59 protein-coding genes, 1 tRNA gene and 1 pseudogene (1 of these 61 only partly in view) are annotated in these 56,481 nt (G+C 64.6%); 31 read left to right on the top strand and 30 right to left on the bottom strand.

What is annotated here, in order from left to right:
* Positions 1-466: the 3' portion of a transglutaminase family protein gene (locus QU44_RS05815; protein ID WP_033920839.1), read on the top strand. It extends 338 nt beyond the left edge of the window; 466 of the gene's 804 nt are visible here — the last part of the coding sequence; its start codon lies off the left edge, out of view; the stop codon is at positions 464-466.
* A 191-nt stretch (positions 467-657) separates the two neighbouring features.
* Here QU44_RS05815 and QU44_RS05810 read toward each other — a convergent pair whose 3' ends face one another.
* The gene (locus QU44_RS05810) at positions 658-1,437 is read right to left on the bottom strand and encodes an arginyltransferase (protein WP_033920964.1); all 780 of its coding nucleotides are present in this window, start codon (positions 1,435-1,437) and stop codon (positions 658-660) included.
* 143 nt (positions 1,438-1,580) lie between these two features.
* On the bottom strand, positions 1,581-2,825 hold the full coding sequence (locus tag QU44_RS05805) for a threonine ammonia-lyase (protein WP_033920837.1): 1,245 nt from the start codon (positions 2,823-2,825) through the stop codon (positions 1,581-1,583).
* Positions 2,826-2,919: 94 nt separating this feature from the next.
* Here QU44_RS05805 and QU44_RS05800 point away from each other — a divergent pair, with 94 nt between their 5' ends.
* The 11 genes from QU44_RS05800 (at position 2,920) to tatC (ending at position 13,140) form a co-directional block, all read left to right on the top strand.
* Positions 2,920-3,774: an NAD(P)-dependent oxidoreductase gene (locus QU44_RS05800; protein ID WP_033920835.1), complete on the top strand. Its 855-nt coding sequence runs from the start codon at positions 2,920-2,922 to the stop codon at positions 3,772-3,774.
* Positions 3,774-5,504, top strand: coding sequence for an amidohydrolase (locus tag QU44_RS05795; protein ID WP_052134372.1), 1,731 nt, complete (start codon positions 3,774-3,776; stop codon positions 5,502-5,504). Before QU44_RS05800 ends, QU44_RS05795 begins: the two co-directional genes overlap by 1 nt.
* Positions 5,505-5,586: 82 nt before the next feature.
* Positions 5,587-6,510, top strand: a complete 924-nt coding sequence (gene rarD / locus QU44_RS05790; RefSeq protein ID WP_052134371.1) for an EamA family transporter RarD — start codon at positions 5,587-5,589, stop codon at positions 6,508-6,510.
* Positions 6,511-6,519: 9 nt separating this feature from the next.
* A complete protein-coding gene (argS, locus tag QU44_RS05785) occupies positions 6,520-8,247 on the top strand; it encodes an arginine--tRNA ligase (protein WP_033920834.1) in 1,728 nt (575 codons plus the stop codon).
* A 1-nt stretch (position 8,248) separates the two neighbouring features.
* Entirely contained in the window at positions 8,249-8,989 is a 741-nt protein-coding gene (locus QU44_RS05780; RefSeq protein ID WP_231621635.1) for an SPOR domain-containing protein, read from the top strand.
* A gap of 92 nt (positions 8,990-9,081) precedes the next feature.
* On the top strand, positions 9,082-10,086 hold the full coding sequence (locus QU44_RS05775) for a glycoside hydrolase family 3 N-terminal domain-containing protein (RefSeq protein WP_033920832.1): 1,005 nt from the start codon (positions 9,082-9,084) through the stop codon (positions 10,084-10,086).
* Positions 10,087-10,335: 249 nt separating this feature from the next.
* A complete protein-coding gene (locus QU44_RS05770; protein WP_033920830.1) occupies positions 10,336-11,067 on the top strand; it encodes a segregation and condensation protein A in 732 nt (243 codons plus the stop codon).
* Positions 11,064-11,633, top strand: a complete 570-nt coding sequence (gene scpB / locus QU44_RS05765; RefSeq protein WP_033920828.1) for an SMC-Scp complex subunit ScpB — start codon at positions 11,064-11,066, stop codon at positions 11,631-11,633. Before QU44_RS05770 ends, scpB begins: the two co-directional genes overlap by 4 nt.
* A gap of 27 nt (positions 11,634-11,660) precedes the next feature.
* The gene (locus QU44_RS05760) at positions 11,661-11,894 is read left to right on the top strand and encodes a twin-arginine translocase TatA/TatE family subunit (protein WP_033920827.1); all 234 of its coding nucleotides are present in this window, start codon (positions 11,661-11,663) and stop codon (positions 11,892-11,894) included.
* 59 nt (positions 11,895-11,953) lie between these two features.
* On the top strand, positions 11,954-12,361 hold the full coding sequence (gene tatB / locus QU44_RS17705; RefSeq protein WP_081987878.1) for a Sec-independent protein translocase protein TatB: 408 nt from the start codon (positions 11,954-11,956) through the stop codon (positions 12,359-12,361).
* Entirely contained in the window at positions 12,358-13,140 is a 783-nt protein-coding gene (tatC, locus tag QU44_RS05750; protein ID WP_033920825.1) for a twin-arginine translocase subunit TatC, read from the top strand. Before tatB ends, tatC begins: the two co-directional genes overlap by 4 nt.
* Positions 13,141-13,204: 64 nt before the next feature.
* Here tatC and QU44_RS05745 read toward each other — a convergent pair whose 3' ends face one another.
* From QU44_RS05745 to QU44_RS18465, 3 genes are all read right to left on the bottom strand, one after another.
* Positions 13,205-13,330, bottom strand: a complete 126-nt coding sequence (locus tag QU44_RS05745) for an entericidin A/B family lipoprotein (protein ID WP_033920824.1) — start codon at positions 13,328-13,330, stop codon at positions 13,205-13,207.
* A gap of 256 nt (positions 13,331-13,586) precedes the next feature.
* Entirely contained in the window at positions 13,587-15,161 is a 1,575-nt protein-coding gene (locus QU44_RS05740) for a sensor histidine kinase (RefSeq protein WP_033920822.1), read from the bottom strand.
* A gap of 10 nt (positions 15,162-15,171) precedes the next feature.
* Entirely contained in the window at positions 15,172-15,339 is a 168-nt protein-coding gene (locus QU44_RS18465) for a NepR family anti-sigma factor (RefSeq protein WP_197054257.1), read from the bottom strand.
* A 295-nt stretch (positions 15,340-15,634) separates the two neighbouring features.
* Between QU44_RS18465 and QU44_RS05735 the strand changes: the two genes are divergently transcribed.
* The 3 genes from QU44_RS05735 (at position 15,635) to QU44_RS05725 (ending at position 17,365) form a co-directional block, all read left to right on the top strand.
* Positions 15,635-16,435 (top strand): response regulator, encoded by an 801-nt coding sequence (locus QU44_RS05735; RefSeq protein ID WP_033920956.1) that lies wholly within the window; start codon positions 15,635-15,637, stop codon positions 16,433-16,435.
* Between the two features lie 50 nt (positions 16,436-16,485).
* On the top strand, positions 16,486-16,620 hold the full coding sequence (locus QU44_RS18860) for a hypothetical protein (protein ID WP_033920821.1): 135 nt from the start codon (positions 16,486-16,488) through the stop codon (positions 16,618-16,620).
* A 106-nt stretch (positions 16,621-16,726) separates the two neighbouring features.
* Positions 16,727-17,365, top strand: coding sequence for a sigma-70 family RNA polymerase sigma factor (locus QU44_RS05725; protein ID WP_033920820.1), 639 nt, complete (start codon positions 16,727-16,729; stop codon positions 17,363-17,365).
* A 7-nt stretch (positions 17,366-17,372) separates the two neighbouring features.
* Here QU44_RS05725 and QU44_RS18855 read toward each other — a convergent pair whose 3' ends face one another.
* Entirely contained in the window at positions 17,373-17,498 is a 126-nt protein-coding gene (locus QU44_RS18855) for a hypothetical protein (protein WP_269429161.1), read from the bottom strand.
* A gap of 137 nt (positions 17,499-17,635) precedes the next feature.
* On the opposite strand from QU44_RS18855, the gene QU44_RS05720 reads away from it, so the two are divergent.
* The 6 genes from QU44_RS05720 to QU44_RS05695 all read left to right on the top strand — a co-directional run bounded on the left by QU44_RS05720 (position 17,636) and on the right by QU44_RS05695 (position 23,801).
* Positions 17,636-20,326, top strand: coding sequence for a bifunctional [glutamine synthetase] adenylyltransferase/[glutamine synthetase]-adenylyl-L-tyrosine phosphorylase (locus tag QU44_RS05720; protein WP_033920819.1), 2,691 nt, complete (start codon positions 17,636-17,638; stop codon positions 20,324-20,326).
* On the top strand, positions 20,323-20,787 hold the full coding sequence (locus tag QU44_RS05715; protein WP_443018075.1) for a peroxiredoxin: 465 nt from the start codon (positions 20,323-20,325) through the stop codon (positions 20,785-20,787). Before QU44_RS05720 ends, QU44_RS05715 begins: the two co-directional genes overlap by 4 nt.
* A 261-nt stretch (positions 20,788-21,048) precedes the next feature.
* Positions 21,049-22,221 carry a M23 family metallopeptidase gene (locus QU44_RS05710; RefSeq protein WP_033920817.1) on the top strand — a complete coding sequence of 391 codons (1,173 nt, stop codon included), beginning with the start codon at positions 21,049-21,051 and terminating at the stop codon, positions 22,219-22,221.
* A 65-nt stretch (positions 22,222-22,286) separates the two neighbouring features.
* Entirely contained in the window at positions 22,287-22,628 is a 342-nt protein-coding gene (gene erpA, locus QU44_RS05705) for an iron-sulfur cluster insertion protein ErpA (protein WP_033920816.1), read from the top strand.
* 5 nt (positions 22,629-22,633) lie between these two features.
* Positions 22,634-23,404, top strand: coding sequence for an exodeoxyribonuclease III (xth, locus tag QU44_RS05700; protein WP_033920953.1), 771 nt, complete (start codon positions 22,634-22,636; stop codon positions 23,402-23,404).
* 160 nt (positions 23,405-23,564) lie between these two features.
* Positions 23,565-23,801 carry a hypothetical protein gene (locus tag QU44_RS05695; protein ID WP_156140966.1) on the top strand — a complete coding sequence of 79 codons (237 nt, stop codon included), beginning with the start codon at positions 23,565-23,567 and terminating at the stop codon, positions 23,799-23,801.
* Positions 23,802-23,868: 67 nt separating this feature from the next.
* Here QU44_RS05695 and QU44_RS05690 read toward each other — a convergent pair whose 3' ends face one another.
* Positions 23,869-25,014 carry a hypothetical protein gene (locus QU44_RS05690; RefSeq protein ID WP_033920812.1) on the bottom strand — a complete coding sequence of 382 codons (1,146 nt, stop codon included), beginning with the start codon at positions 25,012-25,014 and terminating at the stop codon, positions 23,869-23,871.
* A gap of 85 nt (positions 25,015-25,099) precedes the next feature.
* Between QU44_RS05690 and QU44_RS05685 the strand changes: the two genes are divergently transcribed.
* Positions 25,100-26,197 (top strand): fatty acid desaturase family protein, encoded by a 1,098-nt coding sequence (locus QU44_RS05685; protein WP_033920951.1) that lies wholly within the window; start codon positions 25,100-25,102, stop codon positions 26,195-26,197.
* 16 nt (positions 26,198-26,213) lie between these two features.
* Here the strand turns inward: QU44_RS05685 and lptG are convergent, their stop codons facing one another.
* From lptG to QU44_RS05645, 8 genes are all read right to left on the bottom strand, one after another.
* Entirely contained in the window at positions 26,214-27,308 is a 1,095-nt protein-coding gene (gene lptG, locus QU44_RS05680) for an LPS export ABC transporter permease LptG (protein WP_033920810.1), read from the bottom strand.
* Positions 27,309-27,324: 16 nt separating this feature from the next.
* Positions 27,325-28,515: an LPS export ABC transporter permease LptF gene (gene lptF, locus QU44_RS05675; protein WP_197054256.1), complete on the bottom strand. Its 1,191-nt coding sequence runs from the start codon at positions 28,513-28,515 to the stop codon at positions 27,325-27,327.
* Between the two features lie 108 nt (positions 28,516-28,623).
* Positions 28,624-29,892 carry a serine palmitoyltransferase gene (spt, locus tag QU44_RS05670; RefSeq protein ID WP_033920809.1) on the bottom strand — a complete coding sequence of 423 codons (1,269 nt, stop codon included), beginning with the start codon at positions 29,890-29,892 and terminating at the stop codon, positions 28,624-28,626.
* Positions 29,893-30,032: 140 nt separating this feature from the next.
* Positions 30,033-30,275: an acyl carrier protein gene (locus tag QU44_RS05665; protein ID WP_033920807.1), complete on the bottom strand. Its 243-nt coding sequence runs from the start codon at positions 30,273-30,275 to the stop codon at positions 30,033-30,035.
* A 65-nt stretch (positions 30,276-30,340) separates the two neighbouring features.
* Positions 30,341-31,237: an NAD-dependent epimerase/dehydratase family protein gene (locus QU44_RS05660; RefSeq protein ID WP_033920806.1), complete on the bottom strand. Its 897-nt coding sequence runs from the start codon at positions 31,235-31,237 to the stop codon at positions 30,341-30,343.
* Positions 31,238-31,247: 10 nt separating this feature from the next.
* Entirely contained in the window at positions 31,248-32,360 is a 1,113-nt protein-coding gene (gene proB / locus QU44_RS05655) for a glutamate 5-kinase (protein ID WP_033920804.1), read from the bottom strand.
* 22 nt (positions 32,361-32,382) lie between these two features.
* Complete coding sequence (gene obgE / locus QU44_RS05650; protein ID WP_052134370.1) at positions 32,383-33,465, bottom strand: GTPase ObgE; 1,083 nt, start codon at positions 33,463-33,465, stop codon at positions 32,383-32,385.
* Positions 33,466-33,531: 66 nt separating this feature from the next.
* Positions 33,532-34,110, bottom strand: a complete 579-nt coding sequence (locus tag QU44_RS05645) for a TetR/AcrR family transcriptional regulator (RefSeq protein ID WP_033920802.1) — start codon at positions 34,108-34,110, stop codon at positions 33,532-33,534.
* Positions 34,111-34,164: 54 nt separating this feature from the next.
* On the opposite strand from QU44_RS05645, the gene QU44_RS05640 reads away from it, so the two are divergent.
* Positions 34,165-35,019 carry a metal-dependent hydrolase gene (locus tag QU44_RS05640; RefSeq protein WP_033920801.1) on the top strand — a complete coding sequence of 285 codons (855 nt, stop codon included), beginning with the start codon at positions 34,165-34,167 and terminating at the stop codon, positions 35,017-35,019.
* A 45-nt stretch (positions 35,020-35,064) separates the two neighbouring features.
* On the opposite strand, the gene QU44_RS05635 is transcribed toward QU44_RS05640, so the two are convergent.
* The 4 genes from QU44_RS05635 to hspQ form a co-directional block, all read right to left on the bottom strand.
* Entirely contained in the window at positions 35,065-35,634 is a 570-nt protein-coding gene (locus tag QU44_RS05635; RefSeq protein WP_033920799.1) for a GNAT family N-acetyltransferase, read from the bottom strand.
* Positions 35,635-35,786: 152 nt separating this feature from the next.
* The gene (gene rpmA, locus QU44_RS05630) at positions 35,787-36,056 is read right to left on the bottom strand and encodes a 50S ribosomal protein L27 (RefSeq protein WP_033920798.1); all 270 of its coding nucleotides are present in this window, start codon (positions 36,054-36,056) and stop codon (positions 35,787-35,789) included.
* Positions 36,057-36,079: 23 nt separating this feature from the next.
* On the bottom strand, positions 36,080-36,418 hold the full coding sequence (gene rplU / locus QU44_RS05625; RefSeq protein WP_033920796.1) for a 50S ribosomal protein L21: 339 nt from the start codon (positions 36,416-36,418) through the stop codon (positions 36,080-36,082).
* 115 nt (positions 36,419-36,533) lie between these two features.
* Positions 36,534-36,917 carry a heat shock protein HspQ gene (gene hspQ / locus QU44_RS05620; RefSeq protein WP_052134369.1) on the bottom strand — a complete coding sequence of 128 codons (384 nt, stop codon included), beginning with the start codon at positions 36,915-36,917 and terminating at the stop codon, positions 36,534-36,536.
* Between the two features lie 133 nt (positions 36,918-37,050).
* On the opposite strand from hspQ, the gene QU44_RS05615 reads away from it, so the two are divergent.
* Positions 37,051-37,140, top strand: a tRNA-Ser gene (locus QU44_RS05615).
* A 141-nt stretch (positions 37,141-37,281) separates the two neighbouring features.
* A complete protein-coding gene (locus QU44_RS18155) occupies positions 37,282-37,494 on the top strand; it encodes a hypothetical protein (protein ID WP_156140964.1) in 213 nt (70 codons plus the stop codon).
* A 174-nt stretch (positions 37,495-37,668) separates the two neighbouring features.
* Here QU44_RS18155 and QU44_RS18945 read toward each other — a convergent pair.
* Positions 37,669-38,739: pseudogene (locus QU44_RS18945) on the bottom strand (recombinase family protein); the annotation flags it as partial.
* A gap of 10 nt (positions 38,740-38,749) precedes the next feature.
* Entirely contained in the window at positions 38,750-38,959 is a 210-nt protein-coding gene (locus QU44_RS05600; protein WP_052134368.1) for an HVO_A0114 family putative DNA-binding protein, read from the bottom strand.
* On the opposite strand from QU44_RS05600, the gene QU44_RS17390 reads away from it, so the two are divergent.
* Together QU44_RS17390 and QU44_RS05595 are read left to right on the top strand one after the other, a co-directional pair.
* The gene (locus QU44_RS17390; RefSeq protein ID WP_052134367.1) at positions 38,958-39,191 is read left to right on the top strand and encodes a hypothetical protein; all 234 of its coding nucleotides are present in this window, start codon (positions 38,958-38,960) and stop codon (positions 39,189-39,191) included. The genes QU44_RS05600 and QU44_RS17390 overlap by 2 nt on opposite strands.
* A 54-nt stretch (positions 39,192-39,245) precedes the next feature.
* Complete coding sequence (locus QU44_RS05595; protein WP_033920790.1) at positions 39,246-39,683, top strand: hypothetical protein; 438 nt, start codon at positions 39,246-39,248, stop codon at positions 39,681-39,683.
* Positions 39,684-39,777: 94 nt separating this feature from the next.
* On the opposite strand, the gene QU44_RS05590 is transcribed toward QU44_RS05595, so the two are convergent.
* From QU44_RS05590 to QU44_RS05580, 3 genes are all read right to left on the bottom strand, one after another.
* A complete protein-coding gene (locus QU44_RS05590; RefSeq protein WP_033920788.1) occupies positions 39,778-40,065 on the bottom strand; it encodes a hypothetical protein in 288 nt (95 codons plus the stop codon).
* A 66-nt stretch (positions 40,066-40,131) separates the two neighbouring features.
* Positions 40,132-42,177 (bottom strand): NAD(+) synthase, encoded by a 2,046-nt coding sequence (locus QU44_RS05585; protein WP_033920787.1) that lies wholly within the window; start codon positions 42,175-42,177, stop codon positions 40,132-40,134.
* Positions 42,178-42,258: 81 nt separating this feature from the next.
* Positions 42,259-42,927, bottom strand: a complete 669-nt coding sequence (locus QU44_RS05580) for a murein L,D-transpeptidase catalytic domain family protein (RefSeq protein ID WP_231621633.1) — start codon at positions 42,925-42,927, stop codon at positions 42,259-42,261.
* Positions 42,928-43,015: 88 nt separating this feature from the next.
* Between QU44_RS05580 and QU44_RS05575 the strand changes: the two genes are divergently transcribed.
* The gene (locus QU44_RS05575; protein WP_231621632.1) at positions 43,016-43,810 is read left to right on the top strand and encodes a L,D-transpeptidase family protein; all 795 of its coding nucleotides are present in this window, start codon (positions 43,016-43,018) and stop codon (positions 43,808-43,810) included.
* A gap of 25 nt (positions 43,811-43,835) precedes the next feature.
* Here QU44_RS05575 and QU44_RS05570 read toward each other — a convergent pair whose 3' ends face one another.
* The 5 genes from QU44_RS05570 to QU44_RS05550 all read right to left on the bottom strand — a co-directional run bounded on the left by QU44_RS05570 (position 43,836) and on the right by QU44_RS05550 (position 49,386).
* Entirely contained in the window at positions 43,836-44,219 is a 384-nt protein-coding gene (locus QU44_RS05570; RefSeq protein ID WP_033920785.1) for a Rieske (2Fe-2S) protein, read from the bottom strand.
* Complete coding sequence (gene hmgA / locus QU44_RS05565; RefSeq protein ID WP_033920940.1) at positions 44,216-45,502, bottom strand: homogentisate 1,2-dioxygenase; 1,287 nt, start codon at positions 45,500-45,502, stop codon at positions 44,216-44,218. Before hmgA ends, QU44_RS05570 begins: the two co-directional genes overlap by 4 nt.
* Before the next feature lie 134 nt (positions 45,503-45,636).
* Complete coding sequence (hppD, locus tag QU44_RS05560; protein WP_197054254.1) at positions 45,637-46,704, bottom strand: 4-hydroxyphenylpyruvate dioxygenase; 1,068 nt, start codon at positions 46,702-46,704, stop codon at positions 45,637-45,639.
* Positions 46,705-46,793: 89 nt separating this feature from the next.
* Positions 46,794-47,306, bottom strand: coding sequence for a thioredoxin-like domain-containing protein (locus QU44_RS17385; protein WP_197054253.1), 513 nt, complete (start codon positions 47,304-47,306; stop codon positions 46,794-46,796).
* Complete coding sequence (locus tag QU44_RS05550; RefSeq protein ID WP_197054252.1) at positions 47,293-49,386, bottom strand: TonB-dependent receptor plug domain-containing protein; 2,094 nt, start codon at positions 49,384-49,386, stop codon at positions 47,293-47,295. The genes QU44_RS17385 and QU44_RS05550 overlap by 14 nt, the downstream gene beginning before the upstream one ends.
* Positions 49,387-49,517: 131 nt before the next feature.
* Between QU44_RS05550 and QU44_RS05545 the strand changes: the two genes are divergently transcribed.
* The 3 genes from QU44_RS05545 to QU44_RS05535 are packed head-to-tail and all read left to right on the top strand — an operon-like array spanning position 49,518 to position 55,156.
* Positions 49,518-50,294 (top strand): ImuA family protein, encoded by a 777-nt coding sequence (locus QU44_RS05545; protein WP_033920780.1) that lies wholly within the window; start codon positions 49,518-49,520, stop codon positions 50,292-50,294.
* A complete protein-coding gene (locus tag QU44_RS05540) occupies positions 50,188-51,741 on the top strand; it encodes a Y-family DNA polymerase (RefSeq protein WP_081987875.1) in 1,554 nt (517 codons plus the stop codon). The genes QU44_RS05545 and QU44_RS05540 overlap by 107 nt, the downstream gene beginning before the upstream one ends.
* A gap of 28 nt (positions 51,742-51,769) precedes the next feature.
* A complete protein-coding gene (locus tag QU44_RS05535) occupies positions 51,770-55,156 on the top strand; it encodes an error-prone DNA polymerase (protein WP_033920778.1) in 3,387 nt (1,128 codons plus the stop codon).
* Between the two features lie 60 nt (positions 55,157-55,216).
* Here the strand turns inward: QU44_RS05535 and QU44_RS18140 are convergent.
* The coding region (locus QU44_RS18140; protein ID WP_231621631.1) for a MarR family transcriptional regulator at positions 55,217-56,481 on the bottom strand (1,265 nt) is incomplete at its 5' end.

Raw genomic sequence — 56,481 nt, 5'->3', positions numbered from 1 at the left:
GCTGGCGGCGTTTGTCGCAGCGGCGGTCGGGCAGGGTGGCGTTGCCGGGATCGATTCGGCGGTGCGCGCGATGGCCGATCGCTTCGCGCTGGCCGAGGACAGCCACGAACCGCTGCGCGATGCAGCGGCAGCGTTTGACGGTGACAGCGCCACCGGGCGCGAGTTGGCGCAGATGCTGGTGGCGGGATTGCGCCGCGCCCAGGTGCCCGCGCGTTACATCAGCGGCTATCGCCAGGCGCAGAGCGAGCGCTGCTCGCCGCATGGCTGGGTCGAGGCGCATCTGGCCGATCGGGGATGGATCGGGGTCGATCCATCGGCGGGGACGCGGATCGACGATCGTTATGTCCGCGTGGCGGTCGGGCTCGATGCCGGGGAAGCGACGCCGGTCGCGGGATCACGGTTGGGATCGGGTGAGGAAGAACTCGACGTTGCGCTTCGGGTGGCGGTAATTGGCGGGAATGCGTGAAGCCATCCCCCCCCGTTCGTCCTGAGTAGGGACTGAGCGAAGGCGAAGGCCCGTATCGAAGGGCAGCCGTCACGCGGGCGGATGCTTCGATACGCTGCCCTTCGACTGCCTGCTAAGGCAGGCGCTCAGGACAGGCTTCGACAAGCTCAGCAGCTACTCAGCACGAACGGTTTGGAGCGAGGCGTTATGCCTCAAACCATCTCCGTCAGGCGCGCGCATGACGGCGCTGCCACCGAATCGATCTTCAGCGGCCCCCAGCCGTTGCGATCGAGCACCTCCATCGGCTGGTAGCGCGTCTTATACTCCATCCGCGCCGACCCCTTCACCCAATAGCCGAGATAGACATACGGCAGCTTGGTCGCGCGGGCGCGCAGGATGTGGTCGAGGATGATATAGGTGCCCAGCCCCTGCCGCGCGTCGGGTGAGGCGTCGAAAAAGCTGTAGATCATCGACAGGCCATCGGCCTGCTGGTCGCTGATGCACGCGCCCACCAATTTCCCCGGACGACCGCCGACCGACGGTTCGCGATATTCGACGACATAGCTTCGCACCGGGCTATGCTCGACCATGTCGGCATAGTCATTCTCGTCCATCGCCGCCATGCCGCCGCCGGGATGGCGATTCGCCAGATATTGCGTCAGCAGATCAAACTGTTCCTGCGTCGCCATTGGGCGGCAGGCGCTCACCTCCAGATCGGCGTGGCGGCGAAGCAGCTTGCGCTGGGTGGCGCTGGTTTCGAAGTGATCGGCGACGACTCGCACCGATTGGCAGGCGTTGCAGCTTGGGCAGCTTGGGCGATAGGCGACGCTCTGGCTGCGCCGAAAGCCGATCCGGCTGAGCGCATCATTCAGTTCGCCGGCGTGCTGGCCGGACAATTCGGTAAACACCTTCCGCTCTTGCTGCCCCGGCAAATAGGGGCAGGGCGACGGCGTCGTCACGAAGAAGCGGGGAAAACGAAACGGCGCGGTCACGCTGCACATATCCTTAGCACCAGACCGCGAGCTGCGACCCTGGCTACACTATGTGAGCGACCGGCAATGATGAAAAGCCGGTTAACCAAGGAAAGAGGGTTAACCCCCGAAAGAAGTTCGAAGAACCTGCCGCCAAGCTGCCGTTAAGCAAGTTCGACCGGGCTGACCTCGTAATGCGCCGCGGTCAGCGCCGCCATCAGCCGGTCGAGATGCGCCTTGTCGCGGGTTTCGCATTCGATGTCGGTGATCAGCCCCTTGGCGGGCAGCGTGGTGAACACCCGCTGGTGATACACTTCGATGATGTTGACGCCCTGTTCGTGGAAAATCTTTGCGACGTTGAACAGCGCACCCGGCCGATCCTGCAACCGCACGCGAAGCCGCGCCAGCCGCCCCGAGCGCGCAAGGTCGCGCAGCAGCACATTGGCCAGCAGCCGGGTGTCGATATTGCCGCCGCACAGGATGGTGCCGACGGTCTTGCCGCGAAACTTTTCGGGGTGCGCGAGCAATGCCGCCAGCCCTGCGGCGCCCGCACCCTCGACCACCGTCTTTTCGATTTGCAGCAACAGGCTGACGGCCTTTTCCAGGCTGCGTTCGTTCACCAGCACGATGTCGTTGACTAGTTCGCGAACGATCTGCGCGGTGATGCCACCCGGCTCCTTCACCGCGATGCCTTCGGCCAGCGTATCGCCGCCGCAGGGCAAGTCGGTGCCGTTCATCCGGTTGTACATCGACGGGAACAGCTCGGCCTCGACCCCGATCACTTCGATCGGCCGCGCGCTTGCCTTGGCGACCGTGGCGACGCCCGAAATCAGCCCGCCGCCGCCGATCGGCACCAGGAAGGTATCGATCGCCGGCACATCCTCGAGCATTTCGATCGCGATCGTGCCCTGGCCGGCGATGATCCGCGCATCGTCGAACGGATGGACGAAGGTATAGCCGTTCGATGCTTCGAGCTTGCGCGCATGGGCGTGCGCCGCGTCGAAGGTTTCGCCCTCGAGGATCACCGTCGCGCCATGACCTTCGGTTTGCGTGATCTTCACCGTCGGGGTGTTCTGCGGCATCACGATCGTCACCGGGATGCCCAGGCGATTGCCGTGATAGGCCAGGCCCTGGGCATGATTGCCCGCCGACGCCGCGATCACGCCCTTGGCACGAGCCGCCGCATCGAGCTGCAACAGCGTGTTGAGCGCGCCGCGCTCCTTATAGGCGGCGGTGAATTGCAGGTTTTCGAACTTGAGATACACCGTCGCGCCGGTGAACTCCGACAGCGTCTTGCTGATCAGCGTCGGCGTCCGCACGACTGAATCGGCGATCCGGATATGCGCGGCGCGCACATCGTCCAGGGTTACGAGCGAAGAGGCGGGCGATGCGACGGATTGGGTAGCCATGGGCGCAGCGCCTAGCCGATCATGCCCGTAATGAAAACCGGCTTGCCCCTTTGTCGGCGTTGCGAGCAGCGCCGTGCCCGCCTAAGGCTAGGAAATGGCAGCAATCGCTTTTATCGGAACCGGCGTGATGGGCGCGCCGATGGCCGGACATCTGGTCAAGGCCGGGCACCAGGTCACCGTCTTCAACCGCACCCGCGCCAAGGCAGAGGCCTGGGCCGCGACCTATGGCGGGCAGGTCGCCGCTACGCCCGCCGAAGCCGCCGCCGACAAGGACGCGGTGATCGCCTGTGTTGGCAATGACGATGATCTGGCGGGCGTCACGCTTGGCGAGGGTGGTGCATTCGCCGCGATGCGCCCCGATGCGGTATTCATCGATCACACCACGGTGTCGGCGTCGATCGCTCGGCGGCTGGCGGGTGCGCGCGCGCTGGTGGTCGATGCACCGGTATCGGGTGGCCAGGCGGGGGCCGAGAATGGCAAGCTGTCGATCATGTGCGGCGGCACGCCCGAGGCGCTGGCAGCCGCCGAGCCGCTGATGCAGGCCTATGCCGCGCGGATCGTGCATGTCGGCGATGCCGGGGCCGGCCAGACGACCAAGATGGTCAACCAGATCGCGATCGCCGGGGTGTTGCAGGGATTGAGCGAGGCGCTTCGCTTCGCCCAGGCCGCCGATCTCGATCTCGAAAAGGTGTTCGAAGCGATTTCGGGCGGTGCGGCGCAAAGCTGGCAGATGGTCAATCGCTGGCAGTCGATGGGCGAGGACCGGTTCGATTTCGGCTTTGCGGTCGATTGGATGCGAAAGGATCTGGGGCTGGCGCTCGACGAGGCGAAACACAACGGCGCATCGCTGCCGGTCGCGGCGCTGGTCGATCAATTTTACGCCGAAGTGCAGAAAATGGGCGGCGCTCGGCAGGACACCAGCGCGCTGGTGCGGAGAATGCCGAAGTGATGAAGAGCATCCTACCGTCGCTTTCGGCGAAAGGCGTCCTGGCGGCGTTGTTGCTGCTGTCGTCCGCGCCTGCCTTTGCCGACGCGCTTGTCGAGAATGTCGATGGCATGACGCTCGACGAAAATGGCAAGGTCATCCGCTTTACCGGCGTGCTGGTCGATCGCGAGGGCAAGGTTTCCAAGCTGCTCCAGCAGGGCGACAAGCGGCCCGAAAAGCTCGATTGGCGGATCGACATGAAGGGGCGAATCCTGATCCCCGGCATGATCGACGCGCATGGCCATGTCATGGGGCTGGGCTTTCAGGCGCTGGCGCTCGACCTGTCCGAAACGCAGAGCTTCGATGAGGCCAAGGCCAAGATCGTCGCTTATGCCGCCGCCAATCCCGATCGCCCGTGGATCACCGGCGGCGGCTGGAACCAGGAACGCTGGGGGCTGGGGCGCTTCCCCACCGCTGCTGAACTCGATGCGCTGGTGCCGGGGCGGCCGGTCTGGCTGGAACGAGTCGATGGCCATGCCGCATGGGCGAACAGCGCGGCGATGAAGGCGGCGGGCATCACCGCCAAGAGCGTGTCGCCAAGCGGCGGGCGGATCGAAAAGGGCGCGAACGGCCAGCCGAGCGGCGTGTTCGTCGATGCAGCGATGGCGCTGGTGGCAAAGGCGGTGCCCACACCGTCGCCGCGCGACCGCAACGCCGCGTTCCTCGAAGCGCAACGGATACTGCTGCGCAACGGCATCACCGCGACTGCCGACATGGGGGCGAGCCTCGACGACTGGCTGACCTATCGCCGGATGGCCGATCGTAACTTCCTGCGCGTCCGCCTGATGATCTATGCCGATTCGGTCGATACGGCGGTGCGCGTCGGCGGCAGCGGGCCGACGCCGTGGCTGTATGACGATAAATTGCGGCTGGGCGGGATCAAGCTGTATCTCGACGGGGCGCTTGGGTCGCGCGGTGCTTGGCTCAAGGCTCCCTATGCCGATGCCGCGGGCCAGACCGGGCTGGCGTTCCAGAGCGATACTCAGTTGCTCAATCAGATGAGCCGGGGCGCGATGGACGGTTTCCAACTGGCGATCCACGCGATCGGCGACCGCGCCAACGCGCAGGTGCTCGACGCGATCGATGAGATGCAGACCAGTTATAAGGGCGACCGGCGCTGGCGGATCGAGCATTCGCAGATCGTCGACCCCGCCGATCTGCCGCGCTTCGGGCGCAACGGCATCATCGCCTCGATGCAGCCGGTGCACCAGACCAGCGACCGGGCGATGGCCGAAACCCGGCTGGGAGCCGAGCGGCTGGGCGGTGCCTATGCCTGGCGTTCGATGCTGACCAACAATGCGCGGATTGCGTTCGGGTCGGACTATCCGGTCGAAAACCCCAATCCCTTTGTCGGCTGGGCGGCTGGCTTCACCCGGCAAGGCCCCGACGGTCAGCCGCTGGGCGGCTGGCGCGCCGAAGAGGCGCTGACCCGCGAGGAAACGTGGAAAGCGTTCACGATCGACGCTGCCTATGCGGGCTTTGCCGAACAGAAATTCGGACGGCTGGCACCGGGGCTGCGCGCCGATTTCATCATCGTCGATCGTGACCCCAGCACGGTATCACCGGCTGACCTGCGCCAGACGGTGGTGCTCGAAACCTGGGTCGGCGGGCAAAAGATGTACGAGCGCGGCGGCCGCGAGGATCCGGTGCCCGAGGCGCTGACCCGCGATCCGGCGGCGGCTGCGGGGCGCTGAGCTGAGCGCGGCCAAGCATTTATTTGCCGTGCGATCGGTGGGTTGCTTTGCGCGGTGCAGCATCGGCGGCTAGGGCCGGATCATGTCTGCACCCAAACCCGCCCCCGCGCTCGATCGTACCGGATTGATCCAGGGGGTCACCGCCTATGTGATATGGGGGGTGTTGCCGCTCTATTTCCTGCTGCTCAAGGGCGTGGGATCGAGCGAGGTGGTCGCCAGCCGGGTCATCTGGTCGCTGGTGCTGCTGACCGGCATCGTCCTGGTGATGCGCCGCCGTGACAAGCTGCTCACCGCGCTGCGCGACCGCCGCGTGATGCTTGCGCTCACTGCCAGCGCGGCGCTGATTTCGGTCAACTGGCTGGTCTATATCTGGGCGGTCCAGCATCAGCAGGTGCTGGCGGGCAGCCTTGGCTACTTCCTCAATCCACTGATCAACGTGCTGCTCGGCGTCGTCGTGCTGCGCGAGCGGCTGACCCGGTTGCAGGGGCTGGCGGTGGGCATCGCCGGAGTCGGCGTCGCGGTGCTGGCGGCGGGGGCGGGCGAGGGGCTGTGGATCAGCCTGACGCTCGCCGTATCGTTCGCGCTGTACGGGCTGGTTCGCAAGATGGTGCGGGTAGAGGCGATCGAGGGGCTGGCGCTGGAAACCGCGATCCTCACGCCCTTCGCGCTGGCCTATCTCGGCTGGCTGGCGAGCACCGGCGCGCTGGCGTTCGGCGATCGCAGCGATGTGACCATCCTGCTGGTGCTGACCGGCATTGTCACCGCTGTTCCGCTGCTGCTGTTCTCGGCCTCGGCGCGGCGGTTGCCCTATGCCACCGTCGGGCTGCTGCAATATATCGCGCCATCGCTGCAATTCGCGCTGGCGGTGCTATGGCTGGGCGAGCGGCTGACCACTGCGCATATCATCTGCTTCGTGTGCATCTGGACGGGGCTTGTGCTCTATGTCGGCAGCAGTGTGTGGCCGCGCCGTCGCCCGATTGTTGCCGATCGGGGCATTGCCGCCTAGAGCGCGGGCATGACGCTTTACACTCGCTTCGCCGCCCATCTCAACGCAGCGCTTGATGCCCTGGTCGCCAAGGGTGACTTGCCAGGCGGCCTCGAACGCCGCGCGGTCACCGTTGAGCCGCCGCGCGACGCCACGCATGGCGACCTTGCGACCAACGCCGCGATGGTGCTCGCCAAGCCCGCAGGCACCAATCCGCGCGCGCTGGCCGAAAAGATCGCCGCCGAGTTGCAGAAGATCGACGAGGTCTCGGCGGTGTCGGTCGCCGGGCCGGGCTTCATCAATATGACGCTGACCGACGCGACGTGGCGCGATGAGCTGGCGACGATCCATGCCGAGGGGGATCTTTATGGTCGCTCCGCGCTTGGCAAGGGCACCATCGTCAACATCGAATATGTCTCGGCCAACCCGACCGGCCCGATGCATATGGGGCATTGCCGCGGCGCGGTGGTGGGCGATGCGCTTGCCAGCCTGCTGGAGTTCGTCGGCCATGACGTGATCCGCGAATATTATGTCAACGACGCCGGCGGCCAGGTCGATACGCTCGCGCGTTCGGCGCATCTTCGCTATCGCGAGGCGCTGGGCGAGACGATCGCGATTCCTGAGGGGCTGTACCCCGGCGAGTATCTCAAGCCGATCGGCGAAAAGTTGGCCGCCGAACATGGCGCGGCGTTCGTCGGCGCGCCCGAGGGTGACTGGCTGGCGCTGTTCCGGCGCGAAGCGGTGGCGGCGATGCTGGTGATGATCCGCGCCGATCTCGTCCTGCTGGGCATCCACCACGACAAATTCGCATCCGAGGCCGAATTGCAGGCGGCGGGCAAGCCCGAGGCGGCCGAAGCCTGGCTGCGCGCGCGCGACCTGGTGTATGACGGCGTGCTCGAAGCCCCCAAGGGCGAAGTCGCCGATGATTGGGAGCCGGTCGAGCTGCCGCTGTTCCGCTCGACCAAATTCGGCGACGATCAGGATCGCCCGATCAAGAAGTCGAACGGCGCCTGGACCTATTTCGGGGCCGACCTCGCTTATCATTTCCAGAAGGCCGAGAGCGCCGATCAGTTGATCGACATCTGGGGTGCCGATCATGCCGGCACCGTCAAGCGCATCGTCGCGGCGGTCAACGCGCTGACCGAGGGCAAGACGCGGTTCGACGTCAAGCTGGTGCAGATGGTGCGGCTGCTGCGCGCGGGCGAGCCGGTGAAGATGTCGAAGCGTTCGGGCAATTTCGTGACGCTGGCCGATGTGGTCGAGGAAGTCGGCAAGGACGTTGTCCGCTTCACGATGCTGACTCGCAAGGCCGACGCGCAGATGGATTTCGACTTCGCCAAGGTGGTCGAGGCATCGAAGGACAATCCGGTCTTCTATGTTCAATATGCCCATGCGCGGATTGCTTCGCTGCATCGCCGCGCGCGCGAGGCGGGAATCGAAGCGACCACCAGCCCCGATCTGTCCCGGCTTGATACGGAGGAGCTGGTGCTGGTGAAGCTGGCGGCGCAGTTCCCACGAATCGCCGAAAGCGCCGCGCTGGCGCGCGAGCCGCACAGAATCGCGTTTTATCTCTATGACTTGGCCGCAGAGTTTCACGCCGCGTGGAATGTCGGCAATGAGCGCGCCGATCGCCGCTACCTGATCGCCGACGATGCCGGGCTTACGCAGGCACGGCTTTATCTGGCGGGCGCGATAGGGCAGATTATCCGTACCGGCCTTGGCATCATGGGTGTCGAGGCGGTCGAGGAGATGCATTGAGATGAATACGCGCGAGATGACCGGCGGCGACGCGATCGAGCGCGATGAGGATCGGCTGCCCTGGCTGGAGACGGTCGATGACGGCTATGACGACAGCCCGTCACTGTATCGGCTGTTTCTGCTGATCGGCGTCAGCCTGGCGGTGATCGCGGCGGCGGTGGCGGCAATTTATTGGTATCAGGATCGCCGGGTCGTCGGCGGGTCGGGCGAACTGATCGCCGCGCCCGAAGGCGATTTCAAGATCAAGCCCGAAGAGCCCGGCGGCATGCGCGTGGCGGGCGAAGGCGACGCCGTGTTCAAGACCAGCGAAGGCAGCGCGACCAAGGCGCGAGTCGATTTGTCGGCAGTGCCCGAAGTGCCGGTCGCCGGCATCGCGCAGCCAAAGGCCGCGCCCGCCGCTACGCCGAGCGCACGCCGCGTCGCGGCGGATGTGCCGCCCCCCTCGGGCCGGTTGAGCGCGGCCGCTCCCGCCACGGCGACGCCGCCACCGGCGGCGACCGGCGGCGGCGGTGCCGTCGTCCAGCTTGGTTCGTTCCCGAGCGACGCGGTGGCGCAATCGGCATGGAAGCAGCTTTCGGGGCGCTTCGGCTATCTCGCGGGCCTTGGCCAGTCGGTTCAGGCAGCCGAGGTGAATGGCCGCACCGTCCACCGCTTGCGGGTGAATGCCGGCAGCAACGCACAGGCGCGCGAAATCTGCGGCAAGCTGAAGGTCGCGGGCGAAGCGTGTTTCGTGGTTTCATAAGGCATAGTCGGCGAAATCGGTTTTGCGCCTGCGACCAGTGCGGCGCGAACGGGGGTTCATAAAAGCGACGGGGTTCGCTACCCCCCCCGGCCATGCAACCCGTAATCTATGGCCTTTCCGGCCTGACGCTGACCGCCGATGAGCGCGCCTTTTTCACCGATGCCGATCCACTGGGGTATATCCTGTTCGGTCGCAATGTGCAGGATCGCGTGCAGTTGCGCGCGCTGACCGACGAGCTTCGCGCGCTGTCGGGCCGCGACGAACTGCCGATCCTGATCGATCAGGAGGGCGGGCCGGTCGCCCGGATGCGGCCCCCCGAATGGCCTGGCTTTCCCGCCGGTCCCGCTTTTGCCGCCTTGTGGCAGATCGCGCCGATCTCGGCGATCGAGGCGGCGCGCTGCAACGCGCATGCGATCGCGCTGACGCTGGCCGAAGTCGGTATCACTGTCGACTGCATGCCCTTGCTCGACGTGCCCGTCCCCGGCGCGACCGCGGCGATCACCAGCCGCACCTATGGCGAGGAACCGATGCAGGTCGCCGCGATCGGCCGCGCGGTGCTCGACGGGCTGGCGCGGGGCGGGGTGGTGGGGGTGGTCAAGCACATGCCCGGCCACGGCCGCGCCAGCGTCGACAGCCATTATGAATTGCCGCGAGTCACCGCATCGGATGCCGAATTGCAGATCGACCTCGAACCCTTTCGCTCGCTGGCCGATGCGCCGATGGCGATGACCTGCCACTGCGTGTTCGACGCCTGGGATTCGGCGCGGCCCGCCACCTTGTCGCCGATCGTAATCGAAGACGTGATTCGCCGCCGCATCGGTTTCGACGGGCTGTTGATGACCGACGACATCGACATGAAGGCGCTGACCGGCAGCGCCGGCGACAAGGCGGCGGGGGCGTTGGCCGCCGGATGCGATGTGGTGCTCGATTGCTGGGGCCGGATGGACGAGATGATCGACATTGCCGGCCAGGCGGGGACGATTTCGGCGGCGGCAAGCGATCGGCTCGACCGGGCAATGGCCTTGCGCAAGGCGGCGATGATCGAGGGCGATCTGGCCGAACTGATCGCCAAGCGTGATGCGCTGCTAGTGGATTGATTTTGACATTCGCATCCCGCCTGCGGCACGCTCTCGCTGCGAATGTCAAAATCATAAAATCCACTAGAATCACATAATTGCTAGTGGTCCTGGAGATTCTGACATTTGCTCCTGACTGAGCCGAAGGGGGTAGCAAATGTCAGAATCGGACCACTAGCGCTGGCGTGATGGCGAAAGCCGTGGTGCGCGGGGGCGCTGTGGCATATCGTGCGGGCATGGATAGGGCATCCTCTTGCGCGATGTACCGCGATGGCTGACGTCGAACCGACGCTGACCGTCGCGCTTGAGGGATGGGAGGGGCCGCTCGACCTGTTGCTCGGGCTGGCGCGCGCACAGAAGGTCGATCTGAAGGCGATTTCGATCCTCGATCTGGTCGAACAATATCTGGCCTTTATCGAAGGCGCGCGGGCGCTTCAGCTCGAGGTGGCCGCCGATTATCTGGTGATGGCCGCCTGGCTCGCCTATCTCAAATCGGCGCTGCTGCTGCCGCGTGACCCACAGGAAACGCCAAGCCCCGAGGAACTGGCACTGCGGCTGACGCTTCGGCTCGAACGGCTGAATGCGATGCGCGAGGCGGGCGCGCGGCTGATGGCGCGTGACCGGATGGGGCGCGATGTGTTCGCGCGCGGCTGCCCCGAAGGCCTTCGGACCGATCGGCAGACTCGCTGGGAGGCCGAGATTTACGACCTGATCGCAGCCTATGGCCAAATCAGCGCGCGATCGCGCCCGGTGATGCACGTCGTCGCCAGACGCACGGTGATGACGCTGGAGGAAGCGATTGCGCGCGTCTCGCAGATGGTGGGCGAAGCGATCGACTGGGCGACACTGGCCAGCTTCCTGCCGCCGAGTCGCGACGAGGCGTATCGTCGCTCGGCGCTTGCCTCCAGCTTCGTCGCCGCGCTTGAACTGGCGCGGCAGGGCAGGCTCGAACTGCGGCAGGCGGCGCCGTTTGCGCCGCTATATCTGCGCGAACTGGCATGATGCCGCCCGATGATCTGGTCCGCGCGGTCGAGGCGGTGCTGTTCGCCTCGCCGACCCCGCTCACGGCGACTCAGATTGCCGAGCATGTCGGCGAGGGTGCCGATGTCCGCCGTGCGCTCAGTACGCTCGCGGACGATTATGCCGGGCGCGGGATCGCGCTGGTGCGGCGCGGCGACCATTGGCATTTCGAGACTGCGGGCGATCTGGCGCACCTGTTGCGGCGCGACCGCGAGGATAGCCGCAAACTCAGCCGCGCCGGGATCGAGACGCTGGCGATCATCGCCTATCACGAGCCGGTCACCCGCGCCGAAATCGAGGCGATCCGCGGGGTACAGGTGGCCAAGGGAACGATCGACGTGTTGATGGCGGCGGGCTGGGTTCGCCCCGCCGGGCGCCGCGAAGTGCCCGGCCGGCCGCTGACTTATGCCACCACGGCGGGGTTCCTCGATCATTTCGGCCTGGCCAGCCGCCGCGATTTGCCGGGGATCGAGGATTTGCGGGCCGCCGGGCTGCTTGATCCGGTTGATCTGTCGATCGAGGTGGTAACTGCCGACGACTGCGACTAGATAGGGCGCGACACGAGGAGAATTGTCATGGGTGGTTTCAGCCTGATGCATTGGCTGGTGTTCGGCGTGATCGCGATCCTGTTGCTGGGTGGCGGTCGCTTTTCGAACCTGATGGGTGACGTTGCCAAGGGCATCAAGAACTTCAAGAAGGGCATGATCGAGGACGATGAGGTAAAGTCGGAGCCGAGCCGGATCGAAGGCCAGCGCGCCGCCGAACCCGCGTTCAAGACCGAAGCCGATCGTACCCGCGACGATCGTTGAACCGACGCCTTTTTGACTTTCGGCGCGCAACGGTAGCGCGCCGCTAACGGCGGAGCAGAATGCTCGATTTCAACATGGGCGAGATGATGGTGGTCGCCGTCGTCGCGCTGTTGGTCATCGGTCCAAAGGACCTTCCAAAGGCAATGCGCTTTGTCGGCCAATGGGTCGGCAAGGCGCGCGGCGTTGCGCGCCAGTTTCGCAGCGGCTTCGACGCGATGGTACGCGAGGCCGAATTGGCCGAGATGGAAAAGAAATGGGCCGACGAGAATGCGCGGATCATGCGCGAGCATCCGCCTGAACCAGCGATGCTGACGGCACCAGCCGCGACGGAATCGGCAAATGAAGATCAGCCGGCCGAAACGGTGGCCAAGCCCGACATCCGGCCAGAGCCCTATGCCGGCACGACCGAGCCCGCGCCGATACCCTCGATCGACAGCCCCGGCGCTGACCAGAAGGCGGCATCGTGAGCGACGAGATCGACCAGAGCCAGGCACCGCTGCTCGACCATTTGATCGAATTGCGCCGGCGCGCGCTATATTGCGTGCTGACGCTGCTGATCGCCTTCTTCGTCTGCTATGCCTTTGCCGAAGAAATTTTCGCGTTCCTCGTCCAGCCTTTGGTGGCTGCGGGGCAGAAAAGGGTGATTTTCACCCAGTTGTTTGAGGCGTTTTTCGTCCGGGTGAAGGTGGCGCTATTCGCCGCACTGATGATTTCGTTTCCGGTGCTGGCCAACCAGCTTTGGCAGTTTGTCGCGCCCGGCCTGTATCGGGCCGAGAAGCGGGCGTTGTTTCCGTTTATTTTAGCGACACCGGTGCTGTTCATCGCCGGGGCATCGCTCGCCTATTTCGTCACGATTCCCGTCGCGCTGACCTTCCTGCTCAGTTTTCAGGGTAATTTCGGCGGCATCGAACAGGAAGCATTACCGTCGGTCGGCAATTATCTGTCCTTCGTGATGCAGTTCCTGTTCGCGTTCGGCATTTCATTTCTGTTGCCAGTGCTGCTGATGCTGCTCGAGCGCGCCGGGATCGTCACTCGCCAGCAACTGGTGAGCGCGCGGCGCTATGCGATCGTGGCTGCTTTCGGGCTTGCGGCAGTGCTGACGCCGCCCGACATCGGGTCGCAATTCCTGCTCGCGATCCCGCTGATCCTTTTGTACGAGCTGGCTCTGATCGGGATATGGTTCACCGAACGTAAGCGGGCCAAGGTAAGCGACGTCACCGACGCGATCGAAAAACCGGCTGAATAGCAAAGGGGCCGCGGTTTCCCGCAGCCCCTGTTATTACCGCGATTACGCGATGTCAGCGCCGGGATTAGTCGCCGACTTTTTCAACGGCCTCACCAGCCGACTGCACGTCGCGGCCAATGCCGCCAACCGTGTTGCAAGCGCTTACCATCAGCGCGCTCGCGACGATGGCCAAACCTAGAAACTTGCGCATTCTGAACCTCCTTTAATCGGCATGAACTTCGGCAATTGAATGTTTGCAGGGAGGTTTCGTTCCGCCATGTGCGTGCCAAGCGTCTGGCGGGGGCGGGTTGGCCAGAATGAAATTAGGCCCGGAAGCGCCTCCGGGGGGGGGAGGGTGGCGCTTCCGGGCCCATGTCGTGGATAGCGAGAGCGGGGGGGCAAATTGTCGCTATCCGAAGAGTAAAACAACGCTGTGCGCCCGGGGTTCCAACGCATGTAAGTTTTTTTTAGGGGCGCACCACCGCGATCGAAATTTCATACGCTCCGACCAGCGGATCATGGTGCAGCGGCGATCGAAGCTGGCGCGCCAGGCCAGTGATCACGCGACCGTAGCGGGTCGCGAGCAATTCTTCGAGAACGGGACCGCCTACCAGCGACGGGGAACTGATGCGAAGCGTCGCGGTCCCCTCGGGCTGTGCGGCACGCATCGTCAGGCGGATCTGCGTTTGCGGTTCGACGTTCATCGCCAGCTCGATCAGCTCGGTCAGCAAAAAGGCGACGGCGACCGCAACGTCTTGCGATGCCTGAAGCGGTTCGATGTCCAGCGCGATGCCAAGGCGCGATGCCGGCTCGGGCGCGGTCGCCCGGATGTTCGACGCCAATTCGCCGATCACCGATCGCAGCTCGAGCCCGCGATTATCTTCCATCTCGGCGAAATGATAGCGATGCACCACCGCCAGGGCATCGACCCGCCGCTGGATCGAGGCATAAGCGGCAACCGCGTCGGGCGATGGTGCCCCGCGGGCATGGAAATTGATCAGGCTGGCGATGACCTGCAGATTGTTCTTTACCCGGTGATGCACCTCGCGCGTCAGCTTGGTCTGGCGCACCAGGCCTTGGGCAAGATCGGCCTCGTGCAGCTGCACCGTGCGGGTGATCTGTTCGAACGTATCGCCCAGTTCGCGGATTTCCTGTGCCGGTACCGCGCCATATTCGATCGGTCGCAGGATTTCGCCCGGCTGATAGGTGCCGACATTGGCGCGCAACCGGCGAAGCGGGCGGATGAGCAGCCGATCGACCACGAACCAGCCGATACCGGCGGCAGCGGCCCACATCAGCAGCGGCAGCAGCATCGCGATCAACAGCGGCGAGGTGATCGGCGGCGAACTGATCGTCATCGCCAGCGCCAGGTCATTAATGCCGATCGGCGCGATATGGGTGTCGCGCCGTTGCAAGGTGGAGCGATTGGGCAACGCCGTCAGCGGAAGCGTTTGCTCGCCTGCCGTCAAGTTGCTGGCATAGGCCGCCTTGAAGCCGCTGGGGCGACCGACAAGCGCCAAAAACTCGGTGGGGAAGAACGCCGTGGCGACCGCTTCACCTTTGCGCGCTGCAATCCCGAGGACTAGGCCATTATCACGCATGCGAAAGCCGACCTGCCCTGCGTCGGTGGTGACGGGTGCAGCATCGATTGGCTCACCGCAAAGCAGGCGGCCGTTACGATCGGTGATGGCAAAGCTGGTGCCAGTCGAAAATTGCTGCGCGAACACGCCGCGCGCGCGGGCGCAAGCAGGGCTGTTGGCCGGATCGCGCTCCAAGGCATTGGCGGCATCGCGCAGCGCGGTCATGTTGCCGACCAGTTCGATCGTCAGCGCCCGTGCCCCTTGCTGCGCGGCAGTCCGCAACTGCGCTCGCGCTTCGATGTCGGATGCACGGTTGGTTTGCAGCGAGGCGAAAAAGGCGATCAGCGCGAGCGGCAACAACGCCGCACTGAGAATCAGGAATACTTTGGCACCGGTGGGAATGTGCGCCAGTCTGCTCCCGGTGCTGCGCGGCTCCGGGGCGTCCTGATCTGAATTATTCATTTCGGTTCGGCTAATCTAGCTTTCTGAGGAGGTCCAGCAACTCGTCGGGAATGCTCTCGTCGACCGCCTGACGATATACCGCACGCAACGCATCCCCTACGGCTTTTTCGCTGTGGCGTGCTTTTGACGATTGTTTCGTCGTTTTCGCTTCGTTTGTGGGTTTATTCCCAGGACGCACCAACTTCCCCCTTCATCCCGCGGTTTCCGCAGCACGATTCCATGATCGGGCCCCTACTGCATCTTCCATAGCCGGTTGGCCAGCGACGATGATCGTTTCGGTCGCCATTCCATTTAATAGCAACATTTCCGGTCGTGCTTTGGAAGCGTGGTAGGAGAGTGAAACAAAATACAATCTCGTTGGTTCCAGTCAGGAAGCAAAAACGGGGGCTCGTCTCCCGCCATTGCGCTTGAACCAAAAAAAGCCTTTGAGCGTTATGAAATTTGCGCTCAACCGGACGGAGACCACCCCGATCATGTCGCTTGGCCAACAGCTTGCTCCCCATCTTCCCTTTCTGCGCCGCTACGGTCGCGCCCTGACGGGCAGCCAGACCGAGGGGGACCGCTATGTCCGTGCCACGCTAGAGGCGATCGTTTCCGCGCCGGACGAATTTCCCAAGGACGTCGACCCGCGTCTTGGTCTGTATCGCACGTTCCAGGCGATCTGGTCGTCGGCGCATATCGAGGATGATCGCAACCCCGGGGAAGTGCCCGCCGATCCCGAGGCGATTGCCCGCGCCCGGCTTTCGCGGATCGCCCCGCTGTCGCGTCAGGCACTGCTGCTGACGGCGATGGAGGGCTTCACCGTCGAGGATGCGGCATATCTGATCGATGTGTCCGATGACGAGATCGATCGGCTGGTCGCTGATGCGCTGTCGGAAATCGAGCAACAGACGCGCGCGCGGGTGCTGGTGATCGAGGATGAGCCGATCATCGCGATGGATATCGAAACGATCGTGCGGGATCTGGGGCATGAGGTTACCGGCGTTGCGGTGACCCGCGATGAGGCGGTCGCGCTGGCGATGGAGGATCGCCCCGGTCTGGTGCTGGCCGATATCCAATTGGCCGATGACAGTTCGGGCATCGATGCGGTGAAGGACATATTGGCCGAATTCAACGTGCCGGTGATCTTCATCACCGCCTTTCCCGAGCGGCTGTTGACCGGCGAGCGGCCCGAGCCGACCTTCCTGATCACCAAGCCTTTTCAACGCTCCACGGTCAAGGCGGCGATCAGCCAGGCGCTTTTCTTCGATCAATCATCGGTTCCCACCGACTGATCGGTTTCGATCGATCTTTTCAATAAAGCACAATTCGGGGACACATACCCATGGCTGACAAGAAGCAACCGCACATCGACACCGATCGCGCTCGTGCGGGCGCGACCCCGCATATGACGCGCTATATCCTGCCGATCTCGCTGGTGCTGGTGGTCGTGATCTTCGCCGTTCTTCTGCTGAGTTAAGCCCAGCCGCAGCAATGCGTGGCCGGGGCGAAGTGGCCTTCACCCGGCCGATACCTTATTCTTGCGGCATCGGCATCGGCCGACCGCACCTGTTGAACGGAATCGAATGTCGCAGCACGACGAGCAAGACGAAGCACCCGAGGTCGAGGCAATCGTCGAACATGTCTCGCTGTCCGACAGCGAGTTCAAGGTGCAACTGACCCAGGTCATTCCGCATCTTCGCGCCTTTGGCCGCTCGCTTTCGGGCAGCCGCGATCTGGCGGACGACTTGGTGCAGGAAACGCTGCTGAAGGCATGGGCCGCGCGCAAGCGGTTCCAGGCGGGCACCAATATGCGCGCCTGGACCTTCATCATCCTGCGCAACCTGTATCTGTCGCAAATGCGCCGTGCGCGGTTCAAGGGCGAATGGGACGATCTGGTTGCCGATCGGCTGCTGGCCGCGCCCGCCAGCCAGGACCGGCATGTCGATTTGACCGATATGCAGCGCGCGTTGCTGCATCTGCCGCGCCCCCAGCGCGAGGCGCTGATTCTGGTCGGTGCGGGTGGCTTTGCCTATGAAGAGGCGGCGGAAATCTGTGAAGTCGCGGTCGGCACGATCAAGAGCCGGGTGGCGCGCGGCCGGGTGGCGCTGGAAAATCTGTTGACCGATGGATCGTTGCCGTCACGGCGCGAACATGATGCCGGAGGCCGAAGCGCATTGGATACGATCATGGGCGAGGTCGACGAACTAAGCCGCGATCGCTGATCGGGCTTTAGCTGTGCGGGGGTTTGCAATCGTCGATTGCCGCGAGCAGATCGAGCATGTCGTCGGGCAGGGCGCGCTCGCGGCCATAGACGCGGCGAAGCGCGCCACCAATGGCATCGCAAGGACGGGGCACCGAAATCACGACGTGCGTCGCGTTTTCTAGGTGTCCTTTACAAGGCGGCATCTGTCCCATGTCAGCTATAACGACCAAAATGTCAGATTGTTGCGGCATAGGGGGTGTGGTCCCCAAACTTTCCTGAAGAGGGTGACATGCGCGAGGCCACCGATCCCGACCTGTTGATCGAGGCGCTGGGCCGGGCGACCGATCACGCGCCGTTCCTGAAGTGGCTGGCCGAACGCGAGCCCGCCACCGCCGCCAATGCCGCCGCCGATCTCAATGATCCGTTGCAGGCGATCCTGCGTGATTTGGGCGACAGGCCAGTGGCGGAACGGCTGCGCATCGCCCGGCGGCGGCTGGCGTTGCTGGTGGCGCTGGGGGATTTGTCGGGCAGCTACGCGTTCGAAAAGGTCGTGGCAACGCTGACCGCCTTTGCCGATCACGCGCTCGACACCGCGATCCGCACCGCGATCGAGGAGCGGACACCGGGAGCCGCGCCGGTCGGCTTCGTCGCGATCGCGCTGGGCAAACAGGGTAGCGGCGAGCTGAATTATTCGTCGGATATTGATCCGATCCTGCTTTATGATCCCGATACGTTGCCGTGCCGCCCGCGCGAGGCGGTGGAGGACGCCGCCGTCCGGATCGGCAAGCGCGTCGTCGAACTGCTGCAGGCGCGCGACGCCGATGGCTATGTCCTGCGCGTCGATCTGCGCTTGCGTCCCTCGCCCGAGATCACGCCGATCGCGCTGCCGATCGAAGCCGCGATCGGCTATTATGAATCACAGGCGCTGGCATGGGAGCGCGCCGCCTTCATCCGGGCGCGTTCGGCGGCGGGGGACATTGCGCTGGGCGAGCGTTTCCTGTCGGCGATCCAGCCCTTTGTCTGGCGGCGCGCGCTCGATTTCGGGACCATCGCCGAAATCCGTGAGATCACCGTCCGAATCCGCGATCATCATGCCCAGGGTCAGGCCTTTGGCGCGGGCTATGATCTGAAGCGCGGGCGCGGCGGCATTCGGGAGATCGAGTTTTTCGCGCAGGTGCATCAATTGATTCACGGTGGCCGCGATCCGGCGCTCCGCGCGCCGGCGACGCTCGATGCGCTGGCGGCGCTGGCGGCGGCGGGGTGGATCAACGCCGATGATGCCGCACATCTGGCCGGGGCATATCGGCTGCTGCGAACGATCGAGCATCGCGTCCAGATGATCGACGACCGCCAGACTCATGCGCTGCCCACCGGCGACGCACTGGACCGGGTGGCGCGGCTGCACGGGCTGGCCGATGGCAATGCGCTGCTCGATCTGCTGCGTCCGCAGGTCGAGCGGGTAGGGCGGATCTATGACGCGATCGAGCCCGAACGCGACACCCGCTTGCCCGATAGCGACGACGCGCTGACCGCGCATCTGCACGCCGCCGGCTTCAACCAGACCGAAGCCGTGGTGCGGCGGATCGAGCATTGGCGCAGCGGCAGCTATCCGGCGCTGCGTAGTCCGCCTGCCCGGGGGGCGCTGGAAGCGGTGCTGCCGCAATTATGCGAGGCATTTGGCGGCGCGCCCGATCCGGCGGCGGCGGTGGCGCGGCTGGATACCATGCTGGCGCGGCTGCCCAGCGCGATCAACTTCTTCCGCCTGCTGGAAGCACAGCCATCGCTCACTCGCCTGCTGGCGACGATCCTTAGCCATGCACCGACGCTGGCCGAAGCGCTTGGCCGGCGGGTAGAATTGCTCGACGGCTTGATCGACGCAAGCGCGCTCGATCCGGTCGATACCGTCGATGCGCTGGCGGGCGAGATGCGGCTGCGATCGTTCGATGGCGATGGGTATGAGCGGCAGCTCGATCATGTTCGCCGGATCGTCAATGAAAAGCGGTTTGCGCTGGGGGTCCAGATCGTCGCGGGCACCGCCGATCCGCTGGCAGTGGCGGCGGGATATGCGCGGGTTGCCGAGGCGGCGATCGTTACGCTGGGCGAGGCGGCGGTGGCCGAATTCGCGCGCAAACATGGCGTGGTGCCCGGCAGCGAATTGGTGGTGCTGGCGCTGGGGAGGCTGGGGGGCGCGGCGCTTACCCATGCCTCCGACCTCGACCTGGTCTATCTGTTTACCGGCGATCACGGCGGCGAATCCGATGGCGACAAGCCGCTGGGCACCGTGCTCTATTATAACCGACTGGCGCAGCGGCTGACGGCGGCGCTGTCGGTCGCGACCGCTTCGGGGCCGCTCTATCCGGTCGACACCCGGCTGCGGCCATCGGGAACGCAGGGGCCGCTGGTGGTGTCGCTCGACGGGTTTGAGCGCTACCAGCGCGAAAGCGCGTGGAGCTGGGAGCATATGGCACTCACGCGCGCGCGGCCCGTATTCGGATCGGCGGCGGCGCGCACCGCGACTCAGCGGGTGATCGACACGGTGCTGGCGGGGGCTCGGCCCGAGCGCGATGTCGCCGCCGATGCCAGCGCGATGCGTGCCGACATGCGCGCGCACAAACCGGCGCAGGGGCCGCTCGATGCCAAGCTGCTCGACGGCGGGCTGGTCGATCTCGAATTTGCGGTGCATGTCCGGCAATTGGTGCATCGCACGGGGTTTTCGCCCGATCTGCCCACCGCGATCGCGTCGCTGGCTTCGGCGGGGCTTTTGCCGCCCGCCATCGGCGCGGCGCATGATTTTCTCACCCGGTTGCTCGTCACGTTGCGGCTGGTCGCCCCCGATGCCCAGCCGCCGGCACCCCCTACCCAGGCGCTGATCGCACGCGCGCTCGGCCTGGCGGATTGGGCGGCGGTACTTGCGTCGCTGGGTGCTACTCGGCAGGAAGTGCGCGCCGCGTGGGCGGCGGTTTGCGGAGATGATGCATGATGCTGGAACCCGGTGCGCCTATTCCCGATGTGACGGTGACCCTGCCCGATGGCGGCACCCGCCATTTGCCCGACACCGGCGGTCGCGCGCTGGTCGTCTATTTCTATCCCAAGGATGATACGCCGGGCTGCACGCGCGAGGCGCAGGGCTTTTCCGAAGCGATGCCCGCGTTCGAGGCCGCCGACGTGCAGGTGATCGGCATTTCCAAGGACACCCCGGCCAAGCACCAGAAATTCGCCGCCAAATACGCGCTTGCGGTGCCGCTGGGCAGCGACACCGACGACAGCGTCTGCGAGGCATTCGGTGCCTGGGTCGAAAAGAGCATGTACGGCAAACAATATATGGGGATCGACCGCTCGACGTTCCTGTTCGGCCCCGATGGCCGATTGGTGCGGGCATGGCGCAAGGTGAAGGTGCCCGGTCATGTCGACGAGGTGCTCGCGGCGGCGGGCGCGCTCTGATCGGTAACGATTGCAGAGTCGTGATTCTGCGAAATAAGCGGAAAAATTTGCCGGGTGCGGCTGATTTTTACGAATGGTTAACCACGGGTTCAACGACTCAACCCGCGACCAACCCGGTCCAGCGCGGAACCGCCGCGCCGCTATTGCTGTACAACCATGGTTTACGCACAACCAAATCGTCAGGGCGCGGAGGGGCTGCGATCGTGACGAACTTGTCGCGAACGTCATAACGGCGTCGTGAACCATGGTCGCCGGGGCATTATGAGCAGTCTTTCCAATTGCAAGAACGATGGCCTGTCAGACAGGTTCCGAAGCTTTTTCACCAACCGTGAATTCATCCTCCACGATGGCCGCACTCTCCGCCGCGTTTCGATCACCGCCCGTACGCAGGCGATGATGGCCGGGGTTGCCGCGGTCACGCTGACCTTCTCGGCCCTGGGTGTCGCGCAAACGGTCGATGGCGCATTGGAAACCAGCGGTTTCGCCGCTGTCGATACCGATCTGGTGCAGATGGAAGCCGAAGTCGCCCGGATGCGCGCCGACATCGCTTCGGTCAAAGAGACCGCCGAATTGCATGCCGCTCAGCTGGAGCAGCGCCAGATACTGATCGCTTCGGTATTGAGCGGGCAGGGCGAACCCCAGGAACTCGCCGCCCTCGCCGAAATTCCCGCCAATCCCGCTGCCGCCTCGATCGTCGCCCCCCTCCGCCGGCTCGAGAACCAGCAAGTCGCCTTCGCCATCCAGGCGCGCATCACCGCGCAGCAGCGCATTGTCGCCACCGAAAAGCATCTGCGCCGCTTGGGCTTGCGCCCCGAACGCATTCTGTCAAAGGCCGGCCTGGCAATGGGTGGCCCGTTCGAGCCACTCGATCGCGAAGCAGAGACCGCAGTCGAGCCCAATGCCGACGCACAGTTCCGTTCACTATTCCAAAGCTGGAAAAAACTCGACACGCTCGAGCAAGCAGTGATCGCGATCCCGTCGCTCCAGCCGGTTGAGAACCTCACTTTGACGTCCAGCTTCGGCATCCGCTCAGACCCGTTTCGGGGCACCGCCGTGATGCACGCCGGGCTCGATATTCCTGGTCCCGTGGGAACGCCGGTCTATGCGACTGCGGACGGCGTCGTCAGCCGGTCCAAGCGGGTGGGTGCCTATGGCAATCTGGTCGAGATTAATCACGGCAAGGGGATTCAGACGCGCTATGGCCATTTGTCGCGCCTGATCGTGTCGGACAACACCCGCGTTAAGCGCGGCCAGCTGATCGGCCTGATGGGTTCGACCGGCCGTTCGACCGGCAGCCACCTGCATTATGAAGTCCGAATCGATGGTCGCCCGGTCAATCCGATGCCTTATATGCAAAGCGCCGACACGTTGCTGGCATCGCAGGACAAGGCACTGCGGCAGCAGGCCAGCGTCGGCGGACCTCTGGCGAAGTGAACTGATTGACCGGGGGAGGGGGCGCATCCATTGCCGGTAGCCTCTAATTCTCCTATCTCTGTCACATGGCCATTATCGAACAATCCGCGATCGCGCTGACGCCGTCGGCGGCGGCGCGCGTAGCTGCAATCGCCGAGAAGCAGGCGAAGCCCGCGATTCTCCGCCTGTCGGTCGAAGGTGGAGGCTGTTCGGGCTTTCAATATCGCTTTGGCCTGGCTGATTCAGCCGATGCCGATGACACGATCGCCGAAACCGATGGCGTTCGGCTGGTGGTCGATTCGATGAGCCTCGATCTGGTGCGCGGCGCGCAGGTCGATTTCGTCGAAAGCCTGGGCGGTGCAGCGTTCAAGGTGAGCAATCCGCAGGCTGCCGCGGGCTGTGGTTGCGGTTCCAGCTTCGCGATTTGAAGCCGTTGCGGATCGTCACGTATAACGTCAACGGCATCAAGGCGCGGTTGCCACGGCTGGTCGAGTATCTGGCCGAAGCCAAGCCCGATGTCGTTTGCCTGCAAGAACTCAAATCAAGCGATGAGACCTTCCCTGAGCGCGACATTCGCGACGCGGGCTATGGCGCGCTGTGGCATGGGCAAAAAGGATTTAACGGCGTCGCGATTCTGGCACGCGGCGTCGATCCGGTCGAACGCCAGCGCGGTTTGAGCGGTGAACCCGAGGATGAGCATAGCCGTTATCTGGAGGCCGAGGTCGACGGGACGGTGATCGCGTCAATCTATCTGCCCAACGGCAACCCGCAGCCCGGTCCCAAATTCGACTATAAACTGCGCTGGTTCGAGCGACTGTCGGCGCGCGCGCGCGATTTGCTGGCCGAGGAGCAGCCGGTGGTGCTGGCGGGGGATTACAACGTCATCGCCAATGACGACGACACCTATTCGGTCAAGGCGATGGCGAGCGATGCGCTGATGCAGCCCGAATCGCGCGAAGCCTATCGCCTGCTATTGGCGCAAGGATGGACCGACTCGCTTCGAACCCGCTTCCCCAGCGGCGGGGTCTGGACCTTTTGGGACTATCAGGCGGGCGCGTGGCAGCGCGATGCCGGGTTCCGCATCGACCATCTGTTGCTGAGCCCGATGGCGGCCGACCGGCTGGTCGATGCCGGTGTCGACAAGGCATATCGCGGGCGCGAGAAAGCCAGTGATCATGCGCCGACCTGGGTGCAGCTTCGCTGATTGGTGCAAATCACCACAATCTGGTGACCAGCACTGACCACTAGTGTAAACGACGAGCGATAATCTTCTAAGTCATTGATTTCCTTAAAGCGCTGCGTTTGGCACGCATGATGCAAAGACCTCCATGCCGCCGAAACGGGCGGCTACGGAGGAAAAATTCATGACACGTTTCGCCCCCATGTTCGCCGCCATCTGCGCCATCACCGCTGCTGCTCCGGCCCTGGCCGAAGACCGCAAACCCACCCCATCGATCGGTGTCGTCAAGGCCGAGCCCGCCCCGCATCCTGATCAGCGGATTTGCTTTCGCGATCTCATCACCGGCTCGCTCATTTATCGAACTGACTGCAAGACGCGCGCCGAGTGGACCAAGCTGGGCGTGAAGACACCGGCGCGATGATCGGTCGAAATGTCGGGCTGCTACCCGATGCAGCCCGGCATGTTCGCGGTCTATGCCCGGTCGCTCGTTACAAGGTTCGTTCGTAAATCGTGTAGCGGCGATTAATCCTGGCCTGGATCGCATCGGCGATGGCGATCATTCCCTGATTGTCGTCGAGGATCCAGCCGATCTCGCCGCGAGTCGCGCCGAATTTGGCGATGGTGTCGCGGCGCACATATTCGATCATCATGAACGCCAATTGGCTCGCCATGCGCGACGCCTGCAACCGCTTGACGACGCCCATCAGCGGCACGCGAACCGTCCGGCATTGCGGCGCGCGCAGCCACCACAGCAGTTTTGCCCAGCCGAAGGGAAAAAGGTTGCCCTTGAGCGGCGCGATCGCTTCGTTAAGGTCGGGCAGGGTGATCAGGAACGCTACCGGCTCGCCATCGACCTCGGCAATTCGGATCAGATCTTCGAACACGATCGGCTTCAGCTTGCGCCCGACATCGGCGATTTCGGGCGGGGTTAGCGGCACATACCCCCAATTGTCGCGCCAGGCGTCGTTCAAGATGGCCAGGATGATCGCGGCATCTTCGTCGAAGCGCGATTTATCGACTCGCCGAATGACGATCCGCTGGTTCTTCTCGCCCGCCGCCACGATCCGTTGGACGATCGGGGGAAAGTCGGGGACGATGTCGAGGTCATAGGTGACCAGTTGCTTGGCCGGTGTGTAGCCCGCCCGTTCGATCCAGCCACGCTGTTCGGCCAGATTATGACCCATCATCACCGTGGGGGGATGATCAAATCCCTCGATCAGCAGGCCCGGCTGTTCCCAGATCGACAGGCTGATCGGCCCCAGCGCGCGGTTTAGCCCGCGATTGCGGAGCCAGGTTTCGGCGGTGGCGATCAGCGCGTGTGCGACTGATTCGTCCTCGGCCTCCAGCAGTCCCCATTGGCCGGCACCCGGTCCGAAACCCTTGTCGGCGGGCATGGTGAGCGCCAACGTATCGACATGCGCCGAAATGCGCCCGACGACCTCGCCGTCGCGCTCGGCGAGAAACAATTGACCCTCGGCATGGCTGAACCAGCCGTTTTTGGCGGGGTTGATCGTTTCGGCTACTTCGGAGCGGAGGGGGGCGATCCAGTTGGGATCATGCGCGTTCAGCCGATAGGCGATGTCGATGAATTTGGCGCGGTCAGCGCGGGTGGCGACGGGGCGAATGGCGATCATGCGGACCTCGTCCCGCGTCGGCTGGGCGATGTCAACTTATTGAATGCCCATATACTGCCACTATCTGCCGGTAATGAAGAGCATCATGAATAGCTTCTCACTCGACCGGCTGGCAGCAGACGGTACGGTTTCGGCGCGGGTATCTGCCCCGCGCGGCCAGATAGCCGATGACCGGGCGATGCTTCGCGCCGCTGCTGAACTAACGCGCGATTTGATCGCGCCGCGTCCAGCGATCTATTGGGCCGACCTGCTGGCGTCGGTCGTCATCGGTTACGCGGCGCTTGCCGGGGCGATCCTGATCGAGCCGCTGGATTGGGCGATCGTGTCGTGGCTGGTGTCGGTGCTGGCGCTGTATCGCGCCGCCAGCTTCATCCACGAAGTCAGCCATATGAAGCATGCCGCCCTGCCCGGATTTCGCCTGGCGTGGAATGCGCTGGTCGGGGTGCCGCTGATGGCACCTTCGTTCACTTATGAGGGCGTGCATAACCTGCACCATGCCAAGACGCGCTATGGCACGATTGAAGACCCCGAATATCTGCCACTGGCGCACATGAAGCCGTGGAGCGTGCCGCTGTTCGTGATGGTCTCGGCGCTGGCACCGATCGGTTTCCTGGTACGCTATGCGCTGCTGACGCCGCTGACGATCCTGGTGCCATCGCTTCGCCGGCCGGTCGAGGCGCGCTTTTCGGCGCTTTGCATCAATCCCGAGTTCCGCCGCCGTCCGACCGAGGGCGAAGCGATGCGCCGCTGGTGGCAGCTTGAAATTGCGACCAGCATCTGGGCGACTGGGCTGATCGCGGCGACCGCAACCGGCGTGCTGCCGGTGAAGGCGTTGGTCATTCTGCTGGCGACGATTTCGGGCATGATGGCGATCAACCAGGTTCGAACGTTGGTCGCGCATCTGTGGGAGAATGAAGGCGAGGAAATGTCGGTGACCGCGCAGTATCTCGATTCGGTCAACGTCCCGCCGCCTGCGACCTTGCCCGTGCTGTGGGCACCCGTCGGGCTTCGCTATCACGCCCTGCATCATCTGTTGCCGGGCTTGCCCTATCATTCGCTGGGCGAGGCACATCGCCGGCTGTCTGCGGCACTCGATGGCAATTCACCCTATCACAAGGCGAGCTATGCCGGGCTGCCGGGTCTGCTTACCCGGCTGGTGCGCGGGACGTTTCGCGCCCGGTGATCCAAGCGACCGGGGATTATTCCTCGGTCCGCACCAGCACTGCCTCGCCGATCAGAAAGAACAGCAGGAACGGTGCCCAAGCGGCGAGGAACGGGGGGTAGGCACCCAGATTGCCCATCGCCAGCGCGAAATTGTCGGCGACGAAATAGGCAAAGCCAAGCCCCATCCCGATCACCGCGCGGATGAATAATTTGCCCGATCGCGCGATCCCGAACGCAGCGACCGCGCCCAATAACGGCATCAGGATCGAAGAAAGCGGTCCCGAAAGCTTGTGCCACAGCGCGCCTTCCAGCGCCTTGGTCGGGCGTCCGGCCTGGGCGAGTTCGCTGATCGCGCTCTTCAATGCGCCGAACGACAGCGCGTCGGGCTCGACCGACGACAGGGTGAACTGATCGGGACTGATGCCGCGCCCGATCACGATCGACGGCAATTGCCGGACTTCGCCGCGTTTTACATCGAAACGGGTGGCGTTGGTCAGCCGCCAGCCATTGCCGTCGCGCACGCCGCGCTCGCCGGTGACGACGGAAATGATCGACCCGCCCTGGCGCTGATATTGGCTGACGCCGGTCAGTTGCGCCGCGTTGCCGCGTCCGCGCACTTCGCGCACCTGCACCAAATCGTCGCCTTCGCGCACCCAGATATTGGCCCGATCGCCGCGATCGACCGGCATCGGCCCGAAATCGACCCGCTCCCAGGCGTTGAGCGTCGCCGTGGCGCGGCTGACCACCCGGTCGTTGAACGCAAACGACAATGCCGCCACGCCAAGCGCGGTGACGATCAGCGGCGCCAGCACTTGATGCGCTGACAGGCCCGCCGCCTTGAGCGAGATGATCTCGCTATTCTGGTTCAGCGTCGAAAGCGTGATGATCGTGCCCAGCAGCACCGCAAACGGCAGGAAGCGCGAGATGATCTGCGGCGTCCGCATCGACGCATAGCGCCACACCTCGGCCTGGCCATTGCCTTCATAGGCAAGGATTCGCCCGCTTTCGCTGAGCAGGTCGAGCGCCTGCAACACCATCACCAGCGCCGCCAGAATGGCGAAGGTCCGCACCAGGAACATCTTGCCCATGTAGAGCGACACGGTGTGCGACGGAAAGAAAGAGATGTTCATTGCCATATCGGCTTCCTCACGCGGCGCGGCGACGGCCGGGCAGGCGGCTGGTAACCGCCTTCACCAGCTGGCCCGCCACCCGCTCCAGGCCGCCGATCGGCTGGCCGCCGGGGACATAGGCGATTTGATAATACATCCAGCCGACCAGCGCGGCGAAGACGGCAAACGGCACCCATAGCGCCAGGATCGGATCGATCCGACCCAGGCCGCCGACGGCTTCGCCATATTCGTTCACCTTGTGATAGGTGACGACCATCACGATCGACAGGAATACGCCCAGCGCCGAACTCGATCGCTTGGCTGGCACGCCCAGCGCCAGCGCGAGCAGCGGCAGCAGGAACATCGTCACCACCTCGACCACGCGAAAATGGAATGCCGCGCGGCTGGTATTGCGAAGCTCGGCACTGGCACCGGCATCGCCGCCCAGCCGCACCAGCTCGGGCAAGGTGCGCTCGAGGTTGCGGTCGCCGCGCGCGCGGAAGCGTCCGAATTCGGGCAGCGGGATCGGCAGGTCATGGCTGGTGAAGGTCAGCACGCGCGGCTGCACAAAGCCCGGCGAATTATGCACCAGCGTGCCGCGCGTCAGGCGAAACAGGATGGTGTTGGGATCGTCGGTCGCCAGGAACTGGCCCTTTTCGGCCGATGCGGCGTACCAGCCGCCTTCCTTGTCGCGGAAATTGACGAAGATGCCTGACAGGTCACGCCCGCTGTCGCGGCTTTCCTCGATCCGCATCGTCATGTCGGGGCCGAAACTGGTGAACTCCCCCACCTTGATCGACGCGCCCAGCGCGCCCGATCGCAGCTCGAAGCGCAATTCCTCATAGGCATAGCGCGCGGTCGGCTGGACATAGCCGACGATCGCCAGGTTCATCGCCGCCAGCACGATGGTGTAGAAATACGGCACGCGCAGCAGCCGCCAATAGCTCATCCCGACGCCCTGCAGCACATCGAGCTCGGACGAAGCGGCAAGCTTGCGAAAGGCGAGCAGGATGCCCAGCAGCAGCCCGATCGGAATGCCGAGCCCCAGATATTCGGGCAGCAGATTGGCGAGCATCTTCCAAACGACGCTCACCGGACCGCCTTCGGTCGCGACGAAGTCGAACAACCGAAGCATCCGGTCGAGCACCAGCAGCATCGCCGCGATCACCAGCGTCGAAAACAGCGGCACCGCGATCAGGCGTGCCATGTAGCGGTCGATCGACTTCATGTCGGGAAAAGCATGCTTTCGCTACGGGGTGAACGCCCGGCTATACCGACAGCGGGCGACGACGTCAGTATCGAAATCCACCCCGATCGCGTTGGCGAAACGACAAGGTCAGTCGATCACGCCCACTGCACGACCCGCCGCCTCGAACATCGCCAGCACGCGCGCAATCTGTTCGGGCGTGTGCTCGGCGCATAGCGAGCACCGCAGCAGGAAGGTGCCGGCGGGCGTCGCGGGCGGGCGCGCCATATTGACGTACAGCCCGCCTTCCAACAGCGCCTGCCACATCACCACCGCTTGCTGCTGGTCTTCCAGAATGATCGCGATGATCGCCGAATCGGGCTGCGCGGTGCCAAGCTTGAACCCCATTTCGGTCAGGCCGCCATGCAGTGTGCGGGCATTGTCCCACAATTGCGCGCGCTTCTTGTCGGCGGTCATCAGCTTGCGGATCGAAGTCGCCGCGGTCGCGACCACCGAGGGCGGTAGCGAGGCGGTGAAGATATAGGGCCGGCACGACAGCCGCATCACTTCGAACTTGGGATGGTTCGACACGCAAAAACCGCCGACGGTACCGACCGACTTCGAGAAGGTGCCGATCACGAAATCGACATCGGTGCCGAGTTCGAGCCCGACTTCTTCATATACGCCGCGGCCATGTTCGCCGAAAAAGCCCATCGAATGCGCTTCGTCGACCAGCACCATCGCGCCGTGCTTGCGCGCGACCGCGACCATTTCGCGAAGCGGGGCGATGTCGCCGAGCATCGAATACACGCCCTCCAGCACTACCAACTTGCCGGCATCGGCGGGCAGGCGGCCCAGCCTTTTGTCGAGATCCTCGACCGAATTGTGGCGGAAGCGGACGATTTCGGCATTGCCCAGCGCGCAGCCGTCATAGATCGACGCATGGCTGTCGGCGTCGAGGATGATGTACTCACCCTTGGTGGCGATCGTCGACAGGATGCCCAGGTTCGCCTGATAGCCGGTCGAAAACACCATCGCATGATCGGCACCGTAGAATTCCTTGAGCGCTTCCTCGGCATCGACATGGTCGCGGAAAGTGCCGTTGAGCATCCTGCTGCCATTGGTGCCCGACCCGAACTGATCGAGCGCGGCCTTGCCCGCCGCGATCACGTCGGGGTCGAAGGTCATGCCCATATAGTTATAGGTGCCAAGCAGGATGGTGTCCTTGCCCCGGATCACCGCCTCGGTCGGCGATTTGACCCGCTCCATCACGATCGCGAACGGATCGCGCACGCCGGTGGCCAGCAGCGCCTCACGCTCGGCGATCAGCGAGTCGAACTTGCTGAACAGGTCACGCGCGGGCGGCGCGGTCGCGGGTTCGACGGGCAGGGCATAGGCAATCGTTGCGGCTTCGGTCATTTTAAATCCATCCTGGCCCGTTCGTCCTGAGTAGGGGCTGAGCTTGTCGAAGACCCGTATCCAAGGAGCTCGCCCCAGACGACCCGGTCCTTCGATACGCCATTTCAACAGGCTCAATGGCTATTTGGGACGAACGGTGGTTACTGCTTCAACTTCTGCACCGCATCGACCAACTGGCCCACGGTTTCGATTTCGGCCTGCATGTTCATCGTGATCAGCACGTCGAACTCATCCTCGACCGCCGCGACGAAATCCATCACCGTCAGGCTGTCCCATTCGAGATCGCCGGCAAAGGTGGTGCCTTCCTCCAGCGCGACGCCCTTTTTGTTAAAGGGTTCGATCTGGGCGGTGACGGTGTCGAAGATCGCCTGACGGTCGGACATTCGGTGCTTTCTGGTTACGGTTGCGTAGTGACCTGCCAGCAAAATGCGGCGGCTTTTCGGCGCTGCTATAGCAGGGCGTTGTCGCGATACCACTGGGCGGTAGCCGGTAGTCCCTGCGCGGCGCTGATCCGGGGCTGCCACAGCGCCGCTGGCGGGCGGCGATCGGGGTGGGCGGTCCAGTCGGGATGACAGAAATATGCGACGCGATCGGGGGTCAGCTTCGCCTCGTCGCCCTGCAAGGCGCGCGCGATCTTTGCGGCAAACGAAAGCAGCGGGCGCGGCAGCGACAGCGGCATCACCCGCTGGCCGACCGCCTGGCCAAGCGCGCGCGCGAAGCTCTCATGCGTCCAGGCTTCAGGGGTTTCGTCGTCGACTTCATAGGTGGCGCGTTCGCTCTTCACTCGGACTAGCGCCAGCAACAGCCGCACCAAATCATCGACATGCAGGATCGAAAGCTTGCCCGGTGGCGGCAGCGGCATCACCCTGCGCGTTGCCAGCCGGAACATTTCGCGCATCTCCATGTCGCCGGGGCCGTATACCGCCGGCGGGCGCACGACATCCCATTCGCGGTCGCTTGCGCGCACCAGCGCTTCGCCCTGCGCCTTTGACCAGCCATAGGTCGACAAGTCGGGCTCGCGCGCGGCCAGGGACGACACATGGATGAAACGCTCGATCCCCGCCGAGGCGGCGGCGTCGAGGATCGTGCGGGTGCCGTCGATATTGCCTGTGACGAACCCGGCGCGGTCGCGGGCATTCACCACGCCCGCGACATGGATCACCGCATCGACGCCGGCGCACAGGGTTCCCGGACGATCGAGCGCGCCCTCGATCCAGGTCACGCCTTCGCGCGGCGGTTGCGGGCGGCGGGTTAGGGCTCGAACTTTGTGCCCATCGGCGAGCGCCTGGGTGATCAGCCGCGATCCGACAAAGCCGGTGCCGCCGGTGATGGCCAGAACCGTCACAGGGGCGCGCTCACAGCAACGCCATGTGGTTGCGATGCACCAGCGCCGAGCGTGGCGCATAGCCCAGCAGATCGCCCAGCTCGTCGCTTCGCCGCCCGATCACCAGCGCCGCATCGGCATCGCCATATTCGCTAAGGCCGCGTGCGATCTGGCTGCCATCGGGCGCGACCAGCAATACCAGGTCGCCGCGCGCGAACCTACCGTCGATCCGCTGCGCGCCGGCGGGAAGCAAGCTTTTGCCAGCGCGCAGGGCATCAACCGCGCCGGCATCGATATGGATCGCTCCGCGCGCGGTAAGCCCGCCGCGCAGCCACGCCTTACGCGCAGGCGCACTCGCCGGTGCGACGAATACGGTGCCATGGCCGCTGTCGGCGAAGCGTTGCAACGGGTGCAGCCCATGTCCGCCCGCGATGGCCAGATGCGCGCCAGCCGCCGTCGCGATCCGCGCCGCCTCTACCTTGGCGAGCATGCCGCCCGATCCCATGCCCGAGCGCGACGAACCATCGGCCATCCCCTCGATCGCGGCGATCGTCTCGACTCGCGGGATCAGCGTCGCCGCCGGGTCGGTCACCGGATTGGCGGTGTAGAGGCCATCGACATCGGACAGCAGGATCACCCCCTGCGCCATCGCCGCCCCGGCAACGCGCGCCGCCAGCCGGTCATTGTCGCCGAAGCGGATTTCCTCGGTCGCGACCGAGTCATTTTCGTTGATGATCGGTACGACGTTCAGCCGCAACAGCCGGTCGAGCGTCGCGGCGGCGTTGAGATAGCGGCGGCGATCCTCGAGATCGTCGAGCGTCAGCAGCATCTGTGCGGCCGTAAGCCCCTGTTCGTGCAGCAGCGCCGCCCAGGTGCCCGCCAGCGCGATCTGCCCGGTCGCCGCCGCAGCCTGCGCGTCCTCCAGGCTGGCCCGCCCGCCTTTGGCCAGCTTCAGCCGCCGCGCGCCCAGCGCGATCGCACCCGACGATACCACCGCGACTTGCTGGCCTGCGCTCACCCGCCCGGCAATGTCGGCGACCAGGCTGGCCAGCCAATCGCGCCGGATTTCGCCCGCTGGATCGACCAGCAGCGACGACCCGACCTTGACGATCAGCCGCGGACAGGCCGCCGGCGAGAAGCTCACGCTCCGCCCCGGAAAGGCGCGATCAGATGGGCGACCATGCCTTCACTTCTCCTGCGCCGTACTCACCCTCACCCTCGTCGTCATCGTCGTTGTCGAGTTCGTAATGCGTCCGCTCGACCGGGCCGATTGTCTCGATCATCCGGTCGAGCAGCGGCTCGATGCCAGCCCCGGTCGCGCCCGAAATCGCGAAGATTTCAGCGCCGCCCGATGCTTCGCGCAACTCGGCGGTCATCGCTTCGACCAGTTCGGCATCGAGCAGGTCGCATTTGTTGAGCGCGATCACCTCGGGCTTGTCGTCGAGGTCCGCGCCATAAGCGGCGATCTCTTCGCGGACGATGCGATAAGCCTCCATCACGTCATCGCCATTGGCGTCGACCAGATGGAGCAGGACGCGGCAACGCTCGACATGGCCCAGGAACCGATCGCCGATCCCCGCGCCATCGGCGGCCCCTTCGATCAGCCCCGGAATGTCGGCGAGCACGAATTCGCGCGACTTATGGCTGACCACGCCCAATTGCGGGCGCGTGGTGGTGAAGGGATAGTCGCCGACCTTTGCCTTGGTATTGGTCACCGCGTTGATGAAGGTCGACTTGCCCGCATTGGGCAGCCCCAGCAGCCCGGCATCGGCAAGCAGCTTCAGCCGCAGCCATACCCAAGCCTCGTCACCCGGCCAGCCGCTGCCGTGCTGGCGCGGGGTGCGGTTGGTCGACGTTTTGTAGCTGGCATTGCCGCGCCCGCCATCGCCGCCACGCATGAACACCTGGCGCTGGCCCGGCTTGGTGAAGTCGGCGAGCACATGTTCCTTGTCTTCGCTGATGATCTGGGTGCCCACCGGCACCTTGATGACCAGATCCTCGCCGCCGCCGCCGGTGCGGTTGCTGCCCGAGCCGCCATTGCCGCGCGGCGCGCGGAAATGCTGGGTATAGCGAAAGTCGATCAGCGTGTTCAGGCCGGGGACTGCTTCAAAGATGATGTCGCCACCCTTGCCGCCGTCGCCACCGTCGGGGCCGCCATATTCGATATATTTTTCGCGTCGGAAGCCAACTGCCCCGCCGCCGCCCGCGCCCGATCGGACGAAGATCTTTGCCTGGTCAAGAAAATGCATGGCGAGCCGATAGCGCGTTTTGCGGGAAATGTCGAAGCGCCAAAATCTGCCCCGGCCCGGGGTGCTTCAGGCGTTCATTCCCTGCGATCGTGCCAATGCCTGTAACGCCAGCCGCCGTGCGGTATCGCGCGGCAATCCCAGCGCCTTTGCCATCGGCCCGCCCATCAGCGCGTCGCCCAACGCCATCAGCACCAGTTGCAGCGTATCGTCGTGGATCGGCCGATCGCCATGCCCCGCCGCCGACAGGTCATCGACCAGCCGGTGGATCGCCTCGAGGATCGGATCGAGCGCATCGTTATTGCCCGACAGGATCATCCAGCTTGCCAGCGCGCCGGCGCCTTCCTTGTCGAACGCATCGAAGGTCAGTTCGACGACCTCGCGCGGGTCTTGCTCGGCGCGGGCGCGCAGCGCCGCTGCGCCGATCTTGGCGGTGATCGTGTCGGCCATGCTTTCGGCCAGCGCCTTTTGCAGCCCCGCCGCCGATCCGAAATGGTGGAGCAGATTGGCGTGGGTCCGCCCGATCCGCGCCGCGACCGCCTTCAGCGTCACCGCCTGCGGCCCCGCTTCGATCAACAGCTCGCGCGCTGCCTGCAACGCGGCCACGCGCGATTGCTCGGGGCTGAGCCGCCTGCGTTCTATTGACATGAGTGTAAGTAGTGATTAGTTCCGAACATCTGACGCATTCCGTGGAGGATTTCGGTGTCGAAAGCAAAGACTCCCGCTGATCTGACGATCACCCCGCGCGATCGCCGCTTTGGCCGCGACGGCGATCGGTATCGCCGCTGGTGGCTGAACGACGATCCGATCGCGACCGCCTTTTACAATGCCTTGTCGGTGACATTTCCCAAGGGGGAGGGCTTTTTCGTCGATTCGGTGCGCAAGTTCCGCGATGACGCGCCGCCGCGCCTGGCCGCTGAAATCAACGCATTCGTAAAGCAGGAAGTGCTGCACACGCGCGAGCATGTCGCGTTCAATCGTCATGTCACCGATCAGGGATATGATATAGTCCGGCTCGAACGGCGCGTGGACGACGAACTGGCGGTGACCAAGGATCGGCCGCCGGTCGCCAATCTTGCCGCGACGATGTGCCTCGAACATTTCACCGCGATCCTGGCACATGAACTGGTCGCGACACCGGCGCATCTGGCGGGCGGCGATGCCGAGGCGGTGGCGATGTGGCGCTGGCATGCGATCGAGGAGATCGAGCATAAGGGCGTCGCCTATGACACCTGGATGCACGCCACGCGCGACTGGCCCCGGCTGCGGCGCTGGTGGGTCAAATCGCTGGTGATGATGATCGTCACCGCCAAATTCTTTCGCGGGCGCACCACCGGCATTCTCGACTTGCTCGACCAAGACGGGCTGCGCGGGCCGGCAGTGCGATGGCGGCTGTTCCGCTACGCCTTTGGCCGCCCCGGCATGGCGCGCAAGATCATGGGCGCGTGGGCGAGCTTCTTCCTGCCGGGTTTCCACCCGTGGAACCATGACGACCGCGCGCTGATCGGCAAGGTCGACAGCGATTATGCTGCGGCGAGGATGCCGGTAGCGGCGTAAGCCAAATCCCCCTCCCGCTTGCGGGAGGGGTTAGGGGAGGGCCTGTTACACGGCGACTTCGACAAGCCCTCCCCCGACCCCTCCCGCAAGCGGGAGGGGAGAAAATACGCCGCGCTCATACAACACGCACGCCACGTCCACCCCGCGCGCGCGCGACCAGCGCGGCTCGATCGCGCCGGTCGAGGTGAACCCCAGCTTCGCCAGCACCCGCGCCGAAGCCGTGTTGTCGATGAAGTGCCCCGACACGATCCGCTCGGTCCGCAGACTGGCGTGCAGCGTTGCGATCACCGCCGCGCCCGCCTCGGTAGCATAGCCGCGTCCCCACGAATCGCGCCGCAACCAATAGCCAAGCTCGAGCGCGCCAACCGCATCGCGCCGCACACCAATGCCGCCGACCAATCGCACGATGCGATCGGCATGCTCGAATATCAGGAAATCGGGCTCACCCGCGCGCGGCGGTCGCGCCAGGAATGCCTGCGCGTCGTCCAGCGTATAGGGCCAGGGGGCCTGCGCCAGCATTTCGACGATGTCGCGATCGGCGATCGCCGCGCACAAGGCTGGGGCATCCTCGGGCCAACCGGGCCGCAATGTCAGTCTGGTCGTGCGTATGAACATGCTCACGCTCCTCGCAAACGCCTTCGCCGCTGGGCGGCGGGGCAGGGGAGGGAGCATGAAAAAAGGGAGACCGGGGCGACCCGTCTCCCTTGTTCGCTGGTTCCTTGACGGAACACCGGGTCACCCTGGTGGGCAACCCGGCCGGTTGCCCGTTATTCGGCGGCTTGTGCCATCGGCTGTACCGCACAGAAGGTGCGGCCAAGCTTGCCCTTGTTGAACGCCACATGGCCATCGACCAACGCGAACAACGTGTGGTCCTTGCCGATGCCGACATTCGGGCCGGGATAGAATTTGGTGCCACGCTGGCGGACCAGGATGTTGCCCGGAACGACCAACTGGCCGCCGAACTTCTTCACGCCAAGGCGCTTGCTCTCTGAGTCGCGACCGTTGCGCGACGAGCCGCCTGCTTTCTTATGTGCCATTGTCTATGCTCCTCGTGCTCGGATCAGGCCGCAGCGTTTTCGCTGGCGTCGGCCTTGGCCCGCTCGCCGCCGATCGCCACGATCTTCAGGATCGTGTGATTCTGGCGGTGGCCGTTCTTGCGGCGATAATTGTGGCGGCGACGCTTCTTGAAGACGATGACCTTGTCACCCTTCGCCTGCGCGATGATCTCGGCGGCTACGGTCAGACCGCTGCCAGCTTTCAAATCGCCGCCTTCACCGGCCAGCAGGACATCGCCCAGCGTGACCGAATCACCAGCTTCACCGTCGATCTTCTCGACGACGATCTTGTCTCCGGCGGCAACGCGATACTGCTTGCCGCCCGTGCGCACGACTGCGAACATGGGCTCTAGACTCTTCTTCAATGCGTAATCCCCGCGAAAAGCAAAAGCCCCGCGAGAAGGAAAGTGGCGGTTATGCCAAGGGGCGGCGGCTGTCAACCGTTAGCGCCCCAAGGAATCAGTGCCGATGGCTCTGTTTCAACCGATAACGGCCATTATCGAGCTTGTCGAACAGTCCGCCGATCGCCGGATGGTCGATCGGTTCTTCACTGTCGTCGGTCACCAGATTCTGCTGGCTGACATAGGCGACATAGCTCGAATCGGCATTTTCGGCGAGCAGATGGTAAAAGGGCTGGTCCTTGCGCGGGCGAACGCTTTCGGGAATCGAATCATACCATTCCTCGGTATTGGCGAACACCGGATCGACGTCGAAGATCACGCCGCGAAAATCGAACAGGCGGTGGCGGACGACTTCGCCTACGTTGAAGCGCGCATGGGCAATCTGGGGGAGGGGCACACCGGGGTCGAGTGGACGATCGTGCGGAAACTGGTTTTGCGACATCCCTCTAATTTAATGCGTATTGCGCTGCGCACAAGCAGGCCCTTGCACCGCCAGCAATTGTCGATTAGACGCCCGCCTTCATCGACCGGGGCCGGTCATGGACAGCTTGTCCATCGGCACCAAATGACCTCGCGGAGAGGTGGCAGAGTGGTCGAATGTACCGCACTCGAAATGCGGCGTGCCCTTGCGGGTACCGTGGGTTCGAATCCCACCCTCTCCGCCACTTCAGTCCCAAGCTGGGCACGCCGATTCCCGCCGATTTCCCGCTGGAAACGGCGGTGAGCGTGCGGAGCAGCTCTCCTTTCAATCCCATGATGCGAACTTCGGTCTCGGCGACCTCGACCCGCTGGGCGAAGGCGCGCAGGTGATCCCGCCGATAACCGCCCCCGTCGAGCTTGATGCGCTGGCGCGCCACGTCGGCGAACCGGCGCACGGTGGCGGGCGTCACCGCCTGATTGCCGGAGCTTTCGAGCATGGCCTGCGCCCGCTCGGCATCGACCTGTGCTTGATCGCGGAGCGCCTTCAACCCGGCGATGCGGTCTTTCAGCGCCGGATCGGAGATATCGGCGACGCCTGATTCGATCGCGTCGTAGAGGCGCTTGAGGCGAAGGTCGGTCTCGGCCGCCCTGCGGTTCAACTCGCCGATATGCTCCTGCCGGCGTTCTGCGCGCTCATGGCGACGGTCGAGGACCGAAGCCAGCACCTCCTCCAGCCGGTCGGGCTGGAGGAGCCGGCCTTCGATATGGCTGGCGACGATGGTGTCGAGCTTCTCCATCGGGATCGAGCGGCCCGAACAGCCGGTCTCGCCCTGCCGCGCCTTGATCGAGCAGGTGTAGTAGCGATAGCGCCCGCCCTTGCCGGTGCGAATCGTCATGGCGCCACCACACTTGGCGCAGAAGCAGATGCCGGTGAGTAAGGTCGGGCCGCTGACCACGCGCGGCGGCGTGACCTTGGGATTGCGGGCTTTCAGATGCGCCTGCACGGCGTCGAAGGTCTCAAGGTCGATCAACGGCGGCACGGGCACCGTGACGATCTCGCTGATGGGCTTCAACTCCTTGGTCTTGGAGCGCTTGTTGAACTCGTGCTCGCCGATATAGGTGCGGCGCGTCAGAATGCGGTGAAGCTGGCCGATACCCCAGCGCCCGCCGTCGCGGGTGAAGATGCGGCGCGCGTTCAGGTGGGACACGATCGCCTTGACGCCCATCGGACCGGACGTGCCGTTCCCCTCCAGCGCCAGCCGGTAGATCAGCCGCACCGTGTCGGCGTGGAGCGGATCGATCTCCAGCTTCTTCTTGGTCTTGGTCCCGCGCTGCTCTGCGGCGACGATGCGGTAGCCGATCGGCGGCAATGCGCCGTTCCAGAAGCCCTGCCGGGCGTTCTCCTTCAAGGCGCGCATGACGTGCTTGCCGTTCTCCTTGGACTGATACTCGTCGAACAGCGCCATGATCTGGCGCATCATGACGTGCATCGGGTCGTCGCCCATTTCCTGGGTGATGGAGACGAGCTTCACGCCGTTCTTGGCCAGCTTGCGGACGTAGAACTCCAGCTCGAAGTGATCGCGGAAGAAGCGGCTGAACGAGTGGACGACGACGATATCGAAGGGTGCGGGCTTGGTGGTGCCCGCCTCGATCATGCGCTGGAACTCGGGTCGGCGGTCGTTGGTGGCGGTCGCGCCTGGCTCGACGTAGGTATCGACAAGCTGATAGCCGCGCGACAGGCAGTAGGCCTCGCCCTGACGCTTCTGGTCGGGGATGGACACGTCATGCTCTGCCTGCCGCGCGGTCGAGACCCGGAGATAGAGGGCTGCGCGGGTGGCGACCATGGGAGCTTCTTTATTCATGGTCGGTCTCCTTGCGGCGGTACGGCTGGCGGTGCGGGCCGGTCAACGCCAGTTCCAGCACGACGCGATCATGGATGAGTTTCGGCGCGAGCTTGCGGCCGTCGCGCTCCATACGGATCAGGCCGTAGCCGATCATGGCTTTCAGGGTGCGCGAGAGATTGGACTTTGCCCGTCCGGTCAGCGCGGCCAGGGCGTCGACCATGCGGACGGAAGGTGGCGATACGCTCGGCAACAGCATCCGGCGCTCATGGGAGACTCAGATGGCGCTTCATCCGATCACAGCCGCTCATGTCGCGTTAATGTCTGCGGTCATCGCGGGAAACCCCGAAGACTGGTGGCGTCGCAAACTCGGCCTGATCCTCGACGGCGCTGCGGCCATGCTGGCGCGGCGCGGCCATCCCGACGAAGCCGGTCAGGATGTGATCTGCCGGTAAGACACCCGGGCCAAGCCGCCTTCCACCATCCAAAAGCAACAGAAAGCCATGCCTATGATACGCCACGATCTTACCCATTGGCCGCTGATTACCTCCATGATGCAAGGCACCGTGACGCTGGATGAGCAGATGGCCTTCTTGGCCGATTGGACCAGTTGGCTTGATCGAGGCGAGCGTTTTGCGACGCTGCGCGTCTTCGCCGGCACCGATGCGCTCGCTCGCGCGGAAGGCGGTGCGAAGGAAACCAAGATGTGGCTGCAAACCAACAAGGACCGTATCAAGGCGCTTGTCGTCGGCATGGCGACGGTTGTCCCCGCCGAGAGGCTGGAAGAGGTGAGCCGGATGAATGCGGAGAAATTGTTCGGTGTCCCTGCCAGGACCTTTGCCGATGTCGAAGAGGCGGCGAACTGGATCACGTCACAGCTCGCAGAAAAGCAAGTGACGATCCATCCGGGCGTGATCACCGCCAGCCTCAGTGCCATGCGGCATTAGAGGGCTATAGCGTAGACGTAGTGCTCATCATCGTCGGGCGCGGCCCGCCATTACCTGCCGTGGGTGTCGACCCACGCGCCGGCTGGTGTAGCGATCAGCCCAGCCGCTTGCGGTTCGCCGCCACCTTCTTTCGATAGTGCTTCAGCGTCTTTTGCGTGCCCGACAATGGCGTGGTGCCAAGACCGCCGGTGAGCATCTTCATCTGCAATTCGGCCATCGCCTCCATCTTTTCGCTGACCATCAACTGCGCTTCCTGATCGGCGGCGGGGCCACCCAGCGCCATCTTGGCCAATCGCATGCCGATCACCGTCGATGCCTCGGCACTCAGCGTCCAGGCATCGATGCTTGCCTGGGTCCATGCGGCATAGGGCCATTTATACATTTGCGGTTCCTGTGCCGCAGGGGGCGGCGTTGCGATAACGATCGGTGGGGGCGTTGGTACGGGCGATCATGGCAGCGCGCCGCGTAATTCGTCGATCCACACCGTCGCGGTGCCGTCCGAAGGCGCGCGCCAGTCACCACGCGGCGATAATGCGCCCGCCGATGCGACCTTTGGACCGTTGGGGATTGCCGATCGCTTGAACTGGCTGGTACGAAAAAATCGGTCGAGGAACGATTCGAGCCATTTCGCGATGGTCGCCAGATCATAGCCATTGCGCCCGTCGGGCGGGAAATGCGGCGGCCAGCATCCCGCATCGACATCGCGCCAGGCATGCAGCGCCATGAATGCGATCTTTGACGGCGCAAGGCCCAGCCGAACGACGTGATGCAGAAAGAAATCGTGCAGCTCATATGGCCCGATTCGATCCTGGGTCGACTGGATCGCGCCATCGGCCCCGGCGGGCACCAGCTCGGGCGAAATCTCGGTCGCCAATATGTCGGTCAACACCCGATTGGTCGCTTGGTCATATTGGCCGGTGCGTTCGGTCCAGCGGATCAGATGCTGGATCAGCGTCTTGGGGACACCGGCATTGACCGCATAATGGCTCATCTGGTCGCCGACACCATAGGTACACCAGCCAAGCGCAAGTTCGGACAGGTCGCCGGTGCCGATAACGATCCCCTCGCGCTGATTGGCGAGGCGAAAGAGATAGTCGGTGCGAAGCCCGGCCTGCACATTCTCGAACGTCACGTCATATTGCGGCTGACCATCGGCAAAGGGGTGCCCCATATCGCCCAGCATCTGGTGCGCGGCGGGGGTGATGTCGATTTCGTCGCCGGTGATGCCCAGCGCGCGCATCAGCGCCCAGGCGCTGGCCTTGGTCGCCTCGCCGGTTGCAAAACCGGGCAGGGTGAAGCCCAATATGTCCGTGCGCGGCCGACCGAGCCGGTCGAACGCTTTGGCCGCGACCAGCAGTGCATGGGTCGAATCAAGCCCGCCCGAAACGCCGATCACCAGCCGCTTGGTGCCCGAAGCGACCGCGCGCTTGCGCAATCCCTCGACCTGGATGTTGAAGGCTTCGTAGCAATCCTCGTCGAGCGTTTCGGCGGTGTCGGGCACGAACGGAAAGCGCCGGATCGCGCGGCGCAGGCCGGCATCGGCGAAATCGGGGGCGTGATCGAAGCATATCCGGCGAAAGCGGGTTTCGGGATGGCCGGCGGCGGCGGCGGCATCGTTGAAGGTGCCCATCCGCATCCGCTCGAGCCGGATGCGCCCGGCATCGACATCGGCAACGACCAATTCGGTCGCGAGATCGAACCGGCCCGAGGTCGCCAGTTGCTCGCCCAGTTCATGCACCATGCCCTGGCCGTCCCAGGCCACGTCGGTGGTGCTTTCGCCCGGTCCGGTCGCCGAATAGACATAGGCACACACCGCCCGCGCGCTTTGCGCCGCGCACAGCATCGCGCGTTCGCGCGCCTTGCCGATGACGATGTTCGATGCCGACAAGTTGCAACAGATCAGCGCGCCGGCCAGCGCCCCGGCGGTCGATGGCGGGGTGGGGGACCAGAAATCCTCGCAGATTTCGGCGTGAAAAATGAAATCGGGCAAATCGCTCGCGGCAAAGATCAGGTCGGTGCCAAAGGGGACGTCCTGTCCCCCCAGCGCAATCGTCAGCCCCGTAAGCCCCAAGCCGGACGCGAAATAGCGCTTCTCATAATATTCGCGGTAATTGGGCAGGAAGCTTTTGGGCACCACGCCCAGCACCCGCCCGCGCGCGATCGCCACCGCACAATTATAAATGCGGCCATTGCGACGAAGCGCCGCGCCAACCAGCAGCACCGGGCGCAATTCGGCGCTCGCCTGCACCACTGCTGCCACCGCCGCCTCGCTGGCCGACAGCATCGCGTCCTGCAGATGCAGGTCGTCGATCGCATAGCTGGTGAGGTTGAGTTCGGGAAAGGCCACCAGATCGACCCGCTCGCGATTCGCCTCCTGCGCCAGCGCAATCGTTGCGGCGGCGCTCGCCATCGGATCGCCGACCATCGCGGCGGGGGTCGCGGCGGCAACGCGGATAAAGCCGTGGGTGTGATGCGAATAAAAGCGGTGGCTCATGCCGCTGGTCTAGGCGCGGCGATGGCGCAGGCCAAGCGTGAACGATTCGACTGCGCCGTCCCTATTCCGAACGCGGGGCCGTCAGGCCTTGGCAGCGTAGATCAGCGCGCCTTCGCCCAGATGATCGAATGCGCGTTGCAGGAAAGCATCGCCGACCGCGAAGCAGCCCTGGCTTCGCCCCAATTTACCATGCGTCGCCAGCATGTTGGGCTCGGCATACCAGGCACCATGCACCACGATTGCGCGGGCGAGCGCGTTGCTGTTGGTCGGGTCCAGCCCCAGCAGCCGCTGCGACCGGCCATGTTTGCCGACATAATAATCGCTGGTGGCAAACGCGCCTTCGCACGAAGCGTTCGATCCATCGACGTTCGAGAAATATTGCAGATAGCCGGTATGGGCAGGGTCCGATCCGCTGCCATGCGCGACCAGCAGGTCGGTGACCCGGCCATTGGCGATGTCGACCAGGTGCATTCTCGGTGCCGACGATCCCGCGCCGAAATCGACCACCGCGATCCGGTCGCGTTTGGTGATGGTGCGGCGATGGGTGTCGCGGGCCGCCAGCGCCTTTTCGAGCAGCGCGCGCCGCACGCCGCCAATCCGGGCGGGATTGATCGCCGGCTCGATAAAGGGGGCAGGGGCGGGGGTGATCGACGCCAAGGGCTCGACCCTGGGAACCGCGACGCTTTCCACCGGCGCGCGCACACAAGCCGGCACCGCGATCAGCGTGCCTGCAACGATTCCGCCACGCAAAAGCGTGCGGCGCGATGTCGGTCCGGTTAACAATGTGTTAAATTCGTGCGACGTGTCGTTCACTCCAGCCATATAAAGGCTATAGCAGATGCGGTCCGACCCAATCGTTACTTTCACCAGCGCATCGCGCAGCTTGCCGGGTAAGCGCCACGGGTCGTCGCGCATCGGCTGGCTTGGCCCGCTCGCTATGGGGCTGGCACTGATCGGCGCGGTGGCATTGCCCGCTTCGGCCAGCGCGCAGGCGACGGTCGAATCGCGCGCGGCGCTGTTCCGGCCCGGCGAATATGTCTGGCGCGACGTTGCGCCGCGCACCGGCACCGTGGCGGTGGTCATCAGCCTGCCCAGCCAGCTTGCCTATGTCTATCGCAGCGGCCAGCTCATCGGCATTTCGACCGTATCGACCGGCAAACGTGGCAAGGTGACCCCGGTGGGTGAGTTCACCATCTTGCAGAAGAAGGTGTTTCACCGCTCAAACCTCTATTCGAACGCGCCGATGCCCTACATGCAGCGGCTGACCTGGACCGGGATCGCGCTGCACGCCGGCGACTTGCCGGGCTATCCCGCATCGCATGGCTGCATCCGCTTCCCCGCTGCCTTTGCCAAGCGGCTGTTCGATTTGACCGACATGGGCGGCGTCGTGCGGATTACCGACCGGCGGATCGACGACATGCTGCCGCGCGCCGCACCGCCCGCGCCACTGTCGCCGCCGGTGCTGATCGTCGATCGCGGCCTGCTCAATGGCCCGCGCGCCGACGATCGCGTGCTGGCAAAGGCCGAACCACCGCCGCAGATCGAGCTGGCGGGCGAGGATGTGCGCTTCGCGGTATATGATGCGGTGTTCGCCGAGGGCTATGGTGCCAAGGGGGGCGCGCGGAAGCGGTGAATTGATGGGGAGGGGGCATGCCCGATCAAGTCGCCTCGGGCGGAGCCCCCGTCACGATCATCCCCGCCTCGACCACTAATGGCCAGGCCCCCAGCCGCGCCCCCACGCACGGCCCGCCGACGCACTCGCCATCGTCGATCCGAAACAACGCCCCATGCCACGCGCATGCGATCAACCCGCCATCGGGGGTCAGATACGCATCGAGGCTTTGCGCCAGTGGCACCTGCATATGCGGGCAGCGATCGACATAGCCGACCACGCTGTCCCCACGCCGCACCGCAAAGCCATGGAAGCGCCCGGCGCGCATCTGCACCACGAAGCTGCGCGCCGCCCCGTCGGCGATCAGGTCGAGCGCCCCCAGCGTCACCCCCGCCGGGGTCGCGAACACCCGCGTATCGGCGGCGCTCACTGCGGCAGCTTCGCCTTTGGAAAGTCGTTCCACACCGCGTCGTAATCAAGCTGCGCGCGATCGAGCGCGGTTTGTGTCGGGCGATACGGCCAGCAGCTTTCCAGCATGAACGCCATCGTGCCGTCGATCTTGTGCGGCTTGAGATCGGCAGCGCTCGCGGCCTTCCACGTCGCGACATCGGGGCCGTGGCCTGACATCAGATTGTGCAGCGAAATGCCGCCCGGCTGAAATCCCTCGGCCTTGGCGTCATACGCCCCCTGGATCAGCCCCATCGCCTCTGACATCACATTACGGTGGAACCAGGGCGGGCGAAAGCTGTCCTCGGCCACCATCCAGCGCGGCGGGAAAATCACGAAATCGGCATTGGCGCGGCCCGCCACGTCGCTGGGCGAGGTCAGCACGGTGAAGATCGACGGATCGGGATGGTCGAAGCTGACGGTATTGATCGCGTTGAACCGCGCCAGATCATAGCGCCAGGGGCCAAGATTGCCGTGCCACGCCACCACATCGAGCGGCGAATGGTCGATCGTCGTCGTCCATAGCGAGCCCATGAATTTCTGCACCACCTCGAACGGCTCGTCGCGATCCTCGTACCAGGCGACCGGCGTCTCGAAATCGCGCGGATTGGCCAGGCCATTGGCCCCGATCGGCCCCAGATCGGGCAAGCGAAAGAAGCTGCCGTGATTTTCACAGACATAGCCGCGCGCCGCGCCATCGGGTAGCAGCGCACGAAATCGCACCCCGCGCGGGATCAACGCGATCTGTCCCGGCGCGACGTCGATCCGCCCGAGTTCGGTCAACAGCGTCAGCCGGCCATGTTCGGGGACGAACAGCATCTCGCCATCGGCGTTCATGAATACCCGCGCATCCATGTCGCGGCTGGCGGCATAAACGTGCAGCGCGACACCGTTCAGGCTGGCGGGATCGCGGCTGGCCATCATCGTCGTCATGCCGTCGATCAGGTCGACCGGGGTTTGCGGCAGCGGCAGCGGCAGCGGATCCCAGCGCAGGCGATTGGGCGCAAGCGGGGCGTCGGCGGTGCCCGGCGCGAAATCGACCGCGCCGGTGTAGCGCACGAACGGCGGATGTTCGGCGGTGGGCCGCATCCGGTACAGCCACGAGCGGCGATTCTCGTGGCGCGGCGCGGTGAAGGCGGTGCCCGATAATTGCTCGGCATACAGCCCGAACGCGGACCGCTGCGGCGAATTGCGCCCGATCGGCAGCGCGCCGGGGATCGCCTCGGTCGAGACATGATTGCCGAAGCCGGGGAGGTAATGGGTCATGGTCGCCTCTCTATCACCCGCCGGCCCGTCGGTCCCGGCAAAGCCGTGCCCTATGGGCCGGCTCTGCCGTGCCGGCCGGTCGACGGCGGCGCCTGCGCGCCGCATCTCGCGCCAAGCTGCGCTTGGCACGTCGATCAGGCGTCGACGGTCACCACACCCCGACGGATCTGGTCGAGCTCGATCGATTCATACAATGCCTGGAAATTCCCCGCGCCAAAGCCTTCATTGCCCTTGCGCTGGATGATTTCGAAGAAGATCGGCCCGAACATATTCTCGGTAAAGATCTGCAACAAAATGCCCTCGTCGCCGGTGTCGCCGTCGATCAGGATGCGGTTGCGCTTCAGCCGCTCGACATCCTCGCCATGCCCCGGCACGCGCTTGTCGATCAGTTCGTAATAGGTCTCGATCGTGTCCTGCAGCTTCACGCCGCGCGCGCGAAGCTTTTCCACCGTCGCGTAGATGTCGTCGGTGGTGAAGGCGAGGTGCTGGATGCCTTCGCCATTATATTCGCGCAGATATTCCTCGATCTGGCTTTTGTCGTCCTGGCTTTCGTTCAGCGGGATACGGATCGCCTTGTCGGGGGCGATCATCGCCTGGCTGAACAACCCGGTCGCCTTGCCCTTGATGTCGAAATATTTCTGCTCTTCGAAGCCGAAGATCGCGGCATAGAATTGCGACCACACCCACATCTGCCCGCGCCGGACATTGTGGGTGAGGTGATCGAGCAGGTCGAGCCCGACATGGTTCGCCACCTCGGCCTCCGCCGCACCCTCGACCGGGGTCCAATCGTCATACAGGCTGCCGCGCGCGCCGTGGCGGTCGACCAGGTACAGCATCGACCCGCCGATTCCCTGCAACGCATAGCCTTCGCCAAGCGCGCCTTCGGCAGCATCGGCTGCGGTCGCGCCGCGCTCCAGCGCCGCGTCGAACGCAGTCTTGGCGTCCTGCACGCGAAACGCCATGCCGCTGGCCGATGGGCCGTGCGCCGCGCGGAATTCGGCGGCATGGCCGGTCGCTTCGCGGTTGAGCAGGATGTTGATCCGCCCCTGCTTGTAGCGAACGACGTCGCGCGTCGGATGCACCGATGCCGCGACGAACCCCATCGCTTCGAGCTGCGCCGCCATCTTCGCGGGGTCGGGCGAAGTGAATTCGCAAAATTCGAAGCCGTCGAGGCCCATCGGGTTCACGTCCATATGATCCATGATCGGCATCGCTCCTAAACTGGTAACAGTTGTTACTATATGCCCGTTGCCGCGCACCGGGTCAACGCCCTCGACCCAACGCCTCGGGCTCAGCCAAGGCGCAGCAATTGCGCCAGCGCGTCGGCGGGATAGCTGCGCCCGCCGCGCCAGCTATTGATCAGCGTCGCCCCCGCACAATCGACAATGATCAGCCCCGGCAATGCCGCGCCGCCCAGCGTGCGAAGCTGCCGCCGCGCCGGATCGGCGCAATCGATTACCAGCCAGGGCATGCGCGATCGCAGCACATAGTCGCGCTGTGCCCGGCATTCGCTGTCATCGCTGACGAAGATGATCTCGGTTTGCTGGCGTTGCAGGCGCGGATAGGCGGCCACCAGCGCGGGCACGAAGGCGCGGCACGGCCCGCACCAGCTCGCACCGAAATACAGCGCGATCCGCTGGGTATCCGCCGACACTTGCGCCGGGGTGAACCGCCCCTGGCGCAGGCGCAGCAGGCGCAGCAGTCGCAACGCAAACGGGTCGACGATTGATTGCGCCGCTGCGCCTGCCGGTGCGATCGTCAGTGCCAGCACACCGCCGATCACGCTGCGCCTAGAACAGCGCACGTGCCTGCATGAACAAGGTGCGCGGGTTGCGCGGACCATAGACATAATCGCTGTCGCGCGCCGCGCCGACCTCCAGGTCGCGTTGCCGCGCATCGGTTGCATTCTTCAACCCGAAGGTCAGGTCGATCTCGCGGTCACCCGCCGCATTCAGCGGGATATGCCGCGTGGCGGTGAGATCGGCGACCACGAACGACGGTGTGCGGCGAATGGCCCCGATGCGGTTGTTCAGCACGTCCATCGGCCCGGTATAGCGCAGCGCCGCAAAGGCATCGAGCCGCTCGTCGACCCGCCAGATCACCTGGCCCACCGCGCTCCAGTTCGGGCTTTTCAGATAGTCGCGCGTGGCCAGTTGCCGCGCGCCATCGTCGAACACGATCTGGCCCGTATCATAGCGCGCGCGAAGCCACGCCCCGCCGGCGATCAATTGCAATCGCTCGCTGGCGCGGTAGCTGAAGTTCAGCTCGGCACCGGTCACGTTGCTGCCGCCGGCATTTTCGCGCAGCTGAAACAACGCCCCATCCTCGCCGCTGCGAATATCGCCCAGGAAAAACGTGTCGCGAATGACGGTGCGATAGGCCTGGCCATCGATCGTCAGCGCGCCGTCGCTCCAGGCCGGTCGCCAATCGAAGCCGATTGCGAACGATCCGGCCTTTTCGGGCCGAAGCCCCGCCGCGTTTCGGACCCGGATCGGATCGGCCCCCAGCGTCGCGACATGGACGTCTTCGCTGAAGATTTCGGGCGCGCGATAGCCGGTCGAATAATTGGCGCGCACCACCCATTCGGGCGAGGGCGACCACCACAAGCCCATGCGCGGCGAAACGATCGCCCGGTCGAGCACCGAGCTTTTATCGATCCGCGCCCCCAATAGCAGCCGCAGCCCCTCGGTCAGCGTCCATTCGTCCTGCACGAACGCGCCGAGTGTCGAAAAACTGCCCGCGTTGAGCGTGGCCAGCACCGCGAGGTCCAGATCGACATTGCGGTCGTCTACGGTTTCGGTGCGATATTGCACCCCGCCGAGCAGATCATGCGCGCCGCGGGTCGAGGCGAGGCGCACCTCGCCGAAATGCAGCGTGTCGCGGGTGGTGCCATATTGCCGCCGGCTGATCGCGGCGGCATCGGCCAGCGCGGCGGCGTCGAAACCGGGGGCGGCGGGATCGGTCTCGACCTCGCCCAACCCGCCATAAAAGCTGTCGCGATCGAGCGCCGACAGCGCATAGACGCCGGTGAGCGTGGCCTCGCCCAGTGGCTGGGTGACACTGATGCTGGCGCGGTGCGCGCGGCTGTCGATCTCCTCGGCGATGTTGGCAAGATACGCTGGCTGATCCAGCAGGTTGCCGCCGCGCCGTGCTTCGTCGGTAAACTGGTAATCCAGCGCGACGATGCTGCCGGCGGCGCTTTCGATGGTTGCGCGCAACCCGGCGGTATACAAACGGCGCTGCGCCAATTCGCTATAGCCGTCGCCATTCAGGTCCACCGCCGGGCTGTCCTCGGCCTGGCCATAAGCGGTGATGGTCGATCCCGGTCGCAGCGCGAGCGTGCCGACGAGTGACCCCGACAGCGCATCGCTCGCCCCCGGCCGTGCATAATAAAATTGGCCGCGCAACTCGGATCGCGTCGGCTTGATCGGCAGCAGGTTGACGACGCCCGCCAGCGCGCCGGGGCCGTACAGCGCCGATCCGCCGCCCTTCACCACTTCGATCCGATCGATCAGCACCGCCGGAAATTGCTCGACGCCATAAACCGCCGCGACTCCCGACACGAGTGGCAGGCCATCGAGCAGGATCTGGTTATACGCCCCCGGCAGGCCGAGCAGCTGGATTTCAGTCGTGTTGCAATTCTGGCAATTATTCTCGGTGCGCGCGCCCGCAAGATAATCGAGCGCATCGGCAAGGTTTCGCGGCGCGGCGGAGGTGAGCACGGTTTCGCCGATGATGTCGGTGCGGATCGGCGCATCGCGCACGGTTCGCGGGGTGCGGGTGCCGGTGACGACGATCTGCTCGCCGGGCGCGGATTCGGCAAGCGTTTGCGCGTGCGCTGGCAGCGGCGCAGCCAGTCCGATCAGCAGGACGATAGGGTTCAAAATAACCTTCGGCATGATATGTTAGTCTAGGCTAATATTCTGCCGTTTGCAAAGGCTCCGTGACAGGCGAATCTCAAGTTCGATTGACTCGGCTCGGCGATCGGCGCGATAAGAACATATAGTGAACAATTATGACCGAGTCGTCCGCCTTGAGCGACCTGCGCCGCAGGATTGCCGCGATCGAGCCACCGCCCTCGATCGCGTCGACGTGCGTGGCGACCGGCCATGCCGCGATCGACCTGGCGCTGGGCGGCGGGCTGGCGCGCGGGCGGGTGCACGAGGTGTTCGCGCTCGATGCCGCCGATGCGAGCTGCGCGGCGGGGTTCGCGGCGATGCTCGCGCGGCGGCTGGGGGGCGGGATCGTGTGGCTGCGCGAGGAAACCGCCGATCGGCAGGGGGGGCAGCTCCATGCCGCTGGGTTGGTCGAGATCGGTATCGACCCCGATCGGCTGATCCTGGGGCTGTTGCCCGATCCGCTCGCGGTGCTGCGCGCCGCTGCCGATGTCGTGCGCTGCCCCGATGTCGGGATCGCGCTGATCGAATTGTGGCGCGATCCGCGCCGGCTCGATCTCACGGCAAGCCGGCGGCTTGCGCTGGCGGCGGAGGAATCGGGGGTCACCGCGATCATCCTGCGGATCGCCGCCGAACCTTCGCCCAGCGCCGCGCAGACTCGCTGGGCGGTGCGCGCGGCGGCATCGGTGCCGCTGGCCGCCGATGCGCCGGGGCATCCCGCGCTCGAAGTCGAATTGTTGCGCCAGCGTGGCCGCGCTCAAAGCGGGGTTTGGCGAGTGGAGTGGGATCGTGAACAAACAAGCTTCCGCGCGCCGGCGCTATCTGGCGCTGTGGTTTCCCTTCCTGCCGGCCGATCGGCTGGTGCGGATGGGGGTGCCCGATTGCGACGTGCCTGATGACGCGCCGTTCGCGCTGGTCGAAAAGGATCGCGGCGCGATCCGCATTGTCGCGGTCGATCCACGCGCGCAGGGGCTGGGGCTTGCCGCCGGGCTGTCGCTCGCCGATGCCCGCGCGCGCGTGCCCGAATTGGCGGTGTTCGATGCCGATCCGGTCGCCGATATCGGCTGGCTCGAACGGCTGGCCGATGGGTGCGAGCGCTATACTCCGATGGTCGCGCTCGATTCGCCCGATGGGCTGACGCTCGACATCACCGGCGCGGCGCATCTGTTCGGCGACGAGGCCGGCTTGCTCGCCGATGTCGAGGCGCGGATGGCGCGCTGGACCGGGCATCTGCGCCATGCCTTCGCCGCCAGTCCCGAGGGCGCGCAGGCGCTCGCCCGCTTCCAGACCGCGCCCGCCGCCAGCGAAGACGCGGCGCTTCGCCGGCTGGGGGTCGAGGCGCTGCGGCTCGACGACGAGACCGAAACCGCGCTTCGCCGCGCCGGGCTCAAGACGCTGGGCGATCTGGCGGTGCGCCCGCCTGGCCCGGTATCGGCGCGCTTCGGCAAGGATACCACCGACATGCTCGCGCGGGTGCTCGGGTCTTCCGACAGCCGAATCTCGCCGCGCCGCCCGCCGCCTGCGATGTTGTTCGAGCGCCGCTTCGCCGAGCCGATCGCGCGGACGCAGGATGCGCTGGCGGCGATCGGTGATCTGGCGCAACAGGCTGCGACCGAGCTTGAGGAGCGCCATATGGGCGGTCGCCGCTTTGCTGTCCGGCTGTTCCGCAGCGATGGGCGGATGTTCGATCTCGCGGTCGAAAGCGGCCAGCCGCTGCGCGATGCCGCGATGCTGGTGCGGCTGTTTGGCGAGCGGGTCGATTCGCTCGCCGATCCGATTGACCCCGGCTTCGGCTTCGACATGATCCGCCTGGCGATTCCCGCGATTGAGCTGCTTGCGCCGACTCAGCTCCAGCTCGAAGGCGGGACGATCAGTGAGGAGGCGATGGCGGCTTTGGTCGATCGCCTGAGCGCGCGGCTGGGGCGTGGGCGGATTCGCCGCTTCGCCACGCGCGACACGCATATCCCCGAGCAAGGCGTGCTGACGCTGCCCGCGGTCGATACCGGCACCCGCGCCGCCTGGGACACCCCCGAGCCCGGTGAGCCGCCGCTTCGCCCGCTCCACTTGTTCGATCCGCCACAGCCGATCGAGGTGATGGCCGAAGTCCCCGACGGCCCGCCGCACCGCTTTCGCTGGCGGCGCACGCTGCACGATATCACTCGGTTCGAAGGGCCTGAGCGGATCGCCCCCGAATGGTGGCGGCGCGCCGACAATGGCGGGCTGACGCGCGATTATTACCGGATCGAAGACGCGCGCGGCCGTCGCTTCTGGGTGTTCCGCCACGGCCTCTATGGCCGCGAGGCCGCCGATCCTCGCTGGTACGTACACGGCCTGTTCGCGTGAGCGAACGGCCCATCATACGCCTGTTCGCGTGACGCAGTTCGCCGAACTCGGGGCGGCGACCAATTATTCGTTCCTGCGCGGGGCGTCGGCACCGTCGGACATGGTCGCGCAGGCCTTCGCGCTCGGCATGGCGGGGATCGGCATCGCCGACCGCAACAGCGTGGCGGGGGTGGTGCGCGCGCACGTCGCGCTCAAACAGGCGCGCGCCAAGGCTGCCGAGGCGGGGCTGGGCGAGATCGACTTCCGCCTGGTCGTCGGCGCGCGGCTGGTGTTCGCCGATGATACCCCCGACATCCTCGCTTATCCCGCGACGCGCCACGGCTGGGGCCGGCTGACCCGGCTGCTGACATTGGGCAATCTGCGCGCGCAAAAGGGCGGCTGCGTGCTGCGGCTCGAGGATCTGCTGGCGTATAGCGAGGATCTGCTGCTGATCGTGATGGCCACGCCACCGCTCGGCCCCGTTCGGCCTGAGCCGCCGGTCGAAGCCTCCAACGTCGTTCCCTTCCGTCATTCCCGCGCAGGCGGGAATCCATCCGCACCAGCGCCTGAGACTATGGATTCCCGCCTGCGCGGGAATGACGTGGAGGCAATCCTCGCCACCCTCCACGCCGCCGCCCCCGGGCGCGTCTGGATCGGCGCGACGATGCACCGCGCGGGCCGCGATCGCCGCCGCCTTGCCGCGCTCATCGACTTGGCCGAGCGGACCGGACTGCCGCTGCTCGCCACCAACGATGCGCTCTATGCCACCCCCGATCAGCGCCAGCTCCACGACGTCCTCACCTGTATCGAGCAAAAGACGACGATCGCCGCCGCCGGGCGCAAGCTCACCGCCAATGCCGAACGCTATCTCAAGCCCGGTGCCGAAATGGCGCGGCTGTTCCGCGATTGCCCGCAGGCGGTGGGTGAAAGCCTGAACCTGCTGAACCGCATCGCCTTCACCCTCGACGATCTGCGCTATGAATATCCGCACGAGCCGGTGCCCGAGGGCTGGCAGCCGCAGGCATGGCTCGAGCATATGGTCGTCGAGGCGGCGCACCGGCGCTATGGCCCCGATCTGCCCGCCGATGTCCGCCGCCGGCTGGCCGAGGAATTCGCGCTGATCGCCAGCCAGAACTACGCCTATTATTTCCTCACCGTCCACGATCTGGTTCGCTTCGCGCGCACCCGCGATCCGCCGATCCTGTGCCAGGGGCGCGGCTCTGCGGCCAATTCGATCGTCTGTTTCCTGCTCGGCGTCACCTCGGTCGATCCGACCGAGCATGACTTGCTATTCTCGCGCTTCGTGTCCGAGGAGCGCCACGAGCCGCCCGATATCGACGTCGATTTCGAGCATGAACGCCGCGAGGAGGTGATGCAGTATATCTATGCCCGCTATGGCCGCGAGCGGGCAGGGATCGCCGCGACCGTCATCCATTACCGCCCGCGCAGCGCCGTCCGCGAAGTCGGCAAGGTGCTTGGCTTTTCGGAGGACGCGACCGCGCGGCTGGTCGGCACCGTATGGGGCAGCTTCGCCAGCCGCATGGAGGAGCGCCGCTTCACCGAATCGGGCTTCGATCCCGCCAACCCGCATGTCGCGCGGCTGCGCAGCCTCGTCGATCAGATCCTCGAATTCCCCCGCCATCTCTCGCAGCATGTCGGCGGCTTCATCCTCACCCAGAACCGGCTCGACGAGACCGTCCCGATCCACAATGGCGCGATGGCCGACCGCACCTTCATCGAATGGGACAAGGACGATATCGACGCGCTGGGGCTGATGAAGGTCGACGTCCTCGCGCTGGGCATGCTCACCTGCATCCGCAAGGCGTTCGCGATGATGCGCGAGCACGGCCTTGGCGACCACGACCTCACCGTCGACATCAAGGCCGACGACCCCGCAGTCTATGCCATGCTCGACAAGGGCGACAGCATCGGCGTGTTCCAGGTCGAAAGCCGCGCGCAGATCAACATGCTCCCGCGCCTGAAACCGCGCTCGCTCTATGACCTCACCGTCCAGGTCGCGATCGTCCGCCCCGGCCCGATCGAGGGCGACATGGTCCACCCCTATCTTCGCCGCCGCAGCGGGATCGAGAAGGTCGACTATCCCTCGCCCGCGCCGCCGCACGACCCGAACGAGCTTCGCACCCTGCTCGGCAAGACGTATGGTGTGCCGCTGTTTCAGGAACAGGCGATGAAGCTGGCGATCGTCGCGGCGGGCTTCACGCCGGGCGAGGCGAACCAGTTGCGCCGCGCGATGGCCACCTTCCGCAACCATGGCGGGATCGACAAGATGAAGGACAAGCTCGTCGATGGCATGACCGCGCGCGGATACGAACGCGCCTTTGCCGAGCGTTGCTATCGCCAGATCGAGGGGTTTGGCAGCTATGGCTTTCCCGAAAGCCACGCGCTGTCGTTCGCGCGGCTGGTCTATGTCTCGTCGTGGATCAAATGCCACCAGCCCGCGGTGTTCACCTGCGCGCTGCTCAATTCGCAGCCGATGGGCTTCTACGCCCCCGCGCAGCTCGTGCGCGACGCGCGCGAACATGGTGTCGAGGTGCGACCGATCGACATCAACGCCAGCATCTGGGACAATGATCTCGAAGGCGGGCTCAAACAGCCGGGGCAGGGCGCGCTCGCGATCCGGCTGGGCTTTCGCCAGATGGACGGCTTCCGGCAGGCCTGGGCGCAGGCGCTGGTCGCCGCCCGCGCGCACGGCCGCTTCGACAGCGTCGAGGCACTCGCGCGCCGCGCCGACCTGCCGCAGCGCGCGCTTCGCCTGCTTGCCGATGCCGATGCCTTCGGCTCGCTGGGGCTGGGGCGGCGGCAGGCCTTGTGGGAGGCGCGCCGCACCCCCAATGGCGAGCTGCCGCTGTTCGCCGCCGCGCGCGCGCGCGAGCTCGCGGACGAACCCGATATGGCGCTGCCCGTCATGGCGGCGTCGCAGGAAGTCGCGATTGATTACCAGACGCTTCGCCTGTCGCTGAAGGATCATCCGATGACCTTCGTGCGGGCGGCGCTCGATGCCGAGGGCGTCGCCACCTGCGCGCAGACCAGCGCGGCCAAGGCCGGGACCAGGCTTCGCACCGCGGGCATCGTGCTGGTCCGCCAGCGCCCCGGCAAGGGCAATGCGATCTTCGTCACGATCGAGGACGAAACCGGCGTCACCAACGTCGTTTTGTGGGCGCGGCTGTTCGAAACCTATCGCCGCGAGGTGATGACCGCGCGGCTGATGCTGGTCGAGGGTGAGGTCCAGCGCAGCCCCGAGGGCGTCGTCCACCTGATGGGCGCCCGCGTGATCGACCGCACCGCGCTGCTCGACACGCTGGGCGACGCCGCGCCCCCGACGACGCTATCGCGCGCCGACGAAGTCGCGCGGCCGGTGTATGACCGCCACCCGCGTGATGTGCGGGTACTGCCGAAGTCGCGGGATTTTCATTAACTGTAGATTTTATCAAAGTCATCTTAGAAGTTAAAGTAAATACACGAACCGTCATAGCCGTTATGGATCTTTAATGTTCAACGACCGGTCAAGATTATATCGAAAATAATCGTTCTTTGCAGCATCAGTAATCGAAAATACTCGACGGTGAACGTCGTTCTTGTCTCTCAGCACTAGCCCCCTTTCCGCCAAGTTACGACCGCGCTTGCCAATGAGTTGGTAGGAGCAATCCAGTTCCCCCGCGATTTCTGCGGCAACCATCTCACGGCCTTCCGTGTAAAGAGCCTCAAGCATTCCTAAGTCTGTTGGCGGAAGCAAAAGAGCAGGATCCACACTTTTTAAAACCATTTCATATTTCTTAGATAAATTTATAACCTCACAGGTGCCGCGCTTACATGCAGGGCACATCATGTCAAACATCATAAGGCCATCGAGTCGGTCCAAGCCGTGTATCACCCCGCATGTATCGCAACGAATTTCCTGATTTGACTCAAGAAAGCTCCGCACTATTGGCGTGTTATCAAATATTCGTTCAACGAAATATAGGCGATATTCGCGATGTCCGGCCGGCCTACCAAAAGTGATGGAATATTTACCACATAGGCCATGGTTCAATGCGTAAATAGAAACCTTATTTCCGTCTCTATCCTTCATTTCATAGTATAGAGTAACAAAAAAGTTTAGCTCTAGAGTTCTAAGAGCTGCTTCTAAAGCTGTTGCTACATGAAAGTGACTAGAAGGCGTTCGACCCTTTATTCCCAAGGTAACTTTAGATCCTTTGTAATCGCGAAGTTCTACTGCGCGATTTACTAGCGATTCCAAGAGTTCTTTTAGGCTGAAATTCGAGGCCCGCTCTGAAAAGCTTTCAAGTGCAAATTTGTGAATTCCGAAATACGGTTCAACCTTTTCTTCGTAATATCTAGTAGATGCGTCCTGCACAACTCGGCGCTGAACCGGCTTGCCATAAGCTACTGCAGTATCTCGGATATTGGTAAGAAGGTGTCCCAGTATTCTTGGGTTTGCCATAGAAGCGTAAAACAACTCCCGATATATACTGTCGACATCAGAGTCGCAGAAATCAGAAAAGTCACGGTCAAGGAAATGCTTAAAGCGGCTGTTTATAAGGCGCCTTATAAAGTCTGCACCCTTTTCCTCCATCGTTGAAACATCGCGCTCGCCGTAAAGCTTAAACAAGTCTAAGTATATCTCGTCTATCTTTGTCGGATCTATCTTTCCAAGGTAAATCCGACCAGGATAGGCTGCAATCTTAAACTTAATTAACTCATTGGACCAATTGGGCACTTCCAATAACCCCTCGACATATT

Origin of the sequence: Sphingomonas sp. 37zxx (assembly GCF_000786205.1) — a bacterium.
Taxonomy (GTDB): domain Bacteria; phylum Pseudomonadota; class Alphaproteobacteria; order Sphingomonadales; family Sphingomonadaceae; genus Sphingomonas.
Note: the sequence above shows the minus strand (reverse complement) of the source record. Positions and strands in the feature narration are given on the sequence as shown.

Bases quoted from the DNA above. Each gene is read 5' to 3' on its own strand.
- QU44_RS05805 (WP_033920837.1), bottom strand. From the start codon at position 2,825: ATGGCTACCCAATCCGTCGCATCGCCCGCCTCTTCGCTCGTAACCCTG.
- QU44_RS05800 (WP_033920835.1), top strand. From the start codon at position 2,920: ATGGCAGCAATCGCTTTTATCGGAACCGGCGTGATGGGCGCGCCGATG.
- QU44_RS05795 (WP_052134372.1), top strand. From the start codon at position 3,774: ATGAAGAGCATCCTACCGTCGCTTTCGGCGAAAGGCGTCCTGGCGGCG.
- rarD (WP_052134371.1), top strand. From the start codon at position 5,587: ATGTCTGCACCCAAACCCGCCCCCGCGCTCGATCGTACCGGATTGATC.
- argS (WP_033920834.1), top strand. From the start codon at position 6,520: ATGACGCTTTACACTCGCTTCGCCGCCCATCTCAACGCAGCGCTTGAT.
- QU44_RS05780 (WP_231621635.1), top strand. From the start codon at position 8,249: ATGAATACGCGCGAGATGACCGGCGGCGACGCGATCGAGCGCGATGAG.
- QU44_RS05775 (WP_033920832.1), top strand. From the start codon at position 9,082: ATGCAACCCGTAATCTATGGCCTTTCCGGCCTGACGCTGACCGCCGAT.
- QU44_RS05770 (WP_033920830.1), top strand. From the start codon at position 10,336: ATGGCTGACGTCGAACCGACGCTGACCGTCGCGCTTGAGGGATGGGAG.
- scpB (WP_033920828.1), top strand. From the start codon at position 11,064: ATGATGCCGCCCGATGATCTGGTCCGCGCGGTCGAGGCGGTGCTGTTC.
- QU44_RS05760 (WP_033920827.1), top strand. From the start codon at position 11,661: ATGGGTGGTTTCAGCCTGATGCATTGGCTGGTGTTCGGCGTGATCGCG.
- tatB (WP_081987878.1), top strand. From the start codon at position 11,954: ATGCTCGATTTCAACATGGGCGAGATGATGGTGGTCGCCGTCGTCGCG.
- QU44_RS05745 (WP_033920824.1), bottom strand. From the start codon at position 13,330: ATGCGCAAGTTTCTAGGTTTGGCCATCGTCGCGAGCGCGCTGATGGTA.
- QU44_RS05740 (WP_033920822.1), bottom strand. From the start codon at position 15,161: ATGAATAATTCAGATCAGGACGCCCCGGAGCCGCGCAGCACCGGGAGC.
- QU44_RS05735 (WP_033920956.1), top strand. From the start codon at position 15,635: ATGTCGCTTGGCCAACAGCTTGCTCCCCATCTTCCCTTTCTGCGCCGC.
- QU44_RS18860 (WP_033920821.1), top strand. From the start codon at position 16,486: ATGGCTGACAAGAAGCAACCGCACATCGACACCGATCGCGCTCGTGCG.
- QU44_RS05725 (WP_033920820.1), top strand. From the start codon at position 16,727: ATGTCGCAGCACGACGAGCAAGACGAAGCACCCGAGGTCGAGGCAATC.
- QU44_RS05720 (WP_033920819.1), top strand. From the start codon at position 17,636: ATGCGCGAGGCCACCGATCCCGACCTGTTGATCGAGGCGCTGGGCCGG.
- QU44_RS05715 (WP_443018075.1), top strand. From the start codon at position 20,323: ATGATGCTGGAACCCGGTGCGCCTATTCCCGATGTGACGGTGACCCTG.
- QU44_RS05710 (WP_033920817.1), top strand. From the start codon at position 21,049: ATGAGCAGTCTTTCCAATTGCAAGAACGATGGCCTGTCAGACAGGTTC.
- erpA (WP_033920816.1), top strand. From the start codon at position 22,287: ATGGCCATTATCGAACAATCCGCGATCGCGCTGACGCCGTCGGCGGCG.
- QU44_RS05695 (WP_156140966.1), top strand. From the start codon at position 23,565: ATGACACGTTTCGCCCCCATGTTCGCCGCCATCTGCGCCATCACCGCT.
- QU44_RS05690 (WP_033920812.1), bottom strand. From the start codon at position 25,014: ATGATCGCCATTCGCCCCGTCGCCACCCGCGCTGACCGCGCCAAATTC.
- QU44_RS05685 (WP_033920951.1), top strand. From the start codon at position 25,100: ATGAATAGCTTCTCACTCGACCGGCTGGCAGCAGACGGTACGGTTTCG.
- lptG (WP_033920810.1), bottom strand. From the start codon at position 27,308: ATGAACATCTCTTTCTTTCCGTCGCACACCGTGTCGCTCTACATGGGC.
- lptF (WP_197054256.1), bottom strand. From the start codon at position 28,515: ATGAAGTCGATCGACCGCTACATGGCACGCCTGATCGCGGTGCCGCTG.
- spt (WP_033920809.1), bottom strand. From the start codon at position 29,892: ATGACCGAAGCCGCAACGATTGCCTATGCCCTGCCCGTCGAACCCGCG.
- QU44_RS05665 (WP_033920807.1), bottom strand. From the start codon at position 30,275: ATGTCCGACCGTCAGGCGATCTTCGACACCGTCACCGCCCAGATCGAA.
- obgE (WP_052134370.1), bottom strand. From the start codon at position 33,465: ATGCATTTTCTTGACCAGGCAAAGATCTTCGTCCGATCGGGCGCGGGC.
- QU44_RS05645 (WP_033920802.1), bottom strand. From the start codon at position 34,110: ATGTCAATAGAACGCAGGCGGCTCAGCCCCGAGCAATCGCGCGTGGCC.
- QU44_RS05635 (WP_033920799.1), bottom strand. From the start codon at position 35,634: ATGTTCATACGCACGACCAGACTGACATTGCGGCCCGGTTGGCCCGAG.
- rpmA (WP_033920798.1), bottom strand. From the start codon at position 36,056: ATGGCACATAAGAAAGCAGGCGGCTCGTCGCGCAACGGTCGCGACTCA.
- rplU (WP_033920796.1), bottom strand. From the start codon at position 36,418: ATGTTCGCAGTCGTGCGCACGGGCGGCAAGCAGTATCGCGTTGCCGCC.
- hspQ (WP_052134369.1), bottom strand. From the start codon at position 36,917: ATGTCGCAAAACCAGTTTCCGCACGATCGTCCACTCGACCCCGGTGTG.
- QU44_RS17390 (WP_052134367.1), top strand. From the start codon at position 38,958: ATGCGGACGGAAGGTGGCGATACGCTCGGCAACAGCATCCGGCGCTCA.
- QU44_RS05600 (WP_052134368.1), bottom strand. From the start codon at position 38,959: ATGGTCGACGCCCTGGCCGCGCTGACCGGACGGGCAAAGTCCAATCTC.
- QU44_RS05595 (WP_033920790.1), top strand. From the start codon at position 39,246: ATGATACGCCACGATCTTACCCATTGGCCGCTGATTACCTCCATGATG.
- QU44_RS05590 (WP_033920788.1), bottom strand. From the start codon at position 40,065: ATGTATAAATGGCCCTATGCCGCATGGACCCAGGCAAGCATCGATGCC.
- QU44_RS05585 (WP_033920787.1), bottom strand. From the start codon at position 42,177: ATGAGCCACCGCTTTTATTCGCATCACACCCACGGCTTTATCCGCGTT.
- QU44_RS05575 (WP_231621632.1), top strand. From the start codon at position 43,016: ATGCGGTCCGACCCAATCGTTACTTTCACCAGCGCATCGCGCAGCTTG.
- hmgA (WP_033920940.1), bottom strand. From the start codon at position 45,502: ATGACCCATTACCTCCCCGGCTTCGGCAATCATGTCTCGACCGAGGCG.
- hppD (WP_197054254.1), bottom strand. From the start codon at position 46,704: ATGGATCATATGGACGTGAACCCGATGGGCCTCGACGGCTTCGAATTT.
- QU44_RS05545 (WP_033920780.1), top strand. From the start codon at position 49,518: ATGACCGAGTCGTCCGCCTTGAGCGACCTGCGCCGCAGGATTGCCGCG.